We start from the raw sequence: 53,394 nt of genomic DNA on the forward strand, positions 1-53,394 counted from the left end.
AACGACTGAATCCGCTCGAGTGGGAATGGGGTTCCGTCCGGATTTGGCGTGTGGACATGTAGTGCGTCTTGTGAAGCATCCTCGAGGACAATCGTTATGTAAAGCTGATGTTCAATCTGTTTTTCCGCTAGTTTTTGTTGCATGTTCTGCGTAGCGCTCAACGCGATCCGAAGATGTGCTTTACGAATGCGCAGACTCGCGTTGCCATGTCCATAAAAGTCAGGGTGCTCGTGCCAGTCGTTAAACCAAACGTCTGAATCAATATAGGCTGAAGAAGAAAAACTGTTGAATTCCAGCTCGAGACTTTTAAAATAACGGCGTTTTCCGCGGAATTTTTTCATGAACAATGCACCTTTCATTAAAGGGATTTTATTATTTTTCATACGGGAAATAAGGCGAAGACACTAAAAATTGGGTAAATAAAAACCAATGACTTGAATGGTGTGACTCGTATTGATCGACGGTGGAAAGGTGGAGCCTTCATGGAAGCATCGGTCTATGATCTGCAAGAGACGAGAAACAAAATCGATCGGGAGCTGACGATTCGGTCGAGCAATGCGGTCATCTTGATGTGTGCGATTTTCATCGCCTCGATCGGATTGAACTTGAATTCGACCGCTGTCATCATCGGAGCGATGTTGATTTCGCCGCTGATGAATCCGATTCTCGGTCTCGGTATGGCTTTAGGGATCTCGGATATACCTCTGTTCAAGAAAGCACTTCGGCTGTTGCTCGTCCAGTTGACGATCAGCATCGTGACATCGACCGTCTATTTCTATTTTTCGCCTTTGACGGCAGCGAGTGATGAACTGATTGCGCGGACGTTCCCGACGATTTGGGACGTACTGATCGCCTTTGCTGGGGGAGTCGCGGGATGGATTGGTTTACGCAAGAAAGGGGCGAATAATATCGTTCCCGGTGTCGCGATTGCCACCGCCTTGATGCCACCGGTCTGTACGGTCGGTTACGCCATTGCGAATCAGAACATGACCTACGCGCTTGGTGCCAGTTATCTATTCCTGATCAATTGTAGTTTCATTTTGATCGCGACGTTCCTCGGTGTCAAATGGCTCTTACGGACGGATCAGAGTTTACGAATCCAGTCATCAAAACGAATCAATCGTTCCTTGATCGCGCTAGCCTGTCTCATCAGTATACCAAGTGTCTATACAGCCTATCTGCTCAGTCAGGACAGTCTGTTTGAGACGAATCTTGACCGTTATGTCGAGGAAACGTTTCAAGAGACGTTCGTCGTTCAGCATAGCTATGACGAGAAACGACAGCAATTGACGGTGACGACGTTAGGCAAACGCTATGATGCACGTGAGCGAGAACTTTTGGAACAGTCGCTCGACGACTATGATTTATCGCATGTCAAACTGACCTTGATCCAGATCCCTGATTTGAATCAACTTGATCCTGACCAACTAGAGAAATTGTTCAATGAACGTATGCAGTGATGACGGAACTGAGGAGGAAAGAGCATGCTAGCGTTCTTTATCTTGATCCGAAATTTTTTTCATGTCATCCGTATCTTATTCAAGCAAGAAGAACAGAAGGCATTGATGATCATGGTCGGGGCACTTTTCTTGATTGGGACGGTCTTCTATCACAATGTCGAACAGTTCAGTATTCTAGATGCCTTTTATTTCTCCGTCATGACACTCGCGACTGTCGGATACGGGGATCTCGTCCCACAGACAGCGTTCGGTAAATTGTTTTCGAGCGTTTACGTCATGCTTGGCGTCGGTGTTCTCAGTGCTGTCATTGTGAATTTCAATATGGCATTAAAACAATATCACCGGGACAAGAAGAAGGAGGAGCAGAAATGAAATCATATCTGACGCACTTCTTGCACTGTCTGATCCTCGGAGCAATCGTCGGATTGACGGCTGCCTTGTTTTTAAGTGGTGTGAACGCATCGATTCATTATGTATGGGATTGGTTACCGTCTGTACTCGATGTATCTTTCTATGGACTCGGCGTCGGTCTACTCGGTGGTATCGGTATTGGTCTGATTCAAAAGTCGGTGGGGGATTACCCGAAGACGATGCACGAGACGCTTGCTAACTTTAAGCATGAAGGTCGTGTACCTTATCGTGGTGCCCTCTGGAAAAACGCCGTTGCCGCATGGATCGTGCTGACGTGTGGAGCGAGTTTAGGACCGGAAGCTGCGCTGATCAGCATCTTAGGGGGAATGGTGACGTGGGTCGGTGATCGGTTACAGTTGACGGAGCCAGAGCGGCAAAGTTTCTTGCAGACAGGATACGCCGCGATGTTAGCGACGATATTTCATGCCCCGTTCGTCAGTTTCTCTGAAGCGATCGAGGAGGAACCGATGCAGCAAGCAACGTCACGCTGGCAAAAGATACAACGCATCTTTTATTACGGTATTTGTACGCTCGTCGCTTTTGCCTGTTTTCGTTTCATCATGCACCTCGTACCCCATGACCGCGTGTTCGCACTCAAGATACCACCAATTACGTGGAATGCGACCGTCATGTGGTTCATCCTTCCGGCGATTCTCCTCGGGATCGCGTTTGGACTCTTCTTCATATGGACGGAGCGAGTGACGAACTGGATGGTTTCCCGCGTCGGAAATCCAATTCTTCTCGCACTCATCGCGGGAATCGCGATTGGTCTTGCATCCATGATTTCCCCTTACTTATTGTTTTCTGGTGAACATGACATCTTCGATTTTACGAAAGAGGGATCCTCCTGGACAATCGGTGCCTTATTGTTGCTTGCCATTGGAAAGGTGGGGTTGACGCATCTTTGTTTTTCCTGCGGCTGGAAAGGCGGAAAGATATTCCCTTTGATTTTTTCGAGCACAGTCATGGCATTCTGTCTCAGCCAATTAAGTCCGTTCATGCCTGGATTGATCGTGACACTTGTCGTCACGGCAAGTTGTACTGTCGTCTTGCGTCAGCCACTCGTGACCGCTACGCTTCTCCTCTTTCTATTCCCGTTGCAGTTCTTTCCATTGATCCTACTTGTCTGTCTTGGCGTTCAACAATTCATGAAGTACTACGGAAACCGTCTTGTATTATCCAATAAATAAATTTATGACTTACTAGATTATTCGTTATTTGTCTTATGGATTAAATGAATCTATACTTTTTAGGAAGACCCAGCAAAAGGAGAAACCACATGATTGATTTTGAATGGTATCGGAGTTTCATTCACGTTTACCAACAGCGTTCCGTCTCGGCGGCGGCAAGAATTCGTTTTTTGACGCAACCGGCGGTCAGCCAGCATATCGCGGCACTAGAAGCAGAATTGGAGACGTCCTTGTTCATCCGTGCGCCACGGCAAATGATTCCGACGGACGCAGGAACAGCCCTCTATACACAAGTCGTCGGATTGATTGATCGGCTCGAGGAGTTATCACTTGAGATGAAGTACGAAGCAGGGGAACAATCTCGTCCGGTCTTGAAGTTCGGTGGACCGACGGAATTCGTGACGCATGGGATCGTACCGAAGCTACCGCTCGACGTCGCACAGTTCACGGTAGTCTTTGATTTGACGGTTCCCTTATTGCAACGCATGCTTGCAAATGAGCTCGACTTCATCATCGCAACGAAGCGAATTGATGAGCCGGGCGTCCAGTACGTTCCGATCGCTGACGAACGCTTTCATTTGATCGCCCCGATTGGCTACGATGCTCCGGAAGCGGATCTAAAGGAATGGATGGACCGACAGCGCTGGATCAGTTACGGACTCGAGTTACCGATCATTCGTCGCTACTATCAGACGCAGTTCGGAGAACGACCGGGCATTCGTCCGGAAATGATCTTACCAAACGTCGATGCGATACTAAAAGCGATCGAAGCAGGGCACGGCATCAGCGTGTTGCCCGATTATCTCGTCGAAGCAGCGGTCAGCGCTGGACGAGTACAACGGATTGCACCGGAACGATTCGCAACGAATCAGTTATACGTCGCTTATCGAACGGACTCGCGCCACGATCCGGTTTTGCAACAGACAATCGTTGCCTTACAATCGTAATGGAAATCCTGTTCATCAAAGATGGACAGGTTTTTTTGTTCGAAAAGAAAGACTATTCCGATAATTTACAATGTGATAAATTGTAAATATAACATAATTTATCCAAAATAAGGGTGGTTCTTTAAAATCCTTCAAGGAGGAATCAAATGCTGAAGTTCATCTGGAACGCATGGTGGCGAAACAAAGAACGATTCATTCTATTGCTAGTTGGTGTGTTGATCGTCAGTACGGGACTCAGTTACCTCATCGGTACCTCTCAAGCGAACAAAGGAACAGTCGTCGATGCATTGCAACAGCGCTGGCACTCTTCCTACGATATCGTCGTCCGACCAGCAGGAAGTCGAAGTGTCACGGAAGATTTGAAATTGCTCGAGCCGAATTACATGAGTGGTCTTGATGGCGGCATCACTCGCAAACAATATGAGACGATTAAACAGATGACCGATGTCGAGGTTGCGGCACCAATCGCAATGATTGGTGGAACGTATATCGGAACACCCATCGGTACGCATACGATTAAGAAACAAGGCATCTATCGGTTGCGAATCAACAGTCAACAAGATACTGGTCTGAAAACCGAGCAATCTATCACCGATCATTATTTAGGGGCTGGTTGGGAGCCTTTAAAAGATGCTACAAAAACAGGTCTTTCCCCGTTAGGTGTCGGGAAAGTGCCGCTGTATGAGCAAGGTACATACGAGATGATTGCCGGTGTCGATCCGGAAGCAGAAGCGAGGCTCGTCGGATTGAAGGATGCGGTTCATGTGACTGTGCACAGCCGTTATTTTGATCCGAACACGAAAATCACGAAGCGGGGAGACGGTGCCTTACAAATTCCGGTTCTCTTGAACGAACAAGAATATTCGACCGTCAAGACATCATATACCTATGAAGATGTCCTTCTTCCGCTACAAGATGATTCAATGAATGCGACCGTCAATATGATTGAACAAAAAGGGGGAAAAGAGTTCCTCGAAACACTAAAGACAGATCATCCGAAAACATACACGATTACAAGTCGTCAAATTCGAAAACAACTCGTCACGGATATTTTGAACGGAAATCATGAAGTTAACAGTGCTAGCGAGTTCAACTGGGTCAGTCACAAGCCGTCCCCTGTGAGATATCAACCGCTGAAGAGTCCGTTCGGGAACCGCTGGCCGTATACATATCAAGTTGAACCACAACGGGTCGAAGCGGAGTCGTTGTTGGCAAAACGAGCGATGTACCGAAAACCGAATCCGGTCGGTCAGACGAGTGACGATTGGATCAAGCTGGACATGAACTACATCGGCATCTTCAATGCGAAAAAACTGAAGCTATCCAAAGATCCATTGACCGAACTGCCGATGGAGACGTACTTCCCAGCAAAGGCGCAGTGGGTCATGGATGCACAAGAACGACCGGTCAATCCGCCGCGAGATGTCGAAGCGATGGACGATCCATTCGATTTCCTGACGAAACCACCGTCTGTCTTGACGACACTCGATGCTGCGTTTGCGATCCGGGGGGATAAAGCCATCTCTGCGATCCGGATTCACGTCAAAGGAGTCGAGACGCTGAACGAACAAAGCGAAGCAAAACTGCAAGCGGTCGCGCAGGAAATCGAAGACAAGACGGGACTGATCACCGACGTCACGCTCGGGTCGTCCCCGCAACTGGCCTTGACCTACTTACCTGGACTGGACGGGAAAAAAGCTCTCGGTTGGATCCAACAACCATGGATCAAGCTTGGATCTTCCATCTCGATTTTCGAAGAAGCAAAGGTCGGAATGGGTGGTGTCATCGCTAGTGTCATCGCTGTCGCCATCGTCTATGTCTTCAGTTCGAACATCATTTTACTGTATGCACGGAAAAAAGAGTTTGCGATCTTACTGTCGCTAGGTTGGCGACCGCGACAACTGTCAAAATTACTATTGCTCGAGGCGACCTTACTCGGAACGCTCGTCACGTTGATTGCCTGGCTGATTCTCGGCGGATTTTCATTAATCGGAAACGGTGGAACGAGTCCCGATCGTGTTCTTTTGATCGGTCTTGCTGGTCTTCTGATCTACTGGGGCGGTACGCTCGTTCCGATGGCGTTGATTCGTCGAATCCGACCGTATGAGACGATGCGAGCCGGAGAGGTGACAAGTGGACGACGGTTCGTCCGTTCGACAGGTGTACTTGGCATGAGTCTCAATCAATTGCTGACCTATTGGCAACGGACCGTCTTATCGATCATTGCGATTGCCTTACCGACGAGTCTGTTCATGTTCTTCCTGTTCGTCACGTTCCGTCTCAAAGGCGTCTTGTATGCGACGTGGCTCGGTGAGTTCGTCGCGCTCGAAGTCGGCACGATGCATTACATCGCGATGGGTGTGGCTTTGCTGATTGCGATTTTGACGACGACCGAAATCCTTTGGCAAAACGTCAATGAACGGAAAAGTCAGCTTGCCGTCCTGAAGGTCACAGGATGGTACGATCGCCGGATTCGTTTACTCGTTTTGATCGAAGGAGGAGTGACGGGGCTGTTAGCTGGACTGATTGGTCTCGCCGTTGCACTCGTCTTGATTTGGCAGACGTACCATACGTTCCCGACGGCAGACATCGGCTTTCTTTGTCTGACCTTACTGATTCCACTCACAACGGGTGTCGTCGGTGCGCTCCTACCGGCAGCACGGGCTGTCCGCATTACACCGAGTGCTGCCATTAACCAGACCGTCGTCAACAGTAAAGCAACAGAAAAACGGTTCAAGATCGCCCTTGGAACGATTGGGGGCGGTTTAGTCGCAAGCATCTTGATTCTCGGCTTCTTCGCGGTTGCAAAGACACCACCTGCTCCGGCTAAACCTGTTGCAAAATCGGCGAAAGTGATCCAGACGACAGGGACGAAACTTCACGATCAACAGTCACAAAAAGAGCGCGTCTTGCCTAAGAAGAAGTCGGTCAAGGAAAGCAATAAAACACTCGAAGCCGTCTTGCAAAAGGCAAGCTTACGGACGTATCCCGGAGATGCGAACATCAAACGGTACAACGATCTTGAGGTGAAGGAAGCGCGGACGTTGACGAATCGCAAGTCACCTGCTGGACAAAAAGCAATCATGATACGGATTGAAATGCAGGATTCAGACGAGATGGTGGTAGGCAGTTTCTATACGTATGAACCACAGTACTTCACGTTGACGAACGATCAATCGGGCACACATGATCCAGTCGACGTCATTAACCGAAATCCAAAAGCCTGGATCGAGCAGTCGAAGTATTTACCGCCATATAAATCCCGCATCGACTTGATCTATCACGTACCAAAAGCAGCAAAAAAAGCCGTCTTATTCATAAATGGCGATTGGACAGCGCAAACCTATGCCTTTGAAATGAAATTAAAGTAAGTAGGATAAACGGAAAAAAGCCCAAGATTGGCCTCAAGTGAGGGGATAATCTTGGGCTTTTTCATTCAGACGTCACGTAAGAACGTTACGTTTCGATCAGCGACGAGATGGGCACTGTCCGCACGGTATGTTTGATAATGATTCGATGTAACATGTGCATCGAAAGCGTCTTGATCACGCCATTGTTCATAAAAATAGAAGACGTTCGGATCATCGATAGCGCGATGTGTCTGATACGTCAGGCAACCTGCTTCTGCACGCGAAGGGGCGATCACACCTTCGATGATAGAAGCGAGCTGTTCGCCTTGATTCGGATGCGCTTCGATCCGGGCAATCAGTTGAATCATCGATAGAACCTCCTATGAAAAGAGATCCTTCATCCAAAGGATCCCTTGTTTCGATTAGTTAAGTGTATTGATGACGGCTTTCGCGACCGCAATCGTGGACTGTGGATTTTGACCCGTGACGAGGTTTCCGTCGACTTGGACGTTTTCCGTGAAGTTGTCAGCCGTGATGATGTTCGCACCGAGTTCACGAAGACGTGTCTCGAGTAAGAATGGCATGTAGACGTCAAGACCTGTCGCGCGTTCTTCTTCATCCGTGAACGTTGCGATCGTCTTTCCAGCGACGAGTGGTGTTCCGTCTGAGAGTGTCGCACTGACGAGTCCAGCTGGTCCGTGGCAGACCGCAGCGACCGTCTTGTTCGCTTCAAACAATGTCCGAAGGGCGTTGTTCAAGGCATCACTTTGTGGCAAGTCGAACATCGTACCGTGTCCACCTGGCATGAAGATTGCATCGAATGCTGAGAAGTCCTGGATTGCTTTTAAATCAAGTGTCTCTTTCAAGAGTGGAGCTGTCGCTTGGATCTCAGCTGGGACTTCGTCTTCAAGGCTCCGTGCGTCGATTGGTGATTCGCCGCCGTTCGGACTTGCGACCGTTACCGTATATCCTGCATTTTTGAACTCAATGTATGCTTCTGCGAACTCCGACAACCAAAGTCCTGTCGCGTGACCTTCCTTCATTTCCTTTGCGTTCGTGACGACCATTAAGATGTTTTTACTCATGATGTGTTCCTCCTTTTTCGTTTGCCGATTGGCTACGTGATTAGAATACGCCCGCTTGAATCAAAAAACAAATTAATAAAAGTGAGGTTATCGATAAATAAATTTATACCTAAAAATAAAAACTACTTCCACCATGACGGCGGAAGCAGTTTGAAAGATAGATTAACGTACGTCAGAAGAATAGTTAGCTAAAATCGAGTGACTTCGCACTGTCACGATGACACTAGCAAGACTTGCGACCGTTCCAAGGACAGCGACGATGATCGTCGAGGATCCGTTCGGAATCAAGAAACCGACGGGAATCAGTCCGACGAAGCTGAAGACGATCAGTGATTGATAGACGACATTGATGATCTTCAGGACAGGATGTTCGAAAAACGATAGGACGAGCGGTGGTAAGAATAAGAAGACAATTAGTCCAATCGCGATGTAAACCGATAATGGCTCTTCAAACGAAATGGTGTTTCCAGTTGAGTAGCGTGCAGCGACAAGGGTAGCGACAATCGCGACGCATAAGGTCACACAAACGAACGTTAGCCGTTTTAACATATGAAACCTCCTTTTTACTTTAATTCCATAATAAACCATTTTTCAAATGGAAGACAATCTTTTTCCGGACGTCCAGTAGTGACGAATCGCTTCGATGATGACGTCAGGGCGATCCCAGTGTAATAGATGTCCTGTCTCCGGAAAGAAATGAACCGTCGCTTGTGTCATCTCATGTAATCGGTTCGTCGCCTGCTGACGGATCGATGCTTGATCTGTCGGTAACGTAGCGACGTACAACTGAATGTCCGCTGGTGGAACGTCCGATAGAAAATCAAGAACATCCTCGTAGTGAAGCGCGCGTACGATCGCAGCAGCCGTCTCTCCTCTCGCATGCCAGTGGTATCGTCCTTCCTCCATCCGAAGAAGATCGGCACCAGCTTGATCAAGAGACGGGGAGCGACGGGCGTTTGGGGCATAAACGGCAATGTTCAAAAAGTCCTCCCATGTCGAAACGGAATCTTCGAAATCTTGTTCATAAAAAGCGACTTCTTCCTCTACGGAACGACCGTAGAGCCGTTTACTGTGATAGCCGCCGTCAATTAGGATCGTGCCAAGCACACGGTCTGCATGTTCAATCAAATAATAGAGCGAGAGAACACTTCCCCACGAGTGCGACAAGGCATAGAACCGCTTGACATCAAGGATGTGTAAGACTTCGTCGATCCAGTCCGTAAAGGGTTTCATGCGATAGTGTAGGGGATCTAAGAAAGCTGGTGTTTTGCCGTGACCGGGTAAATCAATCGCAATCAGACGGAATTCGTCCGCGAGCGCTTCGGCGATTTCGATGAAGCTGAGACTCGTACTGCCGAGTCCGTGCAGACAGACGATCGTCGGAAGCTGTTCGGTTCCCCATTCCGTAATGTGGACGGATTGTTGCTGACAGGTGATTGTATAACGTTTCATTTGCCATCTCCTTTTTTCTTTTACTGTAACATGAGGATAATATTGGGAATTAAAAAATAAGGAAACTTTTTTTCGAAAAGTAGCGTAGAGTAAGATGACACGTCATTTACATAGAGGAGAATTCACATGGAAACCATCATCACGATGCTCTTAACAGCCGTTACCTTATATGGACTCGGTGTCCTTGTCACGAAAGTGAAAGAACGCTTGAATTAAAAGCGGAAGGAAAAACGATCTTCTTGACCTCGCATAACTTGAATGAGATTGAAAAGATGTATGACCGTGTCGCCATCATGACGGAGGGAAGAATCGTCCGCTGTGGAACCGTTGCGTCCTTACAAGAAGCAATGAGGCAGGAGATTCAAATCCGTATTCGGACTGTTCCGCGATTAGAGCCATCGCATCTGCCGGCATACGCTCGACTTTTGTCGCAAACCGATGATTGTACACGGCTTGATTTATCAACGGAAGAGGATATTCCAGAGTTACTCGTCATGCTTGCGAAACAAGACGTCAAAGTCTACGAGGTGCAGATCGAACGTCAATCATTAGAAGAGATTTTCTTAGCGGTCTAACCGACTATCCTCTGATTCTTCCGTCTCCGGAACATCTTCGAGTAAAAGACGACCACCGTCATTCCACTGACCGTACATCTGATTCAGTTTCGTTTTTTCAATCAACGTCTGCAGACGTTTTTCATAGAGAACGGGATCCTTACGTACACTTTGAATCGTATCGATCCGGATGCGTCGATAGAGCTCCGGGAAGTCATTAAACTGTTCATAGACGATCGGGTCTTCTTGTAGGCGCGCTTGGATTGCGTCATCAATGACGAACGCATCAGCGCGCATGTCTGGTAGAACCTGTCGTCCGGACGGTTGCATCAAGCCGAGACGTTCCAAGCGACGGACTCGTTCCTTGTTCAGTTCGGTCCAGTTGCTGTTTTTTCGACGTGGGGTGAACCGTTGCGCCAGTTCACCGTCTTCGGTCTTCTTTGCAATTCCATCAATCCAGCCAAAGCAAAGTGCCTCTTCGACAGCATCGAGATAAAGTAGACCATCTCCGGCTTGTTTTCGACTGAGAATCACCCAACAGAAGGTCGCGCGATTCGCGTGTTTCGTCAGCCACTGTCGAAAGCCATCGCGATCGGTAAAGCGTAAGACATTCGTGATTTCCACGCTCGTTCCTCCATTTCAGATAGCAGTGCCCCCTCCACGTCACGCGAGGGGGCACTTTTTCTTTAACGCAACGGGTCATGATGAAAGACACAATTCCGACCACTCTTCTTCGCTTGATAGAGGGCAGCGTCTGCCTGCTGGATCGTCTGCAGAAAATTATGGGTCTCAGACGGTTGATGCGTTTGGCGAGACACACCAATCGATAACGTCACTTGCAGCGGTTCTGTCGCTGATAACTCATACGTCCGCTGGGCACTGGCTTCACAGATTTGTTCTGCGAGTCGACGCGTCTCCGGCAACGAATGCTCCGGCAACAGCATCATGAACTCTTCACCGCCGAATCGTCCGAGCACACAAGTTGGGGGACAATACGATGCAAGCAAAGAGCTGATTTGCCGCAAAATATGATCGCCGCGGTCATGACCGTAAGTATCATTGACCTGTTTGAAATGATCGACATCGATGATCATGATTGAAAAATCCGTCTGTTGGGATTTGTACCGTTGGACGGTCTCTTCTAGGCGACGTCGATTATCGAGACCTGTCAACGTATCCGTCAAGGCAAGACGCCGATGCATCCGGACTTGAGTGAAGTGCCAGCGGACTTGATGCAAGATGCTGTGCAAGAGGAGACCGGCGCAACCATTCCCGACGAGAAAGATCGTCATCGCTGTCATGTCATTCGGTTGAACATGTTGAACGTATGGTAAACAGAGAATGAGAGCAATGGTGAAGATGACCGGAAACGAGATGAATCGATCCGGTGCTTCATTTTGTAAGTACAAGACAACGATGCTGACGATCAGATACGTACCGATTAGCCAATAGGCATGAGCGGAATCAAAAACGAACGTTTGAAGGGAAGCGAAGACGAGGGTCGTGATGAAGCCGCTACTGATGCCTCCATAGATGAAAGCGATGACAATCAAAGTAATCGACAAATCGAAACGGAATTCCTCATAGGTGATGGCGTTATGGATGACCCAGTAGCCGGCACCTGTCGCAAGAATCAGTACTAACAGATTTTTCTTCAGCCAGCTGTCGAGCGTGTTTCGAAACTGAAATCGCTTAAAAAAGAACAGGGAGATGAGCACGAAGAAAAAGGTCAGAGCGACGTTGAGGATAAGATGGTTCAGCGTATTCCACATGTTCGTGTTCCTCTCAAATGAGTTCTGAAAATAACTACAAAAAAATGATTCATTCAGTGAATATTTATTCTATATAGCCAATCATACCCTAAAGATGTATGAGAATATCTTGATTTCCGTATATTTTAAAAAAGATTAGATTTCTTCAACTAAATCAATAATACTCTGAGATTTTCTCACGTGAAGACTCGACGAGATAATCAAGTGAGACGAAATTGCGAATGAATGCATACGAGCCAATTTCCTCGATGGATACGCCTAATCTCTCTGCCTGTTGATTGCGGTCATCTTCTTCCGATTGCAGCATCTCGAAGCCTGCTGCTTGCATCCGCTCTCCGTCGAATTCGAGCGTAACGACATCTCCATCCTGCCAATCACTCTTCAATTGATGAAAGTGCGTTTGATATGCTGCGCTTGGAGGATCGACTTCAAAGGCAATCCAGCCTGTTGGTGCATCGATTTGGAATGTCGGTGACAATCCACCGCGTGTCACGATTGATTTCATGTGATGCCGATGTGTCATATGGCGTAATAGCATGGTCAGACCACTCCTTTTTCCTCTATTATTACGCGACAGCGTCAGAATATCGAGAAAAATTTTCAAAAGAGATGGAAGAATCTTGGATTTTTCTGGTATACTACGTTTTTGGAAAGCGTTTGCACAAAAAGGGGGAGAATACATGCAACCATATGCCGTCAAAGCAACAGGACTGACGAAACACTATCAAATCCTACAACGGGAACCGGGATTACGCGGAGCGATCAAAGCGTTATTTCACCGGACGTACCGGACGAAAGAGGCGGTCAAAGCGATTGATTTGACGATCGCACCAGGAGAACGGGTCGGCTATATCGGTTTTAACGGTGCCGGGAAATCAACGACGATCAAGATGCTCGCTGGAGTCTTGCGTCCGGACGCGGGGAACGTCCGGGTATTCGGACTTGATCCGCATGCCGACCGCGTCAAGAACGCATCGCAAATTGGAGCCGTCTTTGGTCAGCGGACACAACTGTTCTGGGACATTCCGGTCCAAGAATCGTTTGAGCTGTTGAAGGAAATCTATCAAGTACCGACGTCCGAGTTTGCGGAGACGCTCGCGTGGTTTCGGGAGAAGCTCGATCTCGCACCGCTTTTAGACGTACCAGTCCGACAACTGTCGCTTGGACAAAAGATGCGCTGTGAACTAGCCGCAGCCTTCCTGCATCGACCAAAAGTCGTCTATCTCGACGAACCAACGATTGGGCTTGATATCGAAATCAAGGAGACGATTCGTCACTTCATCCGCGAGATGAGTGATCGCTGGGGAACGACCGTCATCTTGACGACGCACGACATGCAGGATATCGAGGAAGTCTGTGACCGGGTGATTGTCCTCGACGACGGCAAAATCATCTATGACGATACGATCGATCAGTTGAAGGCATCCTTCAGTCACGAGCGGACACTTCGAATCACGCTCGAAGAACCGGTGCCGTTCGTTTTACCGATGGCGTTGATCAATCGTGTGATCATGTTTGAGACGGATGAACTAACGTACGAGCTCGCCTTCGACGACCGAGAACTGTCAAGCGGTCAAGTCATCAAGGAAATCGTTTCGCTGTACGCCGTTCGGGACGTCTCCGTGTCCGTACCGAAGATGGAGACGTTAATCCGCAAGCTCTACCAAGCGGGGATCAGTGCATGAGAATCCGTAAATATACCGCGTTGATGCGGTCCCAAATCAAAGTTGATCTCGCCTACACAGCCTGGTACTGGGCAAGCATGTTTAGCGTGACGATGCGTCTGTTCATCCTCTATTTCTTCTGGCAAGCCGTGTATGCCAATAAGACCGATGTCTCCGGTATCTCATTGTCGACGATGCTGACGTATGCGGTGCTTGCGACGATGATCGATCAGTTCCGCGGGGGTGCCGGACGCGATCTCGCCCGGATGATCAAACAAGGGGCAATCGCAATCGAGTTGCTGCGTCCGTATCACTTGCTCGATAAGTTACTCGCCCAAGACATCGGCTCAAAAGTCTCGGTTTTGTTCCGCTCGATCATGCCACTCGTCCTCGTCTCGATCTTGTTCATCGGCGTAGATCGACCACAATCGTGGCTAGCTGGCATCGCCTTCGTTGGTAGTGTCCTTTGTGCCGTGTTGCTCGCGACATTGATTGATCTGCTCGTCGGCATCTTTGCCTTCTATACCGTCAACATTTGGGGACTATCCGTCTTACAGGACGCCGTCATCACGATCATGTCCGGTGCAATCGTACCGTTGACGCTGTTCCCGGACTGGTTTCAGACGATTAGTCTGTACTTACCGTTCGCTTCACTCGTCTATGTCCCGGTTGCGATCTATACGGGAGAAATTGGCGCAAGCGGCATCCTTCAGGCGTTACTGATTCAAATCGGCTGGTTGATCGGATTCTTCGTCATCTTGCGAATCACGTTCGCGCTCGCGATCCGGAAAGTGACGGTGTTCGGCGGATGAAACGATACATAAAACTCTACTGGCTATATGCCAAAAGTCATTTTAAGGTCATGATGGAATACCGAATTGATTTCCTGATCGGTGTCTTGTCGGTCTTCGGTCAACAGTTCGCCTCACTCTTTTTCCTGTCGGTCGTCTTTCAGCATATCGAGACGCTAAACGGCTGGGACTTTTACGAGATTCTATTCATTTACGGGATTGCTTTTTTAGGACGAGCCTTACATCATATCTTCTTTGATAACTTGTGGACGATTGGCTGGCAGTACATCCGGACCGGGAATCTGGATCGGTTGTTGATGCGACCAGTCAATCCGTTGTTTCAAATCATCGCGGAGCGCGTTCAGCAAGACGGATTCGGTCAACTGTTGATTGGTGGTTGGGTGCTCTATATTGCTTCCGATCACCTCAACATGATCTGGAGCTTCGGTGATGTCTTGATGCTGATCGTACTTGTTCTTTCGAGCGGATTACTCTATATCGCGATCAACCTGTTTTTTGCGACGTTCTCGTTCTGGATGGTCGATAGTCTACCGATCGTCTCAGCGGTCTTCAGTCTGAGTGATTTTGCCCGTTACCCGATGACGATTTACTCGAAGGTGTTGATGTTCGTCTTGACCTACATCATCCCGTTCGGCTTCACTGCCTTTTATCCGGCGATGTATTTCTTTGACGGAAGAGGTTACAGCGCGGTGGCAGTCGCGACACCACTTGTCGCCATCATCGCTTGTTCAATCGCCTATCGGTTCTGGTTGTTCGGACTGAAGGCATTCGCGAGTACGGGATCATGAAATAAGAAGAACCTTGAAGTGTTGTGATGCTTCAAGGTTCTTTTTGGATGTAATCTCTTTTTTCATCAGCTCGTTCGTAAAGATTTTGCATAGTTGAAAGATTAGCGATGTCAACTGTGTACAGTAATGGATGATGGTTAAAAATCAGGTTAAGAAAAATAACCCGTTCCCTTGATTCCTGAAAAAGGAAATTTTAAGTGTCTTGATTTTGTATAATGAAGAGGGAAGACGGAAGGAATATAAACATTTTTCAAAGGAGGAGTGTAGTGAGATGAGAGTCGTAAGAGTAGACCGATTGGTAGTAGCATTGAGCATCTTTAGTGGCCTTCTCGTATCCTTAGGTCGCTCGACGCAAGTGTATCCACAATCAAGCAGCGGCAATGGAAATCTAGGACTTATACCGCTCCTGCTACTCCTATTGATTTTCCCATTTGGCATCAGCCTCGTGGTGCAATGGATGAGAGCAGCGCAGTTACGTTTTTTATCCCTAATTGGTTTATCGATCTGTACGATGATCTATCTTGTGTGTGGCATCTTCTATCAAGTCGAGCAATTCAGCCAATATCAAGTTTTCGTTAAACAACAAGTTAGGGCGGAGAATGGAACAATCGATGAAAGTTACTTAACAAGTATTACTTCGGTACCTTCGCCCTATATGAACAGTCAGTTCTTTAACAGCAATACTTTCTTGATTTACTGGGCAAGCATCTTATTAATGGCAAGCTTGATTGCATGGTGGACTCGAAATAAATCGTTATTGCCGGTTTCAGATAAAAGGAATACGTTCCCATTTGAACGATGAAAGAGTCCTTCTCTCTACTGTGCTTTCAGAAGAGAGAAGGACTCTTTTTTTATAACGATTATGCGCATTTAAAAGTGATCGCTTTGCATCTTATGGAGCAATTGATCGAACGTCTCGTGGTCCTTTGATGTAAAGGCACGGAAATAGCGATCATCAATCTCTTCGATCTCGGGAGCTGATGTTTGAATCAGCGCTGCACCATCTTCCGTCAAGAGAATCCGTTTTTCCCGGTTGATACGTTTTCGAATGACGAGGTGTTCCGCAAGCAATTTCTTGACCGTTTGCGAAATGGCACCGCTTGAGAGTTCGAGCGTGCGTTCAAGTGATTTCTGCGTTGCACTCTCTTGATGATACAACGTCATCAGTAAATCAAATTGGGACTTCGAGAGTCCTTTTGGTTTCAATACATCGTTGACTTCTTTCGAATAACGGGCATGGATCCGCTGAATGGCGTTCCAGTGGTGCATTGAAGATTCGAATGTGAAGGTCATGATTTTTCCTCCTCTTCTGTCATGCAGGGTTGAGCTTATCGAAGAAACGGATTAATTCTTCCTGTTGTCGAGCCGTCAAGGCGGCGAATTGTTCTTGTTGAAAACGTTCGTATGCGGGCAACACTTCTTGCAAAATGGCTGTTCCTTTTTCCGTCAATAGCAAATAGTTCGTCTTCCATTTGCGCTTGCGGGTGATGAGTTGCCGATCGAATAAACGCTTGATTCCGTGTGAAATCGTGCCATCGGTCACTTGGATCCGTTCAGCGATTTCCTTCTGGCTCGTGCATGAGGTCGTCTGTAGACAACGCAATACTTCAAGATTCGTATGGGAGAGATCCCATTGTTTCAAGAAAGCATTGACGCGCTTGATTTGTTGATTATGATACGTTGAAATCGTCTGCCAGCATGCCATGGGATATGTCTCTGTCATTGTTGTCATGGGGAACCTCTTAAATGTAGAATGTACTGCTGATGAATTACTTTTACCATACCATATTAAAAATAAGTAGTGCTACTAGTTTGAACGCAAACCCATCACTTCCCATCATTGTCTAAGAACTGTACAAAAAAAGACCTGAACATGTCAGGTCGGTTCAGGAAGGAAGCCCGTTTGATAGGGTGAGATAAGAATTTATCAATCGGAATCCATACTTTGTAAAACATTGGTCTGAAACGCGTCCTTGCAAGGTAATTGTTGAATAATCACCACGAATCGCGTAATGGGTATACTTTTTTTCAATGTCATGAATTAACGACTCAAGTAACAGACCACGCTCACCGAGCCCTTCCTCACGGACGTTGATCTCAAGCAAACAGAATGTACCGTATTCGGTCAGGGACGTGCGCTCCGTCCGTTCATGAAGCACGGTTAAAAACGAACGTTTTGAGATGAGGGATCGATTATTTGGGGGTTCAAGAATCGTGACGTAATAACTGAGTGCCGGTGGACGCAAATTACGCGTGACTTCAACGACTTGACGTTGATTATTATAGGCGAGCCCAACGATTTGCTCCTGCGGATGATTTGGCACGGTCAGTCCTTCTTGCTCACAAACGGTTTGCCACTCGGCTTCTGGAATCCAGACAGCCTCTTCGGTTTTCGCTAAAGCTTTAAAGAACTTCACGTTGAACGGATGACCTCCTAAAGTGTATGTAAAATGACTATTCCCATCATGCCTGATGGCTAGACAAAAAACGAGTTACAATCTGACGACAAATGATCTCCCTTTGCTATAAGTATACCGTGAAATTTCGTTTTGAAACAGACTACACCTGAATCAATCGACTGTCTATACTGAATGTATCCAGTCAGGAGGCGAGCGTATGAAACCAGTCGAAGGTCCGTTTTTCCATGGCACGAAAGCCACATTGCGAATCGGTGACGAATTGAAACCAGGGCACGCGTCGAATTTTCGTGAACGACCGCTCCAGCACGTCTATTTCACAGCAACACTTGATGCAGCGAAGTGGGGCGCGGAGCTCGCACAATCTGACGCTCCGGAGCACATCTATCTCGTCGAACCACTCGGAGCGTATGAGGATGATCCGAACTTGACGAACAAACGGTTCCCAGGCAATCCGACCCGGTCGTATCGTTCGACTGAACCCATGAAGATCATCGCTGAACTCGGAACGTGGGAACGGCATACGGATGAAGAGATTGAGACGATGAAAGCATCCCTGCAGCGGTTACGCGTAGAAGGGAAGGATACGATCATCGACTAAACGAACGGGGGAGAAGACTTGCCTGTATATGATTTTAAATCGATCCAACCAACGAACGTGAACGTCATTGATCAATTATTAGTTAATCACTTGCATGCCATCCGCCTGAATCAAGACGACGAGCGTTTGATCACGATCCTCGAAGATCCATTCGTTCCACCTGTTGAAACGATCGTTGCAGTCTATTGTGTCTATCGAAAATCAATTCTTGATCTGTTGCAAGGTAGGATTGCCTCCATCGAATCGTATGACTTTCAGAATGCATCTGTGAAAGACAAACTCATGACAGCAGAAAGCGTCGAAGGCGTGCTTGATATGGCGACATTCGTCGTCATTGCCTCAGAAGACAACACTTATATGTCTCACTATTTTATCGGCGGTGAGGCAGAGAAACTTAATTCGATACTAAATGTATGCTTTGGTCATCCGAATTTGATTGACGAACAAGCATCAAACCATTCTATCAAACGCTTCGAGCAGGATGTTTTGATCGTTGCAAATATGGGCTGTCAAGCGTTCATCGGAAGCGAGAGATGATGTCATCACTTCCCTCATCGATTGACGAGTCGTTCGAGATGCCGTCGATAGTCCGATGATAAGGTGAAGACGAGACGATCGGTCCACTCTTGTTGGGTCACAACAGAAGCATTCTCGAGTCGATGCAAGATACGCCAAATGGAAACGAGGTTTGCAGCCAGTAGGTGATCAACAGTGAGAAGGCATGCACGTTCAGATTGATAAGCATCCAAAAACTTGATCAGCCATAGGTGACTTGAGTTTGGGTAATGAAAGGACGTAAACCAACACATCCAGCCAATATCGAGAAGCGGATTACTGAAGCATGCCCATTCCCAGTCAAGTAATGTCAGGTTATGGTCATCGATCAATCCATTATGAATCCCAAAATCACCGTGTGAAAAGACCTGTTCTTTTTTACCAAAAAAACGTTCAATCCATGAACGACTTTCATCTGCCCACTTGTTAGGAACGAATGAAACATTGCCCGTCCATTCAATCGAAACAAGTGGGAGGGGTGATTTACTCGAATACTTGATTGAATGGATTGAAGTCGCAAGTAGGTGACCTAATCGAGCGTACAAGTTTTCAATTTCATAATGCGGCATCTGCGTAATCCGTTCTTGCATCGGCTGCCCTGTTCGATACTCCATGAAAAGTAGGCAAGCAGGATGTAAATCAACGATTCGCAATACGTTCGGGACAATTGGCGCATCGTGTAACAGCTGAAGTGCCTTCGTTTCGGTCATGACCGAGCGGTGCGCACCGATTTTTGCGACTTGCTGAAACGAATCCGTTTCAATCAAGTAGACATCATTCGTATACCCACCATCTAAACGTTTGGCAGTAATTGGTGAATTACTTGAAACATAGTGCGACCAGTTCCACTTAGACATTAAACACCAGCTCTCTTTTTTATCTACTTCATTATCTATCTTACAAGAGAAGGTTCTAGTGGTACAATATGTTAAAAGGGGGTCATTGAAATGTCTCGCTTCAAACAAGAAAAGAAACAAACACTCGACCATTTCCGAGATGGTGTTGATCAAGGTCTTGGTAGTGCCGTCCCCCGAGGACAAAACGACGGGATGCGTGGATTTGAGATGCTTGCGGTGCTTGTCGTCCTCGGTGGAGGATATCTACTGTATCAATGGTTTTTTTAAAGCAAGAAGCATCGCCCTCGTTAGGACGATGCTTCTTTTTGTTCAATTTCACTAACGATATCATCCAGTGTAACGTGAGCGAGCACCTTCTCAAGAGCGGATTGTGCGAGCTCGAAGATTGGTGTGACCGTCGATTGGATGTTTCGTCCGACCGGGCAGTCTGGGTTCGGTGCGGCATGGACGCCGAACAATTCCTTGTCCGGTACGACAGCGACGGCGTGATAGACGTCAAGTAGCGTGATCCTAGATAACGGACGGGCAAGTCGCGCACCGGCGACACCCGGACGGACCGCGATCAAATCAGCTTTTTTCAGCATGCTCATGATTTTACGAATGACAACCGGATTTGTATTGACGCTGCCAGCAATCAAGTCAGATGTCATCTTCTCGTCGGTCGCGATCAACGAGAGAATATGGATGCCGACGGAAAAACGAGTACTGATGGCCAACGGATGACCCTCCTTCTTAAAAACATTGTTCTCTCATTATACGCTGTATCGTTCATTTAGCAAGAAACGGGGAATAGAAACAACACTGTTGACAAACAGAGTGATTGTAACTATATTGGTTACATGTAATCGGAATAGTTACATATCAAAAGGAGGAATCATCATGAACATTGGAATCATCGGCGCAACTGGTAAAGCAGGGAAATTAATCGTAAAAGAAGCAATCGAACGCGGACACGACGTCACGGCAATCGTTCGTAACGCCGCAAAAGTGACCGCAGACGTTACGATTCTCGAACGCGATGTGCTTGCGCTGACGAAAGACGATCTGAACGGATTTGACGCAATCGTCAATGCATTTAACGCTGCACCGGGTGAGGAAACGAAACATATCGAAGTCGGGCGTCATTTAATCAACGTGTTAGCAGGAAGCAAGACACGACTATTCGTCGTCGGTGGTGCGGGAAGCCTATTCATCGATGCCGAGCATACAGTACGCGTCATGGAAACACCGGATTTCCCGGAAGCGTATTATCCGACAGCCTCGAACATGGGAAAAAACTTGATCGAACTGCAAGGGCAACACGACGTGACGTGGACGTATCTCAGCCCCGCTGGATTCTTTGATCCGAGCGGTCAACGCACAGGAACGTATACAGTCGGCGGCGAGCAGATGATTCTGAACGCAAAAGGGGAAAGCTACATCAGTTACGCGGATTACGCCATCGCTGTAGTGGATGAGCTAGAAAACGCGCAACATCTCAACGAACGATTCTCGGTCGTTGGCGAACAAGGGTGATGGTGTCAGACCGACTCATGTAGTCGGTTTTTTTTGATGGGTAAAAGACGAGATACAGCGGAGGGCGGATGGCATAATAGCATGATTTGTTTAATATGAGAATAGAAACGACTAAAGGAGTATAAATCATGATGCGACGAATTTTTAGTATCATCAGTCTGTTAGCTGTCTTGATTGTCTGTACAGCATCGACGCAACCGTCCCGGTTCGAGCGTTCGGAACCCGTCGCGACGATCGAGGATCATTACGCAGGACAAATCAATTGGCCGAGTGAAAGCGATCCGTTGCTGGAGCTTAACGCCAAACCGTGATCTACATATTACCGATCAAAGCCCGTCTCCTTGAAGAAGACGGGCTTTTTGGTGACGTTAAATGATAGTCATTGTGTTCAAGAAGACGAACAAGAACGTAATGCCGCTCGTCAAAATCAAAAAGGGGAGGATGATCAGTAATTCAAGGTGCGGACGAACGCCGTGGTAAAACAGAAAGAACAGTGTCAAACAGGCGGTCGTGATCGTCAACGCAAGTGAGGCAATCAATTGATGAAGGGGTTTGACGAACGGAACGAGAGACGATCCTGTGACCGTGTCGAAGGCTAAACCGAAGGACAAGAATATCAGTAAGTACAGAAGTGATTTTTGACGAAACATGCGGCATGTCTCCTTTACTGAACGATAGATTCAGTATAATGCCTAGTCTGTCATTCTTATCTAACAAAAATGTAAGAAAGTGGCTGATTTCAAACAACCTGGTCTTCTTTATATAATAACGTCAAACGTGTCATCATAAAGTAGAGGAAAGCAGCGGTACTTGCAATCGCTTGAAAATAGAGCGGTTGAAACAGACCATTGAAGACGATTAATAAGATGCCACCAATAAGAAAGGCGATGCCTTGATTCAAAAAGAGATGTGATGTAAAGGAAAGTGGTCGCGTTCGGAAGCTGAAGTAACGAATCGCGTCAGTCAGGATGCCGCCGACCGTGATGACAATCATAAACGACAGCAATGTCTCAAAAACACCTGAATAATACCCAGCGTCCGCCTTGGCCATAAGGCGTGGTGACGACGGGAGATGTTGATACAGCATTAAAAAAATCCAGTTAGTCATCAGTAGTCGAAATGACAGACGGATCATGGTGTTCCTCCTTCCCGGTTTTCATGACGATGAATAGACGGGTGACCATCACATATAAAAAGGCAGCGACTACGTTTCCGGTGAAAAATACCGCAGGAAGCGAAGTCAACAAAATGAACGCGCCAGCAAACACGAAGACCGTGCCTTGATGAACGAGGAGATGTGTCGTCCACGGTAGCGAACGCTTCGTAAAACGAACAGCTAACAGCATGTCAGCCATCGCGATGCTGCTGAAGAACAGTAGCATGACAGCGTCTAACTGTTCATTGACCAACTGCTCCGTATAAGACAGAAACGGAATCATCATCGTCATCGATCCAAACAAATGGAGAAACAAAAAGAAGCTGAGGACGGTCCGACCAAGCCACCCGAACAGATAGGGGAGGAATGACGGATACTTTCGCGCTGATTCGGAGACAAGAAGATACACCAATGCTACTCCAGAACAGAACAAGACAAAATAGAACGAAAATGGATTGGGTTGCACAAGTAGATAGAGGACGATACTTGCGAACAACGCGACGATTTGATTGAGGATGATCCGCTGTGCGAATGAGATAGTCGAACGGAATAACAGGCGCGGCAGCCCTTCTGTCAAGAGTGCGCCGATTAGGATGACTGGACCGGCAAACAGTAGACCAATCAGGAAGAAGTCGGTGAAGGACGTGCCGTAGATTGCTGGATTCCCCATCTCAAGCCCAGCAATCAGTGCGTACAAGAAAGCGAACAATATCGCGGAAATGAAACTGTTCTCTACGATTGATGCCATAGAAATAAGTCCTTTCCGTTTGTTGCTCAAAATAATTTGTACCAATACAGCGTCAGATCGATGTGTGGATTGGCGGATTGTTTTAGGCTATCGACACCACCGAGCACGAAGCCTTCTCGCGCGTAAAACCGGCAAGCTATTAGATTATCGTTCTGTGCTTCGAGCGACAGACCCATCAGCTGGCGTTGTTGTGCCCACTTCGTCGCAGCGGCAAGCAGTTGGTGTCCGACGCCTAGTTTACGAAACGATTGTTTGACGGCGATGTTCTCGATGTAGGCGAAACGGTTCCAGTCACGTACGAGACGAATCTGACCGATACAAGAAGTGCCGGAGAAGGCGAGTAGGACGATCCGGTCCTTGTTATCGATATACGTCGTCCAGTCGAGTCGATCGTCCGGGAAACGGATTTCGGTTATTGTTTCAAACCGTTCTTCTGTGTAGGACCAAGTGGTACCGGAGAACTGCGGAACAATACGTCCAATGATTGGGAACGGATCGTTGGCATCATTGACCAATGGAATACTCTCGGTCGAGAGAGGGCGAATCGTCAGCTGTTTTGTCTCTTTCATCGTCATCCTCCTTCTATCCTTAAAAATATACTTCACTCTATTCATCATCTCCTAAATGCTGAGAACTGTCACGAGGAGAGGTACGAGAACAGGTCAATTTTTAGCTGAAAACGGGTTTTAATTTTTCTAAAAAAGGAATTGCATGAACAGGAACGAATACATAGTCAGAAGACGATGAAACAGTACAGAGAGACAGCAGTAGAGGACGTGACAACATGAACATGGATACGGTCAACCAGTATCTCGATGCCTATGGGTATGGCGTTATTTTCATCTTTTTATTTTTTGGCATCGTCGGGATCCCGGCACCGGAAGAATCACTACTCGTCCTGATTGGTATCTTAAGTGGTCAGAACGAAGAACGTTTGGTTTATTCGATCTTGACGGCATATGCCGGAACGTTCGTCGGCATGCTGACGGCATATGGCGCAGGACGTTTCTTTGGACCGACCGTCTTACGATACGGTCGTTTTATCGGATTGACGAGGGAGCGCTGGGAGCGGGTGTCAAACGACTACATGGGACGCATCAATCGGACGATCATCGCCGGTCTTTATATTCCAGGCGTGAGGCAAATCAATCCGTATTTTGCGGGGATGAAGCGGATTCCGTTCGGTCGTTATTTCTGGGTGTCGGCACTTGGTTCCGCGCTATGGGTCGTTCCTTTCGTCTTACTCGGTCACTTTGCCGGAAAGACGTTTCATATCAAGCCGGAAGTCGTACCGTATTTCGGACTTGCCTTACTCGTATTGTTCCTGCTCGGTGTACTCGTCAAATGGCTCAAGCGTAGACGGCTTGAAAAACGCGTCGTTTCAGGAAAAAACCAAGCGGGAAAAGAAGACTAAGCGATACTTCTTTTTAAAGGATTTTTGCGGATAGTTTGAAGGAGTGGACATACGATGCAAAAAATAGTGATCTTTCCTTTTTTAAGGATGCGATCCGGTCATCATCTCGTCGCGGAAGCCATCGCCGAACGACTGCAGGGACCAGATGTTGAAGTCAAGGAAGTAGAGTTACTCAGTACGATCAGCCCGTTCGCGGAATGGGTGACATCGAAGTTTTATCTGAACTGGATCCGACATTTCTCGAACGGTTATAGTCGTTTTTATCATCGGCATATTGCCGGGCGCTCGAGTAACGCGCGCTCAAGGGGATGGACGTCGCATTATTTCCAACAACAGATGTTACGGATCATCCGGACGGAACAACCGGATGTCATCATCTGTACGCATGCGTTTCCGTCCTATCTCTTGAATCAATTAAAGGAACGAAACCTTTGTGATGTACCCGTCATCAATGCCTATACCGATCTATTCGTCAGTCGCGTCTGGGGAAAGACGCATATCGAGTATCATCTGTTGCCTAATCGTGAGGCGAGGCGGGAATTACACGCGCACCATGCTGTACCAGAAGATAGGTTGTTCGTAACAGGAATCCCTGTCCATCCAGCAATTTCTGGTGGTTCGATCATTCGCTCGACGCAGTCGCGCAAACAAATTCTGGTTGCGGGCGGAAACGGTGGACTCGGTCAACTCGAGACGTTGCTGACGCAAATCGAACAGTGTGCAGAAGCCGATTTTCATGTCTTGTGCGGGAACAATCAAACGCTCTATAAACGACTAGCCTCGCGACGCCATCCACATATTCATCCGCTCGCCTATATCGATTCACGAGATGAGATGAATCAACTGTATGAACGGATGGATGCGATCGTCACGAAGCCGGGTGGCGTGACGGTTAGCGAAGCGTTCGAAAAACGTGTACCACTGTTCATTCAACACGTCCTACCGGGACAAGAAGAGATCAATCGCACGTATTTGATGGAGAAAGGGCTTGCGTTCTCCTTTAATCAAACGGATACACTCGCGGACGTCATCCGCCGGACGCTTGAGAACCCGGACGTCATGCATGCTTGGCAACAAGCGGTCACACAGTATCAAAATGATCGCGTCATGGCCGATCAGCGATTTTTCGCTGAACGGATTGCGGGTTGCCTGCAAGATCGTCGTCAAAAAGCAAATGGATAATAAGGGAGTTAGTTTACATGCGTTCACGTCTTGTCACAGCGGGAGTTCTCGCGACACTTGCCTATACGGTCGTTCCGTATATGGCGTCACGCGTCTTTGGATGGCGCGTGACGAAATCACTGGACTCACGATTCGTCGCCTTGACGTTCGATGACGGTCCAGATCCTGTCTATACGGCAGAACTGCTTGATCTCTTACAACAAGAAGGCATTCACGCGACGTTTTTCGTCGTGGGTCATAAAGCAGAAGCACATCCGGACCTCATTCGCCGGATACACGAAGAAGGACATCAACTCGGGATTCACAATTATATCCATCGCCCAAACTGGTCGATGCGACCGTCGACAGTCCGGACAGGCATCGAGCGGACAGCTACAATCATTGAACGGATCACGGGCGAACGTCCGACGGTCTATCGTCCACCGTGGGGCGCACTCAATGCTGGGGATGTCCTCTGTCCTTCTTCTTACAACATGATTCTCTGGTCGAAGATGGCAGAGGACTGGAAGCTAGAGGGCGGGAAGGCGAAAATCAAACGGCTGCTATCAAATGTGTCAGAAGGCGACATCATCTTGCTCCATGATAATGGGGATACGTTCGGTGCAGATCCACAAGCACCCGTGCAGACGATCGCGGCGCTGAAAGAACTCTTGCCGGAGTGGAAAGCACGCGGCTTACAGTTTCGGCGAATCGATCAAGCGTAAAGAAAGAGGACTTACCGGTTTCATGGTAAGTCCTCTTTTGCATGGATTAAGCATTGCGTGACATGTCGTCCTCGTCTGCTTGACTATGATGGAGGATCAAGCGTCGTACGACGAACGAGCGTAAGAATAAGATGAAGGTGATGAGCGGAAGTAGCAACCACCACGATTGCGTTAAAAATAAGTCATCAAACGTCGTGATCATGACGAAATGATGCCCGATGTACAGCCACATGAACAAGGAACTGACGAACAGAATCGCTTCTGATGTCGTCATGAACTCAAAATCGGATTTCATTGCTTCACTCCTTATGGATGGATGATCTGTTTTTGCATCACCCAGCGCAGTCTACTCAATAATCGAATCGGTATGATGAAGATTAAGAACGGACCGGTTCACGGTCTTGTGTCGTCATGGCTGCCTCAGCATCGACTTCGTACAGAATGACGCGGTTCCGTCCTTGTTCCTTGGCGGCATATAACGCTTCGTCGGCAAGGATATTCATCCGCTGAGCAGCAACGTGTTTCCCATGGGCGATTCCGACGGATGCTGTGATCGAGATGGCGGAAAAACCGTCGAGCTGAAAGCGCGTGTTCGCGATCCGCTCCCGGATTCGGTTGGCGACCTTCGCGACTTTCGAAGGCGTCAAATCATAGACGAGGACCATGAATTCCTCTCCACCGATGCGCGCCGTGATATCGTGCGGACGCGTTTCTTCCTGTAAGATCCGTGCGAACTGTTGCAAGACGAGATCACCGTTCGCATGCCCGTATGTATCGTTGACATGCTTGAAGTGGTCGATGTCGAGTGCGAGTACATTGTAGACACGTCCTTCTTCTTCGAGCAACGCCGTCCGTTCGTCCCAAACACGGCGATTGTATAGTCCCGTCAAGTGATCAAGTTCCGCTGATTGTTTATAGCGTTGCACCTGTTCGTTAAGCAACTGAAAATCAATCGTCAACAGACTCGATAAGAGTCCGACCGCGAGTCCGATCGTCCATGTCGAAGCGAGCAAACGAAGAGCGGCATCACTAAAGCCGAGATTAATCGAGACAGCAATCGAGATCATGAACAAGGCCCAAACGTTCATGATGAGATTTTGCAAGAATGGTCGTTGGAGCAGCCGTTTGTGGATGAAGTACATCCCGGAGCTGATGCCAAGGACTGCGAGAAAGGCGACGACTGCTTGGGGTGTCCAGCCGAAGTAGAACCGAGAGCAGCCGATGATTAGCGTTGCGATGATCAGTGGCGAACGGACGCCATAAAAAGCGAGTAGAACGAGAGGTAAATGACGCAAATCCATCCGTAACGACTCGTTGACGGCGATCCCCTTAAACATCAACAGTACCCCGAGCAGCCCGGTCGCGAGACCGACGATGAGGGTTTTCAAGCTACTTGACGCAAGACGCTGACTATAGATGATTTTGGCAATCAAATAAAAGCCGGTGAAGGCGATGCAAGCATTCAATAACAACTCGGCAATGAACATCGGTTCCACATCCTTGAGTATGATACCTTCACGATAGCAGTTTGATAAAGGATGTCAACGAGAGACACTCAAAATTTTAGTAAATCAGGTAAAGACTTGCTTCGATATGATCATTTGGTAAAATAAGAGAGCTTTAGGGAAAGGGAGGGATGAGGTTGGAACCGAAACATCTAACGATTGAAGCGCGAAAATTTGATGGACGTCCGCACTATTCGTGGGATGGGTATGTCCTTGAACAGACGGAAGCGTATCTACTCGTCGCGAATACGCCCGGACGGACACTTTTACATCATCGTCGCGAAGCCGTTTATACATACGACAATTATAGTCTGGAATTCTATCCGCTTGATGCGGATTTTACGGTCGGTCTCGATTTAGAGCGGACGGGAGAGGTGACGTACTACTGTAACATTTGCTTACCGCCGGTTCTTCAAGGAAATAGCTTATCGTTCATTGATCTCGATCTCGATCTCGTCCACCGTGACGGAGTGTGGACGGTCGTCGACGAGGACGAATTTTTAGAGAACCAACAATTGTACGACTATCCGCCTGATGTGATTGAACGAGCCCGTGCATCGTTACTGAACCTACAAGAACGAATCGCGCAGCAACAGTTTCCGTTCGACGGCTTTTTGGATCCATTCATCCCAACCGTTCTGCAGATGAAGAGAAGGGGGAATGACACATGAAGACGATTCGTTGCCACCGGGCATTCGGTGTCTATGGATTATTGATGAAGGAGGATGCCTTACTCGTCATCGACAAGAATGGTGGACCGTATATCAATCGCTATGACCTACCAGGGGGGAGCCTTGAAGAAGGGGAGACGCTCGCTACGGCGATGCGTCGTGAATTCACGGAAGAGACAGGACTCGAGGTGGCACTCGAACGGCAAATCGGCATCGCGGACTTCAAGCTTCCGTGGGATTGGCGCGAGTTCGAAGAAGTCCATCACATCGCCGTCTTTTATCTCGTCCGACAGACGGGTGGAACGCTTAGTATCCCTGAACAATTTGTCGGACAAGACTCGCTCGGTGCGCGCTGGGTCAAGGCGAGTGACGTCTCGATTGATAACGCGTCTCCGCTCGTACTCGAAGCGTTTCGCTGGATCGAGGAACAGCAACTCGATCTCGAGGCACGACACTTCTCGAATTGGGACGTCTTAAAATGAACAGGAGCGCTCTTCGTTAACGGAGAGCGCTTTTTCTTATGGGCGATTCGCTAACGCAGCATCAAGCCGTCGTTTTTGATGGCGATGGTGGGCGAGATGATACGTGACGAGAGCATACCACTCGGCGGCATTCAACCAGCCCATCCCACCGTGGTGCGTCTTTTGGTCAGCGGGTGCCGACTCTGCGATGGAAGCAAGTGCAGTGTGACGATCGATCAGTTGCAGCCAACGCGTCCGCAATCGGTCGACGTGAGCCGTCTCGTCCGGTGGTGCGTTCATCGCATCCGGTAACCGAATCGGTGTCGCCGGAAACGCACCGGCAGCAAACAGTACCTCGCCAAACGGTGACTTCCCGGACGTGGTCATGAGTGCGAACTGGCACGACTCGACCTCATCCAAATACTCATGACTGACGACAATCAGATGATCGTACATCTGACTGATCGACAATGTGTCATGATCCAGATGATGAATCAAGGAATTCGGTTGATAGTGATCAAGCTCCTGTAGATAATAGGTGAATAGTTCGTTCATACTGTAACTCCTCTCAAAAAACATCTCCCTATTCTTTTCGAACAATCCTCGACTTCTTCCTGTCATATTTCCTAGAAAGGAGGAATCACCATGCAAGTCCCATATCTCCCGGTTCCCCATACGCTCTTACGGAGCGGGACGGCATTTGCGTCCGTCCATGAAAAGATGATCTACCTGATTCTTGAAAGCTTCAGCGGTCAGGATGGTCAAGCGTTCCCGTCCTATCAGACGATCGCCGACGCTGTTCCGTGCAGTAAATCGACGGTCAAGTCGTGTATCCAGTCCTTGATCGCAAGCGGTCGGATCGAGAAAGTCGAACGGTTCACGAAACACGGGGGACAGACCTCGAATGCTTACCGTGTCCTGCCCCGTGCCGACATACCGTCCCCGGCGAGTCACGAGACGACTGCCCCCGAGGTTTCTGCTGACTCCGAAGAAGAAGTCTTGAAGAAAACGACTTTAGAAAAGGAACTGGTGCAGCAGTACGAAACGAATCTCGGCAAAGCGACACCGCGAATCGAGCAGGAATTGCTACAGCTGGCAACAGACCATCCGATCGAGCGCATCCAGTATGCGATCGAAGAGGCAGCGCGGGCGAACAGTCGTCATTTTGGTTACATCGAGCAAGTCGTCAAGCGTCTCGCGACTGGATTACCAGCTGAACGGCGTAAACGAATAACCAAACGTTCAAGAAGAGACACTTCATTATTTCAATTACCGAATTGGGTAGAACAAGAAAAAGCAGCGCAACGAGCGTATGAAGCACACCAAAAGGAGAACCAGATCATACCTGACGACGCCGAAATTGCAGAATTATTACAAGCACTGACAAGGGAGGGAGCCTGATGCAACTGGAAGAATTACTCCGACGTGCCAATCAAAAACTATCCGTTCCGGGTATGCATCCGTCTGTCGTCCGGATCACGCGTGACGTGATTCGTGAGCTGTATCCGCAAGGGATCCAACTCGGTATAGCGCAAAGCTTTCGGAGCATTGCGGAACAGAATGCGTTGTATGCAAAAGGAAGGACGACACCAGGACCCATCGTGACGCAAGCCCGCGGCGGACAATCAAACCATAACTTCGGTGTCGCAATCGACGTCTTTCTCTATCAGGATGGAGCATTGTTCCTTTCTCCGCCAGATGCGCGACTCCGACGAATCGTTAGCGCGATGAAACGACGCGGAATGGACTGGGGAGGCGATTGGTCTCGTTTTCCCGACTACCCACACTTTGAACTGTACGATCATGTCAGTCTAGCGCGCCATCACGTGCCAAAACAAGGTCGCTATCTCCGGGAACGAATTCAAGCACCGGAACTCGTCCGAGCCCTTGAAAAACGCTTAGGTCTTGTGGTGACAGGAATCTTTGATGCCCGATTGACACACGCTGTTCGAACGTTCCAACAGACGTGTCGGCTAGTCGCTGACGGAATCGTTGGTCCGCAAACATGGCGTCGCCTCTTTCCGGTGTCGCCATGATAAGACTGCAGGCGTGGATCCGCCTCTTGATTCCGCTCTACGTTTTCCTTGAGTTACTCTTACCGACGCTCGGTTTTACAGCATTGCCAGTATCGTCAAGTGACATCGAGCGATTCGTGACGGGTCTAGTCGGACTAGTTGGTCTACTCGTCGCGTGGTGGAAGAACAATGACGTGACTGAGCGGGCAATGAGACGAAGGCAGGCACAGGAACAGCTGGAAAACACATCCCTGACCGATTAAGAAGTCTGGAAGCGTTTGGAATGTGCTAGCAACGGGCATTATTTCATACAAACGACTAACAGTTTGATTTCAAGACACCGATATAAGGGATAGACTTTAGTCAATTAGAAAGAGAAAGAAAGGTCGGTCTTTTTGTGAAATGGTCAACGTTGCAGCGCTATTTGTTTTTGGCACTCTGTGCGCTTTTATTTACAAGCGTTTGGAGCTATCAAGCTTTCCTGAAAATCGAACGAGAGAATGCACGCATCTTAAACGAGGCGATTCCGATCTCGACGGAAGCAGCGGAGTTGTTTCCGGCGTTACTAAATCTTGAACTGGTCGTTCGCAGTTACATCCTCTCACCGAACGAGGCGGATCTAGCGCAGTATGATCGGACGATTGATCGGCTTGATCAAACGGTCAAGCGACTCAATCAACTCGATGAGAATCATCCGATCATGCGAAAGCTCGTCCGGACGGAAGCGATTCCCCGGATCGAGACGGCCATCCGATTTTATGATGCCCAACTGGCACTCGTTCGAAACGGGGATCAAGCAGCTGCTGAGGCAAAGCGTTATCAAGGGATGCAGTTCATCGAGACGTTTCGCCCGATAGATGCCCGTCTACGGACGGACGTCAACCGAATCATTGCCGAAGCAACAAATCGTTCCGAACAAGCATCGAGTGCTGCGAAATGGGTCATCGTCGTCGTTGCAAGCATCGCTGTCATCGTCTTGATTGCCTTCATCCAGACATTTCGGATGGAACGTAGCAAACAAGCCTTGATTCATCGTTCGCTTCACGACGCCTTGACCGGCATCCCGAATCGACGAGCGTTCGATGAACGATTGGAGCAACTCTTCGAAGAAGCCAAACAGCACCAGACACCGCTCTCCCTGATTTTGATCGATGTCGATGCCTTTAAGTCGTACAATGATACGTATGGTCATTTAAAAGGGGATGAATGTTTAAAAGAAGTCGCCCGCGTCTTGAAGCGTCAAGCACGGCATGGACAAGTCGCACGGTACGGTGGAGAGGAATTCACAGTCTTGTTGCCGCGTGGAGCAGAAGAAACCCGGCGCATTGCAGAACGAATCCGTCAGGACATTCTCGATTTGAATATCGTACATGAACGGTATGAACCACTTTGCCGGGTCAGTGTCAGTCTTGGCTTGACGTCGCTCGTACCCGGAGCAGAGACGACGGAAAAAGAGGTGATCGATCAAGCCGATCAAGCGTTGTACCGGGCGAAAGAAAATGGTCGGAATCAAATCGGTGACATGGCAGGCTGAAAATATGAATTCGACAAAAATACCCCGCATGAGAGTGTACTTCTCATGCGGGGTATTTTTATGTTCATTGTAAGATGACGCAATACGATCGATCGGAAATGAGAGGCGCCGATATGACATAGACCGCTTTGACGGGAACACCACCGACACGTGCATCGAGTTGTTTGAGCTGAGACCGAATCTTGCGGCTTAAGCCATAGCGTGTTTCAGTACTAAGCTCATCGACATCTTCTTGGACGTGCAAGAGAAGTTGGAACGGTTCAAGTGAAAAGATTGAAAAATCACAGGAAATCCGCGGATCCTCGAATCTTTCATTCAATTCCTTCTTGATGTAATAGGCTTCTTGTGCACTAATCATCTTCTCTCACCTCACTCTCCTGGTTGAACGACTTTTTCTCTACTATAGTCTATATTACCCAGTTTTCTGGCAACTAATCGTCTGATTTTGAAAAATAGTCAATCCAAATTTCAAAAACACTTGAAACCTTCTTTCAAGACGTTATCCTTACTGATTTCAATAAAAAAACCGCCAAGCTTCACTGAGCAGGGCGGAAGAATTCAAGAGATCGATGACTGGACTTGGCATTTTCGAAGATACTGCTCCATCGCTTGAACGAAGAAGGTCAATTGATGCGTCGAGATGACAGGCACCTTCCCGTATCGCACTTCGAAGTAGAGCGGATCAACAGGAGAAGGGAACGCAATTCGGTCGAACCATTCCGTTACTGTCTCGTGGGTCCGGCGTTGTAAGGACAGCGGCAATTGTGCATTAAAGTGAGCGAGTTGTTTTCGAATCGAGTCAGCAGGCAGGTCTTTTGTCTCATAAATGAAGATTGGAAATCGTGGCGGAAGCACATACCCTGATGGATCGATACGAGGTCGACGCAACCACTGGAGATAATGCCAGAAAAACCAGCTACAAAACAGGAGAATGAGACATAGTATGAGAAGATAAGGAGGTGTCGTCACCGAAGAATCGAACCCTGTCCGGAACCATGGAGCTGGTGGATCGACTTCGCTCATCGTGACCGTGCTTTCACCATAAGACGTTCCTTCTTCGATCGTATCGAAGATTGATTCCTTTGGACCGCAACGGTCGACGCAATATGTATTCGTTGCTGGATCAATTCGTCCAAGAAGTGACGTATATAGCGACGGGACGAATTGTTGCACGGTAAGTAGTAGTAGACAGACAAGTGGAATAAGAAGCAATAGGCGAGTGCGAAGCGTTTTCACGATAGGGACACCTCCTTTGACGAGTACGTTTAACAGACTTTCGCTACACAGTATAGCAAAAGTGGAGAGGGAATATTTTGATTTTTTCAAAAAATAGTCATTGATTTAGAAGGGAATGAAAGAGATGGATTTACGATCGAGTTACCAAGAAACGACGAAACGTTTAGATGGACATGGTAGTCGGACGGTCGGCGTGTTACAAGAGGCGCTCCAAACTGTCTCGGCTGATCAACCAAGTGATATTTATGGCAACGGCGAATTAATCAAGACGTTCGAGCGTAAGATGATAGACTTACTTGGGCACGACGATGCGGTCTTTTTCCCGAGTGGTACGATGGCGCAACAGATTGCGTTACGTATCTGGTCGGATGAACAGAACAATCGTAAGGTCGCGTACCACCCTCTCTGTCATCTCGAAATCCATGAACAGGACGGTTTAAAAAAATTGCACGAGATCGAACCGATACTAGTCGGAGAAGCCGATCGATTGATGACGATAGACGACGTCAAAGCTTTGCAGGACGTCAGTTGTCTGTTACTCGAACTACCGCAACGCGAACTCGGCGGATTGCTTCCGTCGCGTGAAGAACTCGAAGTGATCTGTGCGTATGCCCGTGATCGAGGAATCCGTCTTCACTTGGACGGTGCCCGTTTACTTGAGGTCTTACCGTATTATGAGGCAGAAGCAAAGGACATCGCGCAACTGTTTGACAGTGTCTATATCTCTTTTTATAAGGGACTCGGCGGCGTCGCAGGAGCAATCTTAGCTGGACCAGAAACGTTTTGCCAAGAGGCACGAATCTGGAAACGTCGCTACGGCGGTGACTTGATCAGTCTATATCCGTATATTCTGTCTGCCGATTTTTATTATGAACAACGAAAAGACCGCATGGCAGAGTACCATGCAGCTGCAAAGGAGCTTGCGAGCAGTTTGAATGCGATTTCGGGCATCTCGACTCGTCCCCTAGAGCCAGTCTCGAACATGTTTCATCTCTACTTCAAGGCAGAAAAAGCAGTCGTCGAAGAAAAATTGATTGAAATCCAGTCGAACGGAAAAGTTGGTATCGCTGGTTATCTAGTTGATAAAGATAGCGGCTGTGCGACGGAAATCAACATCGGCGACAGTTTTCTTACGTTGACGCCTGACGAGCGTGAAACAGTCTATCGTCAATTGACGGAGGCGTTCTCAGAGGATTGAACAACATCAGGAGCGGGAATCGTAGGATGGAGGCGACGATAGGTGTCGACTTTTTCTGCAATCATTCGCTCCGTTTCTTGTAATGCTGCCAGTTGCGCTAAGACGCTCGCATGGTGTGCTTCAAGCAATGCGAGCCGTTCCCGCGTCGTATCCTGCTCGCCTTGAGCAAGGAACAGCGTCACGTAAGAACGGATTTGCTCGATCGGCATATGCGTTTCGCGCAAGCGAAGGACGAACCGAAGCCATGTCACATCTTGGTCGTCGTATCGACGTTGACCGTTCTGACGCTTCGGAAACAGTAGCCCTTCCTTTTCGTAATAGCGGATCGTATGGGCACTCGTATCGGTCAATCGACTGATTTCAGAAATCGTATACATACATCTCACCTTTCTGCTTGACTTAGAGTTCACTCTAAGGACTAGACTCTCACTATACCAAATCAAAAAGGGGATATGCTATATGAAGTACACGGTCATTACAGGAGCAAGTTCAGGAATTGGATATGAGACGGCAAAACTACTCGCAGGAAAAGGGAAATCACTCGTTCTCGTCGCGCGACGGACGTCTGAGCTCGAAAAACTTAGGGATGAAGTCAAACAAATCTCACCAGATAGTGATGTCATCCTCAAGTCGGTCGATCTCGCAGATAACCAAAATGTCCATGATTTATATGAGGGACTAAAGGAACTCGACATCGAGACGTGGATCAACAATGCTGGATTCGGCGATTTTGATCTCGTCCAGGACATTGAGCTCGGGAAAATCGAGAAAATGCTTCGCTTGAACATCGAGGCGCTGACGATTCTATCGAGTCTGTTCGTCCGCGATCATCATGACGTTGAAGGAACGACGCTCGTCAATATCTCGTCAGCAGGTGGCTACCGGATCGTTCCGAACGCGGTCACGTATTGCGCGACGAAGTTCTATGTCAGTGCCTATACAGAAGGGCTCGCGCAAGAACTGCAAAAAGGTGGGGCAAAACTCCGGGCGAAAGTACTGGCACCAGCTGCGACTGAGACAGAGTTTGCGGATCGTTCGCGCGGAGAAGCAGGTTTCGACTACAGCAAGAACGTCAAAAAGTACCATACGGCGGCTGAGATGGCAGGCTTCCTGCATCAGTTGATCGAAAGTGACGCGATCGTCGGCATCGTCGACGGCGAGACGTATGAGTTCGAATTGCGTGGTCCGTTGTTCAACTACGCAGGATAAAATGGAACAAGGTCCCTTTTTCGAATGAGAAAGGGACCTTGCTTATGTAAGCATAATTCAAACAAGTTTCATGAATGGATCAAAAAAGGACGTCCATCACTTATTTTTAAAGACTTTATTCGCTAATTTCCATACGACATAGACGACTGCGCCAATGATCAGAAGATTCATCAAGGCACCAAAAATCATGAATTGTCCCACGAGTTAACCACCTTTACATACTTTTTTTGGAGCGATAAGCATTCTATTTACGTTTTCGTTTTGAAAACCTCAAACTGATAAAAAATAACGCCATCAGCACGATAGCGATGTTCACGGCTAACGTTAATCGCTCATTTTCAATCACTCGACCATTCAATAGATTCAAGATGATAACAATCAACATCAATGACAATAAAAAGTATTTTATGGATTTTTTTATCATGAATGACTTCCTTTTTTTGTGTTATTGTATTAGTTTAAACATATGGAAATTTAAAAACAAGGGGAATGGAATCTGGAAATACGATATTTTTCTTACTTCTACTCGGGAGTGATGGTATGAAACGAATTTATGTATGGATTACGATAGTGATGATTCTAGGAGTGGGCATCATCGGTGCTTCAGCCTTTAAGGTGTTTTATTATGATGAAAAACAAGAGGTCACTCAGGAAATCGATCATTATTTGAAGCAACAGAAGTATATGACATATGTGAAGAACAAGGAAATTCGATACGATACGAGTACGGGTGAATTCATTGCACGGGTCGTGTTCCAAGATGAACCGGAAAATGAATATGAGATTTATCGATCGGGATCTCATCGCTTTAAAGTCACGGGATTCAAAGACGGCGAACAAATTACGAACAAACAAGAAGGACGGTATATTTCAGAATATTGACAGCAAGTAGTCAAGAATGGAAGTGAGGTGACAAAATGAAAAACATGATCTTTTTAGGAAGCGTCGTTGCGCTACTCATGGTACTCTTTTCACTTCATTACGGATTTCACGTAATCAGTGATACAACGCTTAAAATATTTTTATTGGCTTCTCTGATCGTTGTATTGATCGCGCGGAACAAATGGAAGATTTCGTTTTAATGGGAGATTGAATCGGATGACCAAAGATTGTTTGGAGGAAAAGATAAGTGAACGTCAGTGAATTTTTTGACTGGAAAATCAACTTAGAGGATGAACTGTATGCTGTCATTGATGAGGAGGCGAGAAAAATGGTAGTGATGGGGGACTTCATCGAACTGACTGCGGTCTTGTGGTTGGATCGAAATGATGTCCTTCAGTTAAAGCCGACATGGGATTGTGTCATATCCATCGATGATGCTACAAAACAAATTACGATTCGCTCGGCAGAATCACTGAACATGAAAGAAGAATGTTAAGAGGTACATAAATCGAGTCCATTCGTGCGATCGCTGAATGGGCTCGATTGTTATTTAAAGTACGATATCTACTTTAATTCATGTTGAACGGAGCCAGTCACTTCAACATGATGCTGGTCGTATACAGTCGTCAGTACATGATCTTTAACGATTTCATAGTTGTATGTATAGTCTGGTTCATTCGTGTATTTGATTTCCAACACGTATCTTCCGGTCTTCGACTCAAAGATCGTTTCTTTTTTTGAAATATCTTGGTCGTATCCTGATTCAACTAACATTCGTTCAATCTTGATTTCAGTCATCGTTTTAGAAACGAAGAGGTAAGTCGGATAGGCAGCTATCAAGATGACGAGAACGATAAGTGTATAGATGAGTGGACGTACTTCTTTTTTCATACAATCACATCCGTTCCGATGAAATGAACAGAGAAGCTAGGTATTCTATATTGAAGATGAGGAGAGATATGTGATGGGAAAAAACAAAGACGAGATACCGTACTATTTGAGGAACGTTCCGTTCTTCTTCCTAACGGCACTCCTCGCACCCGTCGCGGTACTACTTGTCCTGCTCAATTGGGATAAGCTCTCTACACAAATGTGAAATAATCATTTGACGTTCTCAATCTTAATGACCATGTTATATATCTCAAAAATACTGCCTGACGGCTTATTTAAAATTATATTCGCGGTTTTTACGTGGACGTTAATTCTATTCGTGACATACATCTACTTCGGTGGCGGTAGAAAAGGAGGGAAATCATGAGTAAATATCATCTGTCGAGCATTCGCTTAATCCTGATTGTCGTCATCACGTCGTCAATCTTGAATTATGGATTCGACTGGGAACTCGGGTATGGCATTATCTGGTTGATTGGTTTAGTAGGATTTACGATTTATCGCAACTTTGAGGCTGCTCGGAACGAGAAAATCGAAGCGCAAACGAAGAACGATTGATTTCATTTGAAGTCCATCGTTCTTTTTAAATATGACCTCACCGAACTAAATCTTCAAGGTAATCACGATACGATTCCATTTATTATCTTTTTCACCGACGCAATGGAATTCACCTGCTTTTACACAAATAGACCGTTGGACGAGTGACGAGTCCAATGGTCTATTTGTGTTATTTGTCGTCCTGTAGAACACATTTCATCGCCTTAGATCATTTTATATCCCATTCGTCTCGCCTCGATGAAAGCAGCAGCAAGAAAGGCGAAGACCCCCCAAAGGATCCATGCTGCACCACGTCCGACGAGTAAGGGATCCGTTCCATACAGAGATGTGCCCCACGTTAGAACGATTCCGTCTAAGAACGTAGCCACTAACAGTCCGAGACTGACACCTGGCACCATCTGTTCAGCATTCAAGCGTGCAACTTTTTTTATGATGATGACGGAAATCCACGAGACTGCTAAACCGATCAGGAAGGCAATCACGTTTCCGACATTTTCGAACATGCCGATTCCAGATCCGAATCTGACTGACAGGGCACCGACGAACCAAAACGCTGCACCAAGTACGACCAAGACGATAGCTTGTTCTTTCGAAAATAGAGGGGGCTTATCATGTGTCATTTTTATTTCCTCCTTAAAAAATGTAGTATTACTACATAATTAAATGTAGCATCTACTACACTTTTTGACAATGCCATGGTGTAACGTTTGTAACTGTCACAAAATTTTTATAGAAGTGATTTCGTTTTCGCGAAAAATCAACTTGGATAATCGCCAATTCAGCTATAAAAAAGATCAATCGATGACGATAGATAGGTACAGATTGTTCTTGTATAAAACTGTCATAGAACATGAATGATACATAGAAGGAGTTAATGACACCATGAATGAAACCTTACCGAGACCATTACGATCTCCAGCGATTTTATCGAGCCTGGAAGCAAACGTCGCGATGATTTGTTTTGATCGCCAACGACGCGTCGTCGACGTCAATGACTTGTTTGCGAAAACGATGAAATATAAACGAGACGAGATGATTGGCTTACAGCACCATACGTTTTGTACACCAGAATTCGCGAACAGCCGTGAGTATCAGGACTTTTGGACACGCCTGTTTTCGGGCTTCAGTACAGCGGATAAAATCAAACGGGTCGATGCCCGGGGCGACATCTTATGGCTTGAAGCAACCTACATGCCGATTTTTGAAGGAGAAGAGGTCGTCGGTGTCGTCAAGATCGCCAGTAACATCACGGACCGGATCGATCGTGTACAAGGATATGCGAAAAGCTTCCAGACGCTTGCTGAAGGACTGAATCTGCAATCGGTTCAAGGATCGAAAGAGGGCACCCAGCTTCAAGAGACGATGACCACGATCGCGAGTGAAACGGCAGAAAACCAACAGACATTCGAAACACTGTATGACCAAGCCATCGAGATCACGAAGATTGCTGATACGATCAAGGAGATTGCGGCCCGGACGAACCTGTTGTCTCTGAATGCGGCAATCGAAGCGGCACGGGCTGGGGAACACGGTAAAGGCTTTACCGTTGTTGCCAGTGAAGTCAAAAACTTATCGGATTTAGTCGGCAGTGCAGTTGTCGAAGTACGCACGAATACGGAAACGATGAACCGTCAAATCATGGCGATGATGAAAAAGATTGAAGCGTCCCATCTCGAAGTCGCGTCGAGCCTTGCGACGGTAAAAGAAACGATGCAACGCTTTACCGCAATCGAAGAGGTCGCACGACAACTCGAGCAGCAAACAGAGGATTTCCGGTCGTTTATTTGAAAAGGATATGGAAAAAGCGATGGCAGTGGGCATCGTTTTTTTGTTTAGTCAGATGAGTCGTTTTGGAAGAGTAAAGGCGTGGGATATAACAGATGAGCCCGTTGACCACAGAACGGAGGCACGTTATAATTCAAATAGACATTTGAATGTAAGGTAAAAGGAGGCAACGTCATGGCACATGATCATCATCACCACCATCATCATACCGACAATAAAAAGGTACTAGGCCTGTCGTTCCTGATCATCACCGCGTTCATGATCGTCGAGGTCATCGGCGGGATTTGGACGAACAGTCTCGCGTTGTTATCGGACGCAGGGCACATGTTAAGTGATTCGATTTCACTTGCGATTGCTTTGTTAGCCTTCCAGTTTTCGAGTCAAGCACCGGATGCGAGTAAGACGTTCGGTTCAAAACGCTTTGAAATCTTAGCCGCTATCATAAATGGAGTGACGCTGATCGTCATCGCACTCTATATTTTCATTGAAGCCATCCAGCGCTTCATCGATCCACCCGCTGTCGCAACGACCGGGATGCTGATCATCAGTGTCCTTGGCTTGCTCGTCAACATTTTCGTTGCTTGGATCATGACACGTGGCGGTGGACATGAGCACAACCTCAACATGCGCGGTGCCTATCTGCATGTCTTAAGCGACATGCTTGGATCGGTCGGTGCGATTGCAGCTGCTCTTCTGATCATGTTCTCCGGTTGGGGATGGGCGGATCCACTGGCGAGTGTCATCGTGGCGATCCTCGTCTTACGGAGCGGCTATTACGTGACGAAGGCATCCGTTCACGTCTTGATGGAAGGAACGCCGAGCGATGTCGACATCGATGAGGTCGTTTCGACGATTCAGACGAACGAAGCCGTCCTCGGACTACATGATCTGCACATCTGGTCGATCACGAGTGGCTATAACGCATTATCGTGTCACGTCGTCGTCAAGGAGGACATGACCGTCCGGGAGTCAGAGTCGATTCGCGAACAGATTGATCACGATTTGAAACACGTCGGTATTAACCACGCGACCATCCAGGTCGAGACGGATCAGCACGCACATGGCAATACGTTGTATTGTGACGGCAAACACGAATCGCATACGCATTAAAAAAACGAGCACGCGTCCAAATCGGACGTGTGCTCGTTTGCTTATGCTTAAATGATCGGCACCGTTGGTAGAAACAGCGTCGCGAACAGACTGATACTCAAGAACATCGAGTATCCGAAAAAGGTCGTTTTGGCATTTCCAGCAGCTCGGTTACCTAAGTACATGAAAAAGACGATGGATAAGAACGTCAAACCCGTCAATACGGACGAGTGGTGTTGATCCGGCGAAGGAGCAAGCGACTGGACAAGATGCGCGAGACCAAGCGGCAGGACGATCAAAAGAAAGTAGTAGCCTAGACGTGCCTCGGATGGGACGTCGACCTGTTCCTGTTCGGTTTCATAGTCATAACGCGTTTGCGTTTTCATGGATCTTCACCTCCCTATGCGTTTTAGTATAGCGAATGAACATGTCGGCTCTGTTACAGACGGGTAAGAATGCCTTAACAGACGATGACGATGTGATGACGAAAAAAGAATGTGCAGCAATTGAGAAAAATTGTAAGATAGACAAGAAGTCGTTTTAGGAAAGGAATAAAGCATCATGTCACGTGCGTTTCGTTTTATGTATGTCTCGGATTTGTTATCGACCGTCGGGACGAGTTTCGTTTATATCGCGATCTACTGGTTGAGCGCGGAAGAGATCAGTGCTTCTGGCGTCGCCCTGATTGCGACTGGTGTATTCTTGATTCGTTTTCTCGTTTCAACGTTCGTCGGACCATGGATCGACCGGTTCGTCAGTGCATCGTTGTACCAAATGTCGTTGCTCATTCGATTGCTTGCACTTGGTATTACGTTAGCAGGAATCGGGATGACGGACGTCGTCCTGCCGTGGTTACTCGGCTTACTCGTCGTTCAGACGATTTTACAAATCATTGGTGGCAATGCCGTCTTCACATGGGTCGTTGATTTAGTCGAAGATGACCAATTACCGCAAGCAAATGCGTATCTCGCAACGATTGAACGAATCGGGACGTTAAGCGGATTCTTGCTTGGTGGGATGATGATCGCCCGTTTTTCGATTGCGAGTATCTTATGGCTTGATCTTGGTCTGCATCTCGTCGCCTGGTTACTCGTTCGACATATGTCAGGGCAAGTCGCAGAAGGGGCGCGTCAAGGATCGTACCGCGAAGCGTTGCTCGAAGGGATCAGTCACGTCGTCCGTGACGGTCGCCTGAAATGGATCCTTGGTTGTGCGGTCCTCGCGAACTGGATGATCACACCGATGAATACCTTACTTGCTCCATATGCCAAGAATGTCTTATCGGGAAATGCCCAGACGTTTTCTGCACTCGAACTAGCGACGGTGATCGGGGGGATCACGATGTCGCTCCTTTACGGCAAGTGGGTCGTCTCGATCAGACAGGATAAGCTGTTTCGGATCGCAGTCGTACTGCAAGGACTCGCGATTGCAATCGTTGCCTATGTCTCATCCGTTCCAGTGGCAGTTAGTGGGTTCGTCTTGCTCGGCATGGCGCTGACGTTATTCGGGATTCCATTTGCGACCTTGTTGCAACGCTCGACGCCTGCGCATTTGCTCGGCCGGGTCCGTACGGCGATGGTCGCTGCATCAACGGCATGTTCCGCGCTCTGTTACGGATTGTCGTCGTACTTGACGTCGTTCTTTAGCGTCTCGTTCGTCTTTCTGTTCTTTGCCTTAAGTGGTCTTGTGATGACCAGTATCTGGTTACTTCTTCATCGTACCGTTTCCTTTACTGAGGTACGACAGGACAAGGTCGGATGAAATATCCGCCTTGAGGTGGAGGTAAGCGGTTTCGCACTCTTATACACTAGAGATAGAAATGAACGATGAGGAGTGGAGTCGATGGAGAGTTTATGGATCACGGCGTTATTGTTTTTGATTCCGATCAGTGGGATGACGGTCTTCTTGAATGTACTGTGGCGTCGAATGGAAACGGAAGGCGTTTCGGAGTAATCATGAACTAAATAGTGCGTCTGCTCGCCGATATTAGATCGGATAGCGGACGCTTTTTTCATTTGAGGCATGCATGGTCTAGGAGAATGACTTAGATTCGTTAAATCAACACTTTCCGTGTAAACTGAAGTAGCAAGTGATTTTATGAAGTTTCGATTGAAAATAAGGGGGATGAATCACAATGAAAGCAATCATTACAGGTATGAACGGAACGGTAGCACCCGTCGTTGCGGACGTCTTAGCAAAGCACGACATCGAGACAGTCGCCTGGGATCGGACGAAAGTCTCGACGACTGACGAATCCGCGATGCGCACGTTTTTAGAAACGGAACGACCAGATTATTTCTTACATATCGGGATGGGGTCCGTCAGTTGGACGGAAGCGCTCGTCCGCTTGTGCCAGGAATACGAGATTCCGTTCTTCTTCACGAGTACGGTGTCTGTTTTCTCGGACGACGTGCCGGCACCGATCGAAAAGGACGCGGTACCGGACGCGACCGATGAATATGGTGCCTACAAGATTGCTTGCGAGCAAGCAATTCAAGCAATCGATCCACAAGCGAAGATCGTCCGGATCGGCTGGCAGATCGGGGCGGAAGCTGGTTCGAACAACATGGTCGATTTCTTCACGAACGAGATGAAACAGCACGGCGTCATTCGAGCGAGTCGGCATTGGTATCCGTCGAGTTCGGTGCTTGAAGATACGGCTGAAGCGCTCGTTACGATTTTACTTGAACACGAAGCAGGTCTTTATCAGTTGAACGGTAACGATCGCTATTCGATGTACGACTTAGCGCGTGCCTTGAATACGCTTCACGCAAAAAACTGGACGATCGAACCGGTCGATGAACCACGCCGCGATAACCGAATGGCGACGGACGTCGTTTTGGTCCGCCCGTTGTCAGAACGATTGCCCCTCTAATCAAACATCCCGCTCTCCTTGACACGTGTCAAAGAAAGCGGGATGTTTTTTATTGAGCAACTGGAGTTTCTGCTGAAAAGGCAAGTGTTGGTCCAAAGATTTCGTAATGCAGTTTATCTGGTGATACCGTGAAGTGTTCGATCACATATTGAATCATCGCTTCCGGACCACAGACGTATGTCAGATCCGTGATGCTTGCGATAACGTCTTTCGAAAGGCGACCTGCCTGATCTGTCGCCTGATGCTCCGCGTAACGAATGACGCGCGCGCCGCGCTGCTCAAGCATAACGAGTTGTTCGTTAAATGGACGATTGCGTTCGTCTTGGACGGCGTGATGTAACGTTACATGGCGACCAGCAGCTAACGCTTCGTCTGCCATCGCAAGTATCGGTGTGATCCCGATCCCACCGGCAATCAGAACGACTGGTTCGTCTGACGCATCGAGTGTGAAGGCACCCGCTGGCGCACTGATCAATACCGTGTCACCGACTTGCGCTGCATGTAAATAGTCCGAGACGATGCCTTCTCGTTTGACACCAATCGTATATGTCTCCGTGTTCGATGCCGTCGTCAGACTGTATTGACGATTGTGCCATAAGCCATCTTTGTCTTGAATCCGCACCGTAATGTATTGTCCGGCTCGATAAGCGGGGAGTGGATCGTCCGTGCGGAAGGTCAAGGCGCGAATCCCATCGGCTTGTTCCTCGACATCCGAAATCTCGACTGTCTGATATCCGGAAAAACCTTTTGCTTGTTCATCCTGTGCGTAAAGTTCGGCTTCAAGCGTGATGAACAGATTGGCAATCTCCCCATATGCTTCTCCCCACGCGCGCAAGATGTCTGGCGTTGCGGCTTCTCCTAAGACTTCTTGCATCGCCCCGAGTAATTCGTGTCCGACGATGGGATACATCTCCGGTTTGATTTGTAGACTACGGTGTTTATGGAGCACAGGTAATAAGACCGGCTTTAACGTCTCGAGTTGATTGATGTGAGCAGCAGCGGCATACACGGCGGTCGCGAGTGCTTGCGATTGGCGGTCGCTTCGTTGATTCGATTGATTGAAGACGTGTTTCAGTTCCGGATGAGCCTGAAACAAGCGCTGATAAAAGACTTTCGTGATCGCGGCACCGTGCGACGCGAGGACTGGAACAGTCGATTGAACGATTTGAATGGTAGAGGTTGATAACATAAGACCACTTCCTTTTCTCTATGTAATGAAGACAGTCTTAGTATTTCGCAGCCTCAACTTTAATACAACATTTAAAATACTAGATTAAAGAATAAAGTGCGTTTTGTCACAAGCAGGTCAAGATTTCGTCAACGATTCGTCACGATTGGTTGGAAATCCAGAGCTTCGAGAAATCAAAGTAACCGAACGAGTCAATCGTGATGTTTTGCAGCTCGATCGGATACGGAATCAATCGTGTATCGTGATAGAACGGGATGAAGTACGATTCGTCGATCAAGTAACGCTCGATCGTTTGATGAATCGGGAGCCAGTCTTCGAACGGTGTCGCGTCATATTGTTCGATCGATTTCAACATCTCTGGTATCTGCTGAAACAGTCGGATTGGTGGTGAGAACGTGTTCGTCATGAACTGATAAAAGGCGTACTGGATATTTCGCTCGAACACTTCGGCATGGATGGCGAGATCGATCGTATCGTAGACATGAAAATCCGTGATGCTCTCTTCAAATCCGACCTCGACGAACTCATACGGAATCCCGTCTTGATCAAATCGCTGACAGAGCCAGCGTGTCACCTTGTCCGTAAAGTCAGTCAGCTTGATTCGGATCGGTTGCGTGAAAAAGACGGCAGGACCATCCGGGACAGTATACGGTTGACTATAGGACTCAAGAAAACCACAGTCGTTCGGTTGTGCCCGTTCATGGAAGTCATGAATGCCACTACGGACTTCCGCGACGAGCCGGTGGATATAATGACGCGCGGCTTTGGATTCAAACGGACCACCGGCGCGTGGATGGAGCAAGACAAGACCAAATCCGGATTGCGTTGCGATCGTATCAATCGGACTAGAGTCAGATGCCGATGTCCGGTAGACCGGGTCATATTGCTCCGGCATCTGGATGAACTCAATCCGGTCGAGCAGGGCACGGATGCCAAAGTAATTCGGGAACGCTGTCAGAACGGTTTTCTTGTCGTCATGTTGCGTCAGTTGGAACGGTCCTGTCCCAATGCCATCCTTGATGATGCTCGTATGTATCGAGGCAAGTTGCGGCAAAATTGAACTCCGGCGCTGATCGAGTGTGAGGTCGACCCGGTACGGACCGTTCGAGACGATCTTTTTCACGTGCCGGTAGGAATAAGCGTAAGCCGTATAAGCAATCAAGGCACGCAGGCTCTTCGTCACTTCCTTACTCGTCAGGAGCGAGCCGTCATGAAAGCGGACGTCCTTCCGCAAGAAGAGACTGAGCGTCGCCCCGTTCCAGACATAGTGATGCGCCAGTTCACCTTGAATATTGCCGTCGACGTCGATCGTAAACAGCCGGTTGAAGACGTTCTGGACGAGATGGGCACTATGGATATCGGCTGCTTCTAACGGGTGGGTCGTCAGGAAGTTTCGTTTTCGCGGAATCAGTAACGCATCAGACGTCGTCTGTGTATAGCCGAATTTTCGTTCCAGTTGCCGCATGAAGCGTCCGGCTTGCGCCGGCGACCAGTCCCACGTCAATTCCTCCGTCACCGATTCGATCGAGTCACGGTCAATCCGCTCGAGCATCCGTTTCGCATATTCCCGTTCAACGTGGCGCAACCAGACGAGTTCACTTAAGTTGCCTCGTCCGCGACCACTCGTGTAACCAATCCAACCGTCTTCCTGCCATTTATTGAGATATCGTTTCGTTTGTTTAGGACTGAGATGGATGGCGTCGGCAAGCGTCGCAATCGAGTAATGTCCATTTCGGCAAGTCTTCCATAACATAAAAAGATAAGCATCCATCGTACTTCTCCTCCTTAAAAAGGGGACATCTTTTTTGAATGACGTCCATTTTTTATGCGTCTTGTCTTGTTTATGATACAGGTAGAGAATGGAAGGTGACAATATGAAATGGAAAGAAATACCGAAACCAATTAAAGTACGTCTTATCACATCGTTTTTCAACCGGGCTGTCTCGTTCTCCATCATGCCGTTCATGGCCCTCTTGTTCGTCCAGGCATTCAACGAAGTCATCGCCGGTGCATTTTTGATCGCGATGGTCTTCGTCAGCTTCATCACGAATCTACTCGGCGGATATCTTGCCGACCGCTTTTCCCGTAAACGTCTGCTTGTCACGACTTCTGCGCTCACAGCGCTGACGTTCATCACAATGACGATTTCGTTGACATTCGATTGGATGCTGTTGTTCATGGTCATCTACGCTGTCTTCTCGGTGACGAGTAATCTTGGTCGACGGCAATGAGCGCAATTATCATCGATGCAACGACGAAGGAAAACCGCCAAGCGGTTTATGCGCTTGACTACTGGCTGATCAATCTCTCGATCGCCATCGGTACGGCGCTCGGGGGCTGGCTCTACGTCAGTAATCAACTGCTGTTGTTCGGGATCTTAAGCTTCACGTCGTCCGTTTTACCGATTGCGTACTACCTGTTTCTCGACGACACGCCACGGACGTGGCAGCGCCAAAAACTACGTGGTGTCCTCACGGATATCTTCACGAGCTATCAGCTCGCTTGGCGGGACCGCCCGTTCGTTAAGGTCGTCTTTGGTTCGATGTGTATCTTAGCGGCTGAGTTTTCGATGGGCAGTTATGTTGCCGTCCGACTCGCCGATTCGTTCGAACCGCTATCATTTGCCGGGTGGTCGATCAACGGGGTCCGGATGATGAGTATCATCAACATCGAAAATACGTTGCTCGTCGTTACGTTGACGTTCATCGTCCAGCGACTAGCGAAGCGTTTGTCTCCGCGCCGGACGCTCGCTGCGGGTCTCATACTGTACACGATCGGCTACGTCGTCGTGACGAGTGCCAACAGCATGACGGCACTGATGGTCTTCATCTTCATCGCAACGATCGGCGAGTTGCTCTACTCTCCGGTCTTGAACACACAAAAAGCAAACATGATGCCAGCCGATCAACGTGGGGCGTACTCAGCGTTCGCGGGAACGTCGTTTGCTGGAGCGGACTTACTTTCTCGGTCGACGATTCTCGTCGGGACCTTCTTGATCCCATCGATGATGAGTGTATACATCGGATTGATCCTCTTAACGGGCTTTGGATTAGTCTATACGAGTCTGTTCGTGAAGGAATCGGTCGAACGAGAGCGAAACGCATCTTAATAAGGGGGAATACAGATGAACTTACCAGATACTATCGAAACGCCACGGCACCTGTTACGCCGTTGGCAGGATGAAGATGTGGCAGCCTTATATGCATACGCGAAGGATCCAAATGTTGGACCAAAAGCAGGCTGGGCACCGCACGCGTCACTTGACGAGAGTCGGGAAGTGATTGGCATTTTCCAAGCGTCACCTGGCGAATATGCTGTGACCGATAAAGAAACCGGTGAAGTGATCGGGAGCTTCGGGTTTCACTTCAATCGTCGTCCGGACGAATCAATCACCCATGACCGTCAAGTCGAGATCGGCTATGTCCTCGCACCTGATTACTGGGGAGAAGGGCGGATGCCGGAAATCGTCGAAGCAATACTTGATTTCATCTTCCGGGAACTGCCGATCGATATCGTCTGGTGCGGGCATTTTGATTTCAACGACCAATCACGTCGTGTCGTTGAAAAAGTAGGCTTTACGCATGTTCTAGATCGACCATTCGTCTTAGAACGAATCGACGGTCGGACCGTGACGAGTCATATCTACAATTGGACGCGTGAGCGGTATGAAGCATGAAGGATTCGGTCCAAGCGGTTCAATGGTCATCGTCGAAACGTTGACGAACAACGTGAACCGGACGGCTTCTGACGTTCGCGCTGCATTCGGAAAAAATGGCGGAAACATGGGCGTGAGCGGATCCGTCGCTTATATGTTCGATGCGACGGCAATCTTTGCGTTTGAAGGTAAAACTGCAGATGACGTTCTCGAATTGATGATGGAAGCGGATATTGATGTGCGCGATATCCTCGAAGAAGACGAATCTGTCATCATCTACGCTGAGCCGGAACAATTCCATGCTGTACAAGAAGCGTTGAAAGCTGCAGGCATTACTGAGTTCTCACTTGCCGAACTGGTCATGCTCGCCCAAAACGAAGTCGCGTTGTCTGAAGACGACGTCGCACAATTCGAGAAAATGATCGATGCACTGGAAGATCTTGAGGATGTGCAACAGGTCTACCATAACGTAGAACTATAATTAAAAAGACAAGGGGATGGTCACGACCATCCCCTTGTCTTTTTAATTATAGTTTCTGTATCGGTTAACGCCCGAAATCGGTCACGCACCGTCTGTTTTTATCATAAAGTATGAAACGCGTTTCATAACAAGAATAAAAAAAGATTCATTTGTGATGTTTATTTCTTGTATTTAATGGGAATAGTAATATTCGGAGTTGATTATAACTTATTTTGCTTTGAAGAAATAAAAGGAGGAACGAACGATGACATATTCTTTAATTGAAACATTCAAACACATCGTAAGCGAGGCAACTAGCTTTAAGCGCGTTGATTTCGGAGGTTACGATATTTATATGCAGACAACAGATGGACGAACGATTACGGCACACATCCGCTATGATGGTGGTGGTACGGACTTCAATGAAGCTTATTTAATGCTTGAATCGAGTACCGGTCAACGTCGCACAGCGACCTTAACGCTTTATCAATTCGAACATCTCTCTTCTTATACTGCACACAGTGAACGGACACGTGCCCTAGTCACAACAAGTGCTTAATGACCATAAAACACGTCTCTCATTTGAGAGACGTGCTTTTTTAATTTTCTTCTCGCTCGAGGCGTTCGAGTTCTGCGTGTGTTTGTGGGAATCCATTCGCTTGCCAATCTGCCCGATGAATGGAATCCAGTTGTGTCAGTCCGACTTCAGCCGGATCGCGTTTCGCGTCGACACTTGGACGATGGTCAATATCATCTGAAGTCGATTTTCGTTGTTGGTATTGTTGATAGGCGATTGTCGCAATCGCTGCTAGACCACCTAAAATAACACCTGTCTTGAATGTTGCTCGCATGAAAGTTCCCCCTCTATGGTCATTAGTTGTGCTCTAGATAAATGTACCCGCGTTCCTTGAGTTTGAATCATTCTTCTCATGGATCCACGTGTTTTTTGAAAAAAATCAAAAAAATTTTCAGCCTATTTCTGCCGTGTTCCTACATATTTAATAATCAAGAGAAAAAATGGCTCTATCCCTTATGCTTCAACGCTTCACGTCATGCAAGAAGGAAAAAAGTACGCTATACTTGATTCAGAAACATCTTCGACGAACAAAATGAATCGTGTCTTCTACTGGACAGTTCCGAGCTTCAACAGCTTGCGTTCGCGTCCCTTTTTCATTTTTGGTCGTCGATGTCACAAAGGAGGGAATTTCGTGTCCGTGATGCACGGGGCTATTTTACTGCCCATATTGATCAGTCTTTTCATTCCGCTTCTAGCGAAACGCCTTCCGAACATTCATACCGGTTGGTTTGTACTTGTCGTACCTGTACTGCTCGTTTCGTATTTCAGCCGCTTTCTCCCTGGTACGATGTCAGGTGAGACCTTTACGGCACGCATGCCGTGGATACCATCGCTTGGTATCGATTTCGTCACGTATCTTGACGGACTCGGCTTATTGTTCGCACTATTGATCACAGGAATCGGCTCACTCGTCGTTCTTTATTCGATTTTTTATTTAGATGCGAAAAAAGAATCACTCGGAACATTTTATGTCTATCTGTTGATGTTCATGACCGCCATGCTTGGGGTCGTACTGTCAGATAACATGATCGTCCTCTATCTGTTCTGGGAATTAACGTCGATTTCGTCGTTCTTATTGATCGCCTACTGGTACGAGCGGGAACGTTCTCGTTACGGCGCTCAAAAATCGATGCTGATCACCGTCTTTGGTGGATTAGCGATGCTTGGGGGAATCGCGATTCTCTCTACACTCAGTGGATCGTTAAGTATTCGTGAGACCTATGCGTCGCTTGAGTCGATTCAAGGTGAACCCTTCTTTACGGTCGCCCTTGTTTTATTCTTGCTAGCCGCCTTCACGAAATCGGCTCAATTTCCGTTCCACATCTGGTTACCAGATGCGATGGAAGCACCGACCCCTGTCAGCGCCTACTTGCACTCGGCAACGATGGTCAAGGCAGGGTTGTATCTTGTCGCTCGTTTCAGTCCGATTTTTGCGGATGAGTCGCTCTGGTTCTATCTCGTCTCATCTGTCGGAATATTCACCTTATTCTGGGGTTCACTCAATGCGGTGAAACAACATGATTTAAAGGGAATCCTTGCTTACTCGACGATTTCTCAGCTTGGATTGATCATGTCATTACTTGGACTCGGAGCAGCTGCCTTGCACGTCGACGCGTTAGATGACGGATTATATACGATTGCGACAGTCGCTGCGATCTTCCACCTGATCAACCACGCGACGTTTAAAGGCAGTCTCTTCATGATGGCGGGAATCATCGATCACGAGACTGGTACTCGCGACATTCGGAAGCTCGGTGGTCTTGCGCAACTCATGCCGATTTCGATGACGATTGCGATGATCGGGACCCTTTCGATGGCGGGGATTCCACCATTCAATGGTTTCTTAAGTAAAGAGATGTTCTTGACAGGTGTACTTGAAGTTTCAGGATCTGACTTGTTCCACTTACCGTCTTACGGTTGGATCATTCCTGTACTCGCCGTCGTCGGAAGTATCTTTACATTCGTCTATAGCATCTTGATCGTCCGCAGAACGTTCTTCGGTAAGCGTCAAAACGACAAGTTACCGAAAGCACCACACGAGGCACCGATTGGAATGTTGATTCCACCTCTCGTCCTCGTCTCGCTCGTCGTCATCATCGGACTCTTCCCGAATATATTATCGGATACGTTGATTCGACCGGCAGTCGAAGCAATCTTACCGCAAGTCGTTGATGCCGGTGGCAAGATTGACGTTCACATTACGATGTGGCATGGATTCAAACCAGAATTTTTCCTGACGTTACTCATCTTTACAGTCGGGTTCATCTTGTATAAGACACTGCCGCGCTGGCAATCGCTCTATAACCGGATGCCTCGTGCCATCTCCTTAAATCATCAATATGACGCTTTGTTACGCCGTGGTGAACAGACCTCGACAAAGATCCATGATACGGTCATGACCGGATACATGCGGTCGTATCTCGTCTACATCTTCGGATTCATCGTCATCTTGATTTTGACGGCATTATACGGGTTTGATGCCTTCCGCTTCGCGGTTGATCCCATCAGCACGATTGACGCGTATGAGATCATCCTTGCACTCGTTCTCGTTTCGAGTGCACTCTCGATCACCTTTGCGCGTTCACGACTGACATCAATCATCTTGCTCGGTGTGACAGGTTATACGGTCGCTCTGTTCTTCGTCTTATTCCGAGCGCCAGACCTTGCTTTAACGCAACTCGTCATCGAGACAGTATCGGTCGCTTTGTTCCTGCTCGTTTTCTATCGTTTACCGGAAATCAGCCGGAAAGAAGAACGCATCCCGTTCAAGCTCGGCAATGCCTTGATTTCGGCACTCGTCGGATTGACAGTGACACTCGTCGCCCTTGCTTCTCTCAGCCAACGATCGTTTACTTCAATCGCCAAGTATTACATCGATAACGTCGCTGATCTTGCCGCTGGCGGTAATATGGTCAACGTCATTCTCGTCGACTTCCGTGGCTTCGATACGTTGTTTGAGATTGCCGTTCT

Annotated in this window: 66 protein-coding genes and 2 pseudogenes (2 of these 68 only partly in view); 39 read left to right on the top strand and 29 right to left on the bottom strand. The window is 47.8% G+C overall.

Annotated features, from left to right (window positions below; all coding sequences use genetic code 11):
• Window positions 1–341, bottom strand: partial view of a hypothetical protein gene (locus tag AC3B4V_RS03905; protein WP_488377826.1) — the 5' portion only. The gene continues 154 nt to the left of window position 1, outside the view; 341 of the gene's 495 nt are visible here — the first part of the coding sequence; the start codon lies at window positions 339–341; its stop codon lies off the left edge, out of view.
• A 141-nt stretch (window positions 342–482) separates the two neighbouring features.
• Here AC3B4V_RS03905 and AC3B4V_RS03910 point away from each other — a divergent pair, with 141 nt between their 5' ends.
• The 5 genes from AC3B4V_RS03910 (at window position 483) to AC3B4V_RS03930 (ending at window position 7,379) form a co-directional block, all read left to right on the top strand.
• On the top strand, window positions 483–1,460 hold the full coding sequence (locus tag AC3B4V_RS03910; protein WP_406747927.1) for a DUF389 domain-containing protein: 978 nt from the start codon (window positions 483–485) through the stop codon (window positions 1,458–1,460).
• Between the two features lie 24 nt (window positions 1,461–1,484).
• On the top strand, window positions 1,485–1,832 hold the full coding sequence (locus AC3B4V_RS03915) for a potassium channel family protein (protein ID WP_488377827.1): 348 nt from the start codon (window positions 1,485–1,487) through the stop codon (window positions 1,830–1,832).
• Window positions 1,829–3,061 (top strand): chloride channel protein, encoded by a 1,233-nt coding sequence (locus AC3B4V_RS03920; RefSeq protein ID WP_488377828.1) that lies wholly within the window; start codon window positions 1,829–1,831, stop codon window positions 3,059–3,061. Before AC3B4V_RS03915 ends, AC3B4V_RS03920 begins: the two co-directional genes overlap by 4 nt.
• An 89-nt stretch (window positions 3,062–3,150) precedes the next feature.
• The gene (locus AC3B4V_RS03925; protein ID WP_488377829.1) at window positions 3,151–4,008 is read left to right on the top strand and encodes a LysR family transcriptional regulator; all 858 of its coding nucleotides are present in this window, start codon (window positions 3,151–3,153) and stop codon (window positions 4,006–4,008) included.
• Window positions 4,009–4,154: 146 nt separating this feature from the next.
• Entirely contained in the window at window positions 4,155–7,379 is a 3,225-nt protein-coding gene (locus tag AC3B4V_RS03930; RefSeq protein ID WP_488377830.1) for an ABC transporter permease, read from the top strand.
• Between the two features lie 65 nt (window positions 7,380–7,444).
• Here the strand turns inward: AC3B4V_RS03930 and AC3B4V_RS03935 are convergent, their stop codons facing one another.
• The 4 genes from AC3B4V_RS03935 to AC3B4V_RS03950 all read right to left on the bottom strand — a co-directional run bounded on the left by AC3B4V_RS03935 (window position 7,445) and on the right by AC3B4V_RS03950 (window position 9,895).
• Window positions 7,445–7,726, bottom strand: coding sequence for a putative quinol monooxygenase (locus AC3B4V_RS03935; protein ID WP_488377831.1), 282 nt, complete (start codon window positions 7,724–7,726; stop codon window positions 7,445–7,447).
• 54 nt (window positions 7,727–7,780) lie between these two features.
• The gene (locus tag AC3B4V_RS03940) at window positions 7,781–8,443 is read right to left on the bottom strand and encodes a type 1 glutamine amidotransferase domain-containing protein (RefSeq protein ID WP_058704040.1); all 663 of its coding nucleotides are present in this window, start codon (window positions 8,441–8,443) and stop codon (window positions 7,781–7,783) included.
• 162 nt (window positions 8,444–8,605) lie between these two features.
• The gene (locus AC3B4V_RS03945) at window positions 8,606–8,992 is read right to left on the bottom strand and encodes a hypothetical protein (RefSeq protein WP_488377832.1); all 387 of its coding nucleotides are present in this window, start codon (window positions 8,990–8,992) and stop codon (window positions 8,606–8,608) included.
• Between the two features lie 42 nt (window positions 8,993–9,034).
• Window positions 9,035–9,895 (bottom strand): alpha/beta fold hydrolase, encoded by an 861-nt coding sequence (locus tag AC3B4V_RS03950; protein ID WP_488377833.1) that lies wholly within the window; start codon window positions 9,893–9,895, stop codon window positions 9,035–9,037.
• 254 nt (window positions 9,896–10,149) lie between these two features.
• Between AC3B4V_RS03950 and AC3B4V_RS03955 the strand changes: the two genes are divergently transcribed.
• A complete protein-coding gene (locus AC3B4V_RS03955; RefSeq protein ID WP_488377834.1) occupies window positions 10,150–10,470 on the top strand; it encodes an ATP-binding protein DrrA1-3 family domain-containing protein in 321 nt (106 codons plus the stop codon).
• On the opposite strand, the gene AC3B4V_RS03960 is transcribed toward AC3B4V_RS03955, so the two are convergent.
• The 3 genes from AC3B4V_RS03960 to AC3B4V_RS03970 all read right to left on the bottom strand — a co-directional run bounded on the left by AC3B4V_RS03960 (window position 10,459) and on the right by AC3B4V_RS03970 (window position 12,759).
• On the bottom strand, window positions 10,459–11,073 hold the full coding sequence (locus AC3B4V_RS03960) for a YdeI/OmpD-associated family protein (protein WP_488377835.1): 615 nt from the start codon (window positions 11,071–11,073) through the stop codon (window positions 10,459–10,461). The genes AC3B4V_RS03955 and AC3B4V_RS03960 overlap by 12 nt on opposite strands.
• A 62-nt stretch (window positions 11,074–11,135) precedes the next feature.
• The gene (locus tag AC3B4V_RS03965) at window positions 11,136–12,221 is read right to left on the bottom strand and encodes a GGDEF domain-containing protein (protein ID WP_488377836.1); all 1,086 of its coding nucleotides are present in this window, start codon (window positions 12,219–12,221) and stop codon (window positions 11,136–11,138) included.
• A gap of 154 nt (window positions 12,222–12,375) precedes the next feature.
• Window positions 12,376–12,759, bottom strand: a complete 384-nt coding sequence (locus tag AC3B4V_RS03970; protein WP_488377837.1) for a hypothetical protein — start codon at window positions 12,757–12,759, stop codon at window positions 12,376–12,378.
• 142 nt (window positions 12,760–12,901) lie between these two features.
• Here AC3B4V_RS03970 and AC3B4V_RS03975 point away from each other — a divergent pair, with 142 nt between their 5' ends.
• The 4 genes from AC3B4V_RS03975 (at window position 12,902) to AC3B4V_RS03990 (ending at window position 16,287) form a co-directional block, all read left to right on the top strand.
• Window positions 12,902–13,906, top strand: a complete 1,005-nt coding sequence (locus tag AC3B4V_RS03975) for an ABC transporter ATP-binding protein (protein WP_488377838.1) — start codon at window positions 12,902–12,904, stop codon at window positions 13,904–13,906.
• On the top strand, window positions 13,903–14,697 hold the full coding sequence (locus AC3B4V_RS03980; RefSeq protein WP_488377839.1) for an ABC transporter permease: 795 nt from the start codon (window positions 13,903–13,905) through the stop codon (window positions 14,695–14,697). Before AC3B4V_RS03975 ends, AC3B4V_RS03980 begins: the two co-directional genes overlap by 4 nt.
• Complete coding sequence (locus AC3B4V_RS03985) at window positions 14,694–15,485, top strand: ABC transporter permease (protein WP_488377840.1); 792 nt, start codon at window positions 14,694–14,696, stop codon at window positions 15,483–15,485. Before AC3B4V_RS03980 ends, AC3B4V_RS03985 begins: the two co-directional genes overlap by 4 nt.
• A 457-nt stretch (window positions 15,486–15,942) precedes the next feature.
• Window positions 15,943–16,287 carry a hypothetical protein gene (locus AC3B4V_RS03990; protein WP_488377841.1) on the top strand — a complete coding sequence of 115 codons (345 nt, stop codon included), beginning with the start codon at window positions 15,943–15,945 and terminating at the stop codon, window positions 16,285–16,287.
• A gap of 68 nt (window positions 16,288–16,355) precedes the next feature.
• Here the strand turns inward: AC3B4V_RS03990 and AC3B4V_RS03995 are convergent, their stop codons facing one another.
• The 3 genes from AC3B4V_RS03995 to AC3B4V_RS04005 all read right to left on the bottom strand — a co-directional run bounded on the left by AC3B4V_RS03995 (window position 16,356) and on the right by AC3B4V_RS04005 (window position 17,902).
• Window positions 16,356–16,778 carry a MarR family winged helix-turn-helix transcriptional regulator gene (locus AC3B4V_RS03995; RefSeq protein ID WP_488377842.1) on the bottom strand — a complete coding sequence of 141 codons (423 nt, stop codon included), beginning with the start codon at window positions 16,776–16,778 and terminating at the stop codon, window positions 16,356–16,358.
• Between the two features lie 19 nt (window positions 16,779–16,797).
• On the bottom strand, window positions 16,798–17,217 hold the full coding sequence (locus AC3B4V_RS04000) for a MarR family winged helix-turn-helix transcriptional regulator (RefSeq protein WP_481265583.1): 420 nt from the start codon (window positions 17,215–17,217) through the stop codon (window positions 16,798–16,800).
• Window positions 17,218–17,371: 154 nt separating this feature from the next.
• Entirely contained in the window at window positions 17,372–17,902 is a 531-nt protein-coding gene (locus AC3B4V_RS04005; RefSeq protein WP_488377843.1) for a hypothetical protein, read from the bottom strand.
• 199 nt (window positions 17,903–18,101) lie between these two features.
• On the opposite strand from AC3B4V_RS04005, the gene arr reads away from it, so the two are divergent.
• Together arr and AC3B4V_RS04015 are read left to right on the top strand one after the other, a co-directional pair.
• Window positions 18,102–18,503: an NAD(+)--rifampin ADP-ribosyltransferase gene (gene arr / locus AC3B4V_RS04010; protein ID WP_488377844.1), complete on the top strand. Its 402-nt coding sequence runs from the start codon at window positions 18,102–18,104 to the stop codon at window positions 18,501–18,503.
• An 18-nt stretch (window positions 18,504–18,521) separates the two neighbouring features.
• Window positions 18,522–19,040 (top strand): hypothetical protein, encoded by a 519-nt coding sequence (locus AC3B4V_RS04015; RefSeq protein WP_488377845.1) that lies wholly within the window; start codon window positions 18,522–18,524, stop codon window positions 19,038–19,040.
• 14 nt (window positions 19,041–19,054) lie between these two features.
• Here AC3B4V_RS04015 and AC3B4V_RS04020 read toward each other — a convergent pair whose 3' ends face one another.
• Complete coding sequence (locus AC3B4V_RS04020) at window positions 19,055–19,915, bottom strand: phosphotransferase family protein (RefSeq protein ID WP_488377846.1); 861 nt, start codon at window positions 19,913–19,915, stop codon at window positions 19,055–19,057.
• Window positions 19,916–20,005: 90 nt separating this feature from the next.
• On the opposite strand from AC3B4V_RS04020, the gene AC3B4V_RS04025 reads away from it, so the two are divergent.
• Entirely contained in the window at window positions 20,006–20,182 is a 177-nt protein-coding gene (locus AC3B4V_RS04025; RefSeq protein ID WP_488377847.1) for a hypothetical protein, read from the top strand.
• A gap of 20 nt (window positions 20,183–20,202) precedes the next feature.
• Here the strand turns inward: AC3B4V_RS04025 and AC3B4V_RS04030 are convergent, their stop codons facing one another.
• Window positions 20,203–20,631, bottom strand: a complete 429-nt coding sequence (locus AC3B4V_RS04030) for an Rrf2 family transcriptional regulator (RefSeq protein WP_488377848.1) — start codon at window positions 20,629–20,631, stop codon at window positions 20,203–20,205.
• Between the two features lie 163 nt (window positions 20,632–20,794).
• Between AC3B4V_RS04030 and AC3B4V_RS04035 the strand changes: the two genes are divergently transcribed.
• A complete protein-coding gene (locus tag AC3B4V_RS04035) occupies window positions 20,795–21,430 on the top strand; it encodes an NAD(P)-dependent oxidoreductase (RefSeq protein ID WP_488377849.1) in 636 nt (211 codons plus the stop codon).
• Window positions 21,431–21,558: 128 nt separating this feature from the next.
• Complete coding sequence (locus AC3B4V_RS04040; RefSeq protein WP_488377850.1) at window positions 21,559–21,741, top strand: hypothetical protein; 183 nt, start codon at window positions 21,559–21,561, stop codon at window positions 21,739–21,741.
• 57 nt (window positions 21,742–21,798) lie between these two features.
• Here the strand turns inward: AC3B4V_RS04040 and AC3B4V_RS04045 are convergent, their stop codons facing one another.
• From AC3B4V_RS04045 to AC3B4V_RS04060, 4 genes are all read right to left on the bottom strand, one after another.
• Entirely contained in the window at window positions 21,799–22,080 is a 282-nt protein-coding gene (locus tag AC3B4V_RS04045) for a hypothetical protein (protein ID WP_488377851.1), read from the bottom strand.
• Between the two features lie 89 nt (window positions 22,081–22,169).
• On the bottom strand, window positions 22,170–22,538 hold the full coding sequence (locus AC3B4V_RS04050; protein WP_488377852.1) for a hypothetical protein: 369 nt from the start codon (window positions 22,536–22,538) through the stop codon (window positions 22,170–22,172).
• Complete coding sequence (locus AC3B4V_RS04055; RefSeq protein WP_488377853.1) at window positions 22,531–23,334, bottom strand: hypothetical protein; 804 nt, start codon at window positions 23,332–23,334, stop codon at window positions 22,531–22,533. Before AC3B4V_RS04055 ends, AC3B4V_RS04050 begins: the two co-directional genes overlap by 8 nt.
• Before the next feature lie 26 nt (window positions 23,335–23,360).
• Window positions 23,361–23,903: a GNAT family N-acetyltransferase gene (locus AC3B4V_RS04060; protein ID WP_488377854.1), complete on the bottom strand. Its 543-nt coding sequence runs from the start codon at window positions 23,901–23,903 to the stop codon at window positions 23,361–23,363.
• A 215-nt stretch (window positions 23,904–24,118) separates the two neighbouring features.
• Between AC3B4V_RS04060 and AC3B4V_RS04065 the strand changes: the two genes are divergently transcribed.
• From AC3B4V_RS04065 to AC3B4V_RS04075, 3 genes are read left to right on the top strand one after another with little or no spacing between them, the layout of a single operon-like run.
• The gene (locus AC3B4V_RS04065; RefSeq protein ID WP_488377855.1) at window positions 24,119–24,748 is read left to right on the top strand and encodes a DedA family protein; all 630 of its coding nucleotides are present in this window, start codon (window positions 24,119–24,121) and stop codon (window positions 24,746–24,748) included.
• 54 nt (window positions 24,749–24,802) lie between these two features.
• Window positions 24,803–25,930 (top strand): MGDG synthase family glycosyltransferase, encoded by a 1,128-nt coding sequence (locus AC3B4V_RS04070; protein WP_488377856.1) that lies wholly within the window; start codon window positions 24,803–24,805, stop codon window positions 25,928–25,930.
• A gap of 17 nt (window positions 25,931–25,947) precedes the next feature.
• Window positions 25,948–26,634, top strand: a complete 687-nt coding sequence (locus AC3B4V_RS04075; protein ID WP_488377857.1) for a polysaccharide deacetylase family protein — start codon at window positions 25,948–25,950, stop codon at window positions 26,632–26,634.
• Window positions 26,635–26,680: 46 nt separating this feature from the next.
• On the opposite strand, the gene AC3B4V_RS04080 is transcribed toward AC3B4V_RS04075, so the two are convergent.
• Both AC3B4V_RS04080 and AC3B4V_RS04085 read right to left on the bottom strand, forming a co-directional pair.
• Entirely contained in the window at window positions 26,681–26,908 is a 228-nt protein-coding gene (locus AC3B4V_RS04080; protein WP_488377858.1) for a hypothetical protein, read from the bottom strand.
• Between the two features lie 103 nt (window positions 26,909–27,011).
• Window positions 27,012–28,121, bottom strand: a complete 1,110-nt coding sequence (locus AC3B4V_RS04085; protein WP_323679370.1) for a GGDEF domain-containing protein — start codon at window positions 28,119–28,121, stop codon at window positions 27,012–27,014.
• Window positions 28,122–28,276: 155 nt separating this feature from the next.
• On the opposite strand from AC3B4V_RS04085, the gene AC3B4V_RS04090 reads away from it, so the two are divergent.
• Both AC3B4V_RS04090 and AC3B4V_RS04095 read left to right on the top strand, forming a co-directional pair.
• Window positions 28,277–28,810 (top strand): DUF402 domain-containing protein, encoded by a 534-nt coding sequence (locus AC3B4V_RS04090; protein WP_488377859.1) that lies wholly within the window; start codon window positions 28,277–28,279, stop codon window positions 28,808–28,810.
• Window positions 28,807–29,292 carry an NUDIX hydrolase gene (locus tag AC3B4V_RS04095; RefSeq protein ID WP_488377860.1) on the top strand — a complete coding sequence of 162 codons (486 nt, stop codon included), beginning with the start codon at window positions 28,807–28,809 and terminating at the stop codon, window positions 29,290–29,292. The genes AC3B4V_RS04090 and AC3B4V_RS04095 overlap by 4 nt, the downstream gene beginning before the upstream one ends.
• Window positions 29,293–29,328: 36 nt before the next feature.
• Here the strand turns inward: AC3B4V_RS04095 and AC3B4V_RS04100 are convergent, their stop codons facing one another.
• Entirely contained in the window at window positions 29,329–29,826 is a 498-nt protein-coding gene (locus AC3B4V_RS04100; RefSeq protein WP_488377861.1) for a DinB family protein, read from the bottom strand.
• A gap of 90 nt (window positions 29,827–29,916) precedes the next feature.
• Here AC3B4V_RS04100 and AC3B4V_RS04105 point away from each other — a divergent pair, with 90 nt between their 5' ends.
• The 4 genes from AC3B4V_RS04105 (at window position 29,917) to AC3B4V_RS04120 (ending at window position 32,820) form a co-directional block, all read left to right on the top strand.
• Window positions 29,917–30,672 carry a helix-turn-helix domain-containing protein gene (locus tag AC3B4V_RS04105; protein ID WP_488377862.1) on the top strand — a complete coding sequence of 252 codons (756 nt, stop codon included), beginning with the start codon at window positions 29,917–29,919 and terminating at the stop codon, window positions 30,670–30,672.
• Window positions 30,672–31,307, top strand: coding sequence for a M15 family metallopeptidase (locus AC3B4V_RS04110; protein WP_488377863.1), 636 nt, complete (start codon window positions 30,672–30,674; stop codon window positions 31,305–31,307). The genes AC3B4V_RS04105 and AC3B4V_RS04110 overlap by 1 nt, the downstream gene beginning before the upstream one ends.
• Window positions 31,304–31,549, top strand: a complete 246-nt coding sequence (locus tag AC3B4V_RS04115) for a phage holin (RefSeq protein WP_488377864.1) — start codon at window positions 31,304–31,306, stop codon at window positions 31,547–31,549. The genes AC3B4V_RS04110 and AC3B4V_RS04115 overlap by 4 nt, the downstream gene beginning before the upstream one ends.
• Window positions 31,550–31,698: 149 nt before the next feature.
• Window positions 31,699–32,820: a GGDEF domain-containing protein gene (locus tag AC3B4V_RS04120; protein WP_488377865.1), complete on the top strand. Its 1,122-nt coding sequence runs from the start codon at window positions 31,699–31,701 to the stop codon at window positions 32,818–32,820.
• 64 nt (window positions 32,821–32,884) lie between these two features.
• Here the strand turns inward: AC3B4V_RS04120 and AC3B4V_RS04125 are convergent, their stop codons facing one another.
• Both AC3B4V_RS04125 and AC3B4V_RS04130 read right to left on the bottom strand, forming a co-directional pair.
• Window positions 32,885–33,178: a hypothetical protein gene (locus AC3B4V_RS04125; RefSeq protein WP_406747885.1), complete on the bottom strand. Its 294-nt coding sequence runs from the start codon at window positions 33,176–33,178 to the stop codon at window positions 32,885–32,887.
• A gap of 200 nt (window positions 33,179–33,378) precedes the next feature.
• Window positions 33,379–34,056, bottom strand: a complete 678-nt coding sequence (locus AC3B4V_RS04130; RefSeq protein WP_481265603.1) for a hypothetical protein — start codon at window positions 34,054–34,056, stop codon at window positions 33,379–33,381.
• Between the two features lie 124 nt (window positions 34,057–34,180).
• Between AC3B4V_RS04130 and AC3B4V_RS04135 the strand changes: the two genes are divergently transcribed.
• The gene (locus AC3B4V_RS04135) at window positions 34,181–35,254 is read left to right on the top strand and encodes a threonine aldolase family protein (RefSeq protein ID WP_481265604.1); all 1,074 of its coding nucleotides are present in this window, start codon (window positions 34,181–34,183) and stop codon (window positions 35,252–35,254) included.
• On the opposite strand, the gene AC3B4V_RS04140 is transcribed toward AC3B4V_RS04135, so the two are convergent.
• The gene (locus AC3B4V_RS04140; RefSeq protein ID WP_488377866.1) at window positions 35,224–35,631 is read right to left on the bottom strand and encodes a MerR family transcriptional regulator; all 408 of its coding nucleotides are present in this window, start codon (window positions 35,629–35,631) and stop codon (window positions 35,224–35,226) included. The genes AC3B4V_RS04135 and AC3B4V_RS04140 overlap by 31 nt on opposite strands.
• Window positions 35,632–35,713: 82 nt before the next feature.
• Here AC3B4V_RS04140 and AC3B4V_RS04145 point away from each other — a divergent pair, with 82 nt between their 5' ends.
• The 3 genes from AC3B4V_RS04145 to AC3B4V_RS04155 all read left to right on the top strand — a co-directional run bounded on the left by AC3B4V_RS04145 (window position 35,714) and on the right by AC3B4V_RS04155 (window position 37,841).
• Window positions 35,714–36,463: an SDR family NAD(P)-dependent oxidoreductase gene (locus AC3B4V_RS04145; RefSeq protein WP_064300902.1), complete on the top strand. Its 750-nt coding sequence runs from the start codon at window positions 35,714–35,716 to the stop codon at window positions 36,461–36,463.
• Window positions 36,464–37,003: 540 nt separating this feature from the next.
• Complete coding sequence (locus AC3B4V_RS04150) at window positions 37,004–37,345, top strand: DUF3139 domain-containing protein (RefSeq protein WP_174316267.1); 342 nt, start codon at window positions 37,004–37,006, stop codon at window positions 37,343–37,345.
• 328 nt (window positions 37,346–37,673) lie between these two features.
• Window positions 37,674–37,841 (top strand): hypothetical protein, encoded by a 168-nt coding sequence (locus tag AC3B4V_RS04155; protein WP_290722201.1) that lies wholly within the window; start codon window positions 37,674–37,676, stop codon window positions 37,839–37,841.
• Between the two features lie 68 nt (window positions 37,842–37,909).
• On the opposite strand, the gene AC3B4V_RS04160 is transcribed toward AC3B4V_RS04155, so the two are convergent.
• Complete coding sequence (locus AC3B4V_RS04160; RefSeq protein ID WP_488377867.1) at window positions 37,910–38,236, bottom strand: DUF3139 domain-containing protein; 327 nt, start codon at window positions 38,234–38,236, stop codon at window positions 37,910–37,912.
• A 73-nt stretch (window positions 38,237–38,309) separates the two neighbouring features.
• On the opposite strand from AC3B4V_RS04160, the gene AC3B4V_RS04165 reads away from it, so the two are divergent.
• Both AC3B4V_RS04165 and AC3B4V_RS04170 read left to right on the top strand, forming a co-directional pair.
• On the top strand, window positions 38,310–38,441 hold the full coding sequence (locus tag AC3B4V_RS04165; protein ID WP_488377868.1) for a hypothetical protein: 132 nt from the start codon (window positions 38,310–38,312) through the stop codon (window positions 38,439–38,441).
• A gap of 158 nt (window positions 38,442–38,599) precedes the next feature.
• Complete coding sequence (locus AC3B4V_RS04170; RefSeq protein ID WP_488377869.1) at window positions 38,600–38,794, top strand: hypothetical protein; 195 nt, start codon at window positions 38,600–38,602, stop codon at window positions 38,792–38,794.
• Between the two features lie 203 nt (window positions 38,795–38,997).
• On the opposite strand, the gene AC3B4V_RS04175 is transcribed toward AC3B4V_RS04170, so the two are convergent.
• Complete coding sequence (locus AC3B4V_RS04175; protein ID WP_488377870.1) at window positions 38,998–39,414, bottom strand: hypothetical protein; 417 nt, start codon at window positions 39,412–39,414, stop codon at window positions 38,998–39,000.
• A gap of 262 nt (window positions 39,415–39,676) precedes the next feature.
• Here AC3B4V_RS04175 and AC3B4V_RS04180 point away from each other — a divergent pair, with 262 nt between their 5' ends.
• Both AC3B4V_RS04180 and AC3B4V_RS04185 read left to right on the top strand, forming a co-directional pair.
• Window positions 39,677–40,582: a methyl-accepting chemotaxis protein gene (locus AC3B4V_RS04180; protein ID WP_481265610.1), complete on the top strand. Its 906-nt coding sequence runs from the start codon at window positions 39,677–39,679 to the stop codon at window positions 40,580–40,582.
• Window positions 40,583–40,753: 171 nt separating this feature from the next.
• Complete coding sequence (locus AC3B4V_RS04185) at window positions 40,754–41,689, top strand: cation diffusion facilitator family transporter (protein ID WP_488377871.1); 936 nt, start codon at window positions 40,754–40,756, stop codon at window positions 41,687–41,689.
• Between the two features lie 47 nt (window positions 41,690–41,736).
• Here AC3B4V_RS04185 and AC3B4V_RS04190 read toward each other — a convergent pair whose 3' ends face one another.
• A complete protein-coding gene (locus tag AC3B4V_RS04190; RefSeq protein WP_023468204.1) occupies window positions 41,737–42,054 on the bottom strand; it encodes a hypothetical protein in 318 nt (105 codons plus the stop codon).
• A gap of 175 nt (window positions 42,055–42,229) precedes the next feature.
• On the opposite strand from AC3B4V_RS04190, the gene AC3B4V_RS04195 reads away from it, so the two are divergent.
• Both AC3B4V_RS04195 and AC3B4V_RS04200 read left to right on the top strand, forming a co-directional pair.
• The gene (locus tag AC3B4V_RS04195) at window positions 42,230–43,429 is read left to right on the top strand and encodes an MFS transporter (protein ID WP_488377872.1); all 1,200 of its coding nucleotides are present in this window, start codon (window positions 42,230–42,232) and stop codon (window positions 43,427–43,429) included.
• Window positions 43,430–43,802: 373 nt separating this feature from the next.
• Entirely contained in the window at window positions 43,803–44,543 is a 741-nt protein-coding gene (locus AC3B4V_RS04200; protein WP_488377873.1) for a sugar nucleotide-binding protein, read from the top strand.
• 49 nt (window positions 44,544–44,592) lie between these two features.
• Here the strand turns inward: AC3B4V_RS04200 and AC3B4V_RS04205 are convergent, their stop codons facing one another.
• Together AC3B4V_RS04205 and AC3B4V_RS04210 are read right to left on the bottom strand one after the other, a co-directional pair.
• Window positions 44,593–45,732, bottom strand: coding sequence for a globin domain-containing protein (locus tag AC3B4V_RS04205; RefSeq protein ID WP_488377874.1), 1,140 nt, complete (start codon window positions 45,730–45,732; stop codon window positions 44,593–44,595).
• A 139-nt stretch (window positions 45,733–45,871) separates the two neighbouring features.
• Complete coding sequence (locus tag AC3B4V_RS04210; protein ID WP_488377875.1) at window positions 45,872–47,503, bottom strand: ABC transporter substrate-binding protein; 1,632 nt, start codon at window positions 47,501–47,503, stop codon at window positions 45,872–45,874.
• A gap of 103 nt (window positions 47,504–47,606) precedes the next feature.
• On the opposite strand from AC3B4V_RS04210, the pseudogene AC3B4V_RS04215 reads away from it, so the two are divergent.
• The 4 genes and pseudogenes from AC3B4V_RS04215 to AC3B4V_RS04230 all read left to right on the top strand — a co-directional run bounded on the left by AC3B4V_RS04215 (window position 47,607) and on the right by AC3B4V_RS04230 (window position 50,406).
• Window positions 47,607–48,841: pseudogene (locus AC3B4V_RS04215) on the top strand (MDR family MFS transporter).
• 15 nt (window positions 48,842–48,856) lie between these two features.
• Window positions 48,857–49,408, top strand: a complete 552-nt coding sequence (locus tag AC3B4V_RS04220) for a GNAT family N-acetyltransferase (RefSeq protein WP_488377876.1) — start codon at window positions 48,857–48,859, stop codon at window positions 49,406–49,408.
• Window positions 49,398–49,868: pseudogene (locus AC3B4V_RS04225) on the top strand (YebC/PmpR family DNA-binding transcriptional regulator); the annotation flags it as partial. The gene AC3B4V_RS04220 and the pseudogene AC3B4V_RS04225, both read left to right, overlap by 11 nt.
• 244 nt (window positions 49,869–50,112) lie before the next feature.
• The gene (locus AC3B4V_RS04230) at window positions 50,113–50,406 is read left to right on the top strand and encodes a hypothetical protein (RefSeq protein WP_023468536.1); all 294 of its coding nucleotides are present in this window, start codon (window positions 50,113–50,115) and stop codon (window positions 50,404–50,406) included.
• Between the two features lie 40 nt (window positions 50,407–50,446).
• Here the strand turns inward: AC3B4V_RS04230 and AC3B4V_RS04235 are convergent, their stop codons facing one another.
• Complete coding sequence (locus AC3B4V_RS04235; protein WP_029341919.1) at window positions 50,447–50,698, bottom strand: hypothetical protein; 252 nt, start codon at window positions 50,696–50,698, stop codon at window positions 50,447–50,449.
• A 357-nt stretch (window positions 50,699–51,055) separates the two neighbouring features.
• On the opposite strand from AC3B4V_RS04235, the gene AC3B4V_RS04240 reads away from it, so the two are divergent.
• Window positions 51,056–53,394, top strand: partial view of a Na+/H+ antiporter subunit A gene (locus AC3B4V_RS04240; RefSeq protein WP_488377877.1) — the 5' portion only. 67 nt of this gene lie beyond the right edge of the window; the window shows 2,339 of its 2,406 coding nt (coding positions 1–2,339); it begins with the start codon at window positions 51,056–51,058; its stop codon lies off the right edge, out of view.

The organism is Exiguobacterium sp. E17S (assembly GCF_057772545.1).

Excerpts from the sequence above, each read along its gene's own strand:
- AC3B4V_RS04060 (WP_488377854.1), bottom strand. The coding sequence starts at position 23,903 with ATGAAAGAGACAAAACAGCTGACGATTCGCCCTCTCTCGACCGAGAGT.
- AC3B4V_RS04115 (WP_488377864.1), top strand. The coding sequence starts at position 31,304 with ATGATAAGACTGCAGGCGTGGATCCGCCTCTTGATTCCGCTCTACGTT.
- AC3B4V_RS04085 (WP_323679370.1), bottom strand. The coding sequence starts at position 28,121 with ATGTTCATTGCCGAGTTGTTATTGAATGCTTGCATCGCCTTCACCGGC.
- AC3B4V_RS03945 (WP_488377832.1), bottom strand. The coding sequence starts at position 8,992 with ATGTTAAAACGGCTAACGTTCGTTTGTGTGACCTTATGCGTCGCGATT.
- AC3B4V_RS03965 (WP_488377836.1), bottom strand. The coding sequence starts at position 12,221 with ATGTGGAATACGCTGAACCATCTTATCCTCAACGTCGCTCTGACCTTT.
- AC3B4V_RS04000 (WP_481265583.1), bottom strand. The coding sequence starts at position 17,217 with ATGACAACAATGACAGAGACATATCCCATGGCATGCTGGCAGACGATT.
- AC3B4V_RS03935 (WP_488377831.1), bottom strand. The coding sequence starts at position 7,726 with ATGATTCAACTGATTGCCCGGATCGAAGCGCATCCGAATCAAGGCGAA.
- AC3B4V_RS03970 (WP_488377837.1), bottom strand. The coding sequence starts at position 12,759 with ATGCTATTACGCCATATGACACATCGGCATCACATGAAATCAATCGTG.
- AC3B4V_RS03950 (WP_488377833.1), bottom strand. The coding sequence starts at position 9,895 with ATGAAACGTTATACAATCACCTGTCAGCAACAATCCGTCCACATTACG.
- AC3B4V_RS04045 (WP_488377851.1), bottom strand. The coding sequence starts at position 22,080 with ATGTTTCGTCAAAAATCACTTCTGTACTTACTGATATTCTTGTCCTTC.
- AC3B4V_RS04065 (WP_488377855.1), top strand. The coding sequence starts at position 24,119 with ATGAACATGGATACGGTCAACCAGTATCTCGATGCCTATGGGTATGGC.
- AC3B4V_RS04140 (WP_488377866.1), bottom strand. The coding sequence starts at position 35,631 with ATGTATACGATTTCTGAAATCAGTCGATTGACCGATACGAGTGCCCAT.
- AC3B4V_RS04190 (WP_023468204.1), bottom strand. The coding sequence starts at position 42,054 with ATGAAAACGCAAACGCGTTATGACTATGAAACCGAACAGGAACAGGTC.
- arr (WP_488377844.1), top strand. The coding sequence starts at position 18,102 with ATGAAACCAGTCGAAGGTCCGTTTTTCCATGGCACGAAAGCCACATTG.
- AC3B4V_RS03940 (WP_058704040.1), bottom strand. The coding sequence starts at position 8,443 with ATGAGTAAAAACATCTTAATGGTCGTCACGAACGCAAAGGAAATGAAG.
- AC3B4V_RS03980 (WP_488377839.1), top strand. The coding sequence starts at position 13,903 with ATGAGAATCCGTAAATATACCGCGTTGATGCGGTCCCAAATCAAAGTT.
- AC3B4V_RS04050 (WP_488377852.1), bottom strand. The coding sequence starts at position 22,538 with ATGACTAACTGGATTTTTTTAATGCTGTATCAACATCTCCCGTCGTCA.
- AC3B4V_RS04175 (WP_488377870.1), bottom strand. The coding sequence starts at position 39,414 with ATGACACATGATAAGCCCCCTCTATTTTCGAAAGAACAAGCTATCGTC.
- AC3B4V_RS03910 (WP_406747927.1), top strand. The coding sequence starts at position 483 with ATGGAAGCATCGGTCTATGATCTGCAAGAGACGAGAAACAAAATCGAT.
- AC3B4V_RS04080 (WP_488377858.1), bottom strand. The coding sequence starts at position 26,908 with ATGACGACATCAGAAGCGATTCTGTTCGTCAGTTCCTTGTTCATGTGG.
- AC3B4V_RS04160 (WP_488377867.1), bottom strand. The coding sequence starts at position 38,236 with ATGAAAAAAGAAGTACGTCCACTCATCTATACACTTATCGTTCTCGTC.
- AC3B4V_RS04170 (WP_488377869.1), top strand. The coding sequence starts at position 38,600 with ATGAGTAAATATCATCTGTCGAGCATTCGCTTAATCCTGATTGTCGTC.
- AC3B4V_RS04195 (WP_488377872.1), top strand. The coding sequence starts at position 42,230 with ATGTCACGTGCGTTTCGTTTTATGTATGTCTCGGATTTGTTATCGACC.
- AC3B4V_RS04155 (WP_290722201.1), top strand. The coding sequence starts at position 37,674 with ATGGTAGTGATGGGGGACTTCATCGAACTGACTGCGGTCTTGTGGTTG.
- AC3B4V_RS04100 (WP_488377861.1), bottom strand. The coding sequence starts at position 29,826 with ATGAACGAACTATTCACCTATTATCTACAGGAGCTTGATCACTATCAA.
- AC3B4V_RS04200 (WP_488377873.1), top strand. The coding sequence starts at position 43,803 with ATGAAAGCAATCATTACAGGTATGAACGGAACGGTAGCACCCGTCGTT.
- AC3B4V_RS03985 (WP_488377840.1), top strand. The coding sequence starts at position 14,694 with ATGAAACGATACATAAAACTCTACTGGCTATATGCCAAAAGTCATTTT.
- AC3B4V_RS04205 (WP_488377874.1), bottom strand. The coding sequence starts at position 45,732 with ATGTTATCAACCTCTACCATTCAAATCGTTCAATCGACTGTTCCAGTC.
- AC3B4V_RS03975 (WP_488377838.1), top strand. The coding sequence starts at position 12,902 with ATGCAACCATATGCCGTCAAAGCAACAGGACTGACGAAACACTATCAA.
- AC3B4V_RS04180 (WP_481265610.1), top strand. The coding sequence starts at position 39,677 with ATGAATGAAACCTTACCGAGACCATTACGATCTCCAGCGATTTTATCG.
- AC3B4V_RS04145 (WP_064300902.1), top strand. The coding sequence starts at position 35,714 with ATGAAGTACACGGTCATTACAGGAGCAAGTTCAGGAATTGGATATGAG.
- AC3B4V_RS04075 (WP_488377857.1), top strand. The coding sequence starts at position 25,948 with ATGCGTTCACGTCTTGTCACAGCGGGAGTTCTCGCGACACTTGCCTAT.
- AC3B4V_RS03925 (WP_488377829.1), top strand. The coding sequence starts at position 3,151 with ATGATTGATTTTGAATGGTATCGGAGTTTCATTCACGTTTACCAACAG.
- AC3B4V_RS04210 (WP_488377875.1), bottom strand. The coding sequence starts at position 47,503 with ATGGATGCTTATCTTTTTATGTTATGGAAGACTTGCCGAAATGGACAT.
- AC3B4V_RS04135 (WP_481265604.1), top strand. The coding sequence starts at position 34,181 with ATGGATTTACGATCGAGTTACCAAGAAACGACGAAACGTTTAGATGGA.
- AC3B4V_RS04165 (WP_488377868.1), top strand. The coding sequence starts at position 38,310 with ATGGGAAAAAACAAAGACGAGATACCGTACTATTTGAGGAACGTTCCG.
- AC3B4V_RS04150 (WP_174316267.1), top strand. The coding sequence starts at position 37,004 with ATGAAACGAATTTATGTATGGATTACGATAGTGATGATTCTAGGAGTG.
- AC3B4V_RS04025 (WP_488377847.1), top strand. The coding sequence starts at position 20,006 with ATGTCTCGCTTCAAACAAGAAAAGAAACAAACACTCGACCATTTCCGA.
- AC3B4V_RS04055 (WP_488377853.1), bottom strand. The coding sequence starts at position 23,334 with ATGGCATCAATCGTAGAGAACAGTTTCATTTCCGCGATATTGTTCGCT.
- AC3B4V_RS04220 (WP_488377876.1), top strand. The coding sequence starts at position 48,857 with ATGAACTTACCAGATACTATCGAAACGCCACGGCACCTGTTACGCCGT.
- AC3B4V_RS03915 (WP_488377827.1), top strand. The coding sequence starts at position 1,485 with ATGCTAGCGTTCTTTATCTTGATCCGAAATTTTTTTCATGTCATCCGT.
- AC3B4V_RS04185 (WP_488377871.1), top strand. The coding sequence starts at position 40,754 with ATGGCACATGATCATCATCACCACCATCATCATACCGACAATAAAAAG.
- AC3B4V_RS04070 (WP_488377856.1), top strand. The coding sequence starts at position 24,803 with ATGCAAAAAATAGTGATCTTTCCTTTTTTAAGGATGCGATCCGGTCAT.
- AC3B4V_RS04095 (WP_488377860.1), top strand. The coding sequence starts at position 28,807 with ATGAAGACGATTCGTTGCCACCGGGCATTCGGTGTCTATGGATTATTG.
- AC3B4V_RS03920 (WP_488377828.1), top strand. The coding sequence starts at position 1,829 with ATGAAATCATATCTGACGCACTTCTTGCACTGTCTGATCCTCGGAGCA.
- AC3B4V_RS03995 (WP_488377842.1), bottom strand. The coding sequence starts at position 16,778 with ATGACCTTCACATTCGAATCTTCAATGCACCACTGGAACGCCATTCAG.
- AC3B4V_RS04035 (WP_488377849.1), top strand. The coding sequence starts at position 20,795 with ATGAACATTGGAATCATCGGCGCAACTGGTAAAGCAGGGAAATTAATC.
- AC3B4V_RS04110 (WP_488377863.1), top strand. The coding sequence starts at position 30,672 with ATGCAACTGGAAGAATTACTCCGACGTGCCAATCAAAAACTATCCGTT.
- AC3B4V_RS04125 (WP_406747885.1), bottom strand. The coding sequence starts at position 33,178 with ATGATTAGTGCACAAGAAGCCTATTACATCAAGAAGGAATTGAATGAA.
- AC3B4V_RS04230 (WP_023468536.1), top strand. The coding sequence starts at position 50,113 with ATGACATATTCTTTAATTGAAACATTCAAACACATCGTAAGCGAGGCA.
- AC3B4V_RS04020 (WP_488377846.1), bottom strand. The coding sequence starts at position 19,915 with ATGTCTAAGTGGAACTGGTCGCACTATGTTTCAAGTAATTCACCAATT.
- AC3B4V_RS04040 (WP_488377850.1), top strand. The coding sequence starts at position 21,559 with ATGATGCGACGAATTTTTAGTATCATCAGTCTGTTAGCTGTCTTGATT.
- AC3B4V_RS04235 (WP_029341919.1), bottom strand. The coding sequence starts at position 50,698 with ATGCGAGCAACATTCAAGACAGGTGTTATTTTAGGTGGTCTAGCAGCG.
- AC3B4V_RS04105 (WP_488377862.1), top strand. The coding sequence starts at position 29,917 with ATGCAAGTCCCATATCTCCCGGTTCCCCATACGCTCTTACGGAGCGGG.
- AC3B4V_RS03930 (WP_488377830.1), top strand. The coding sequence starts at position 4,155 with ATGCTGAAGTTCATCTGGAACGCATGGTGGCGAAACAAAGAACGATTC.
- AC3B4V_RS03990 (WP_488377841.1), top strand. The coding sequence starts at position 15,943 with ATGAGAGCAGCGCAGTTACGTTTTTTATCCCTAATTGGTTTATCGATC.